Source organism: Phycisphaerae bacterium, assembly GCA_018003015.1.
Taxonomy (GTDB): domain Bacteria; phylum Planctomycetota; class Phycisphaerae; order UBA1845; family PWPN01; genus JAGNEZ01.
This window is the reverse complement of the sequence record JAGNEZ010000032.1, coordinates 1-57671: the sequence shown is the minus strand read 5'-3', so window position 1 is coordinate 57671 and position 57671 is coordinate 1. Positions and strand designations below refer to the sequence as shown.

The following is a 57671-nucleotide window of genomic DNA, read 5'->3' as shown; positions in this document are numbered from 1 at the left end:
CCTGACCTGAGCCAGCCGCCGCGCCGTGCCCGCCACGGCCAATAAGCCTCGCATCGGAGAGTACGCCCGGGCCGACTGGCGATATCTCGTCACCAAAGCAAGGCTTGTTCGGGTGGTTACCCACCGACAAATTGGTGGATAGACGGTGGAAAAAGCCTGAAAAAGATTGCTCAAGTCCCGTTATTCGATCAACGAATGAGGAAATGGGAAAAAAGCGTCGGCGAGGACGATTTTTTGATTTGATCTTATCGGCTGTTGGGTTTATATAGGTACATAGTGGAAGCTGGTCGGCTCATAGCCGGCGGCGACAGCTGTGAACTCAAGGATGAGCTTCACCAATCCGGCACGGAGGCGTTTCACTTCCTCGCCGGGTGACAATCGCGACATCCCAGGTCTGAAGGCATGGCTACACGGAGGATCCCATGACCGCGACGACAAAAGACTCGGTCGAGGCACTGTGGAAGAGGTATCTTAAAACCCGTTCTGAGAAGTACCGCAACGCTCTGGTGGAGCAGTACGCCCCGCTGGTCCACATTCAGGCGGCCCGCTTGTCCCGCAAGCTGCCCGCCCAGATCAGCTACGACGAGATCTGCAGCGCCGGGTACGATGGGCTGATCGAGGCGGTCGAGGGATACAATCCCAAGCGCAAAGCCAAGTTCGAGACTTTCTGCCAGCAGCGGATCATTGGCGCGGTCATGGATTGGCTGCGCAGCCTGGATCCCCAGTCAAGAACCGTGCGCACTTTCGAGAAGCGGCGGATGGGCGTGCGCGAGTTGCTCGACGCCGAACTGGGTCGTCCGCCGATGCACGACGAAGTCGCCAAGCGCATGGGCATGTCCCAGGACCGCTATGATCAGCTGGCCCGCATTTCCCAACTCGGTCGCGAGGTGCATTTCTCGGCCATGGATCCTCGCGACTCCAGCGGACGCAGCCGGGCCAGCGAACGATCGTGGGATGTCGGCGACACCGACCAGACCGATCCGTCCGCCAAGCTCGCCCGAACCATGCTGACCGAGTTCGTCACCCGCGGATTGAGCACCGAGGAGCGGCTCGTTCTGGTGTTGTACTACTACGAAGACCTCACCATGGCCGAGATCGGCGTGGTGCTCGATCTCTCCGAATCACGCGTCAGCCAGATCCATAAGGACGTCATCGCCCGCCTCCGCAACCGCTTCAAGGACCGACTGGACGAGGAACTGGTCGCCTGACTTCGAGTCAGATTCTGCCGCGACAACTCGTCGTGGAAAACCTCTATGGTAAGGTTACTTCGGTCGGTGGATCGCCGACCAGCGCGATTTTCACCGGTCCCGATAGCTTGGCCGTGATGGTGGGTAGATAGCGAACGCCCTGGATCCGTGCCTCACCAATTCGGTCGATGACTTGGCCGACATGCAGACCGGCGCGGGCTGCCGGGCCGCCCGGTTCCACCTCGGTGATCACCGCGCCGCGAACGTCGGCCGGCAGTTTGTACGATCGGCAGACCTCCCAATCCGGGTAGGCCAGTCTCATCCCTCGCCAGCTGAATGCGGCCGGCGAAGCCACTTTCCGCCGGGCGGGCACGACCTGGGCGGTCAGACGTCGCGAACCTCGGCGGAAGATCAGCTGCATCGGCACGCCCACCCGTGCTCCGCCGATCAACGCGATGGCCTCATCGGCATCCCGGACCGCATGCCCGTCCACTGTGACGATGATGTCGCCGACCTTCAGATCAGCTGCGGCCGCCGGGGCTTGCCGCTCGATCGAGTCGACCACCGCTCCCGTCGGGCCGTCACTGCCTTGCGGCTCCTCGTCGCGAATGGACCGCAGCCCGACGCCGAGAAATCCGTACTCGACCTCCTCGCCCCGGGCCAGGGCGGCAATGATCTCCTTGGTTCGGGCACTCATTGGAATCGCATAACCCATTCCCTCGCTTCCGCCTGAGCGGGAAGAAATGGCCGTATTGATGCCGATGACCTCGCCTTTCAGGTTCAGGAGCGGGCCGCCGCTGTTGCCAGGGTTGATGCGGGCGTCCGTCTGGATCAGGTTGCCGTAGTAGCGCTGGGTCATCAGGGGATCGAGCTGCTGGTTTAGGCCCCGGCCCAGGGCGCTGATCACGCCGAACGACATCGCCGGCCGGCCGCGGCTCTCCAGGGCGGACCCGAAAGGGTTGCCCATCACGATCGCGAACTGGCCCTGCCTGACGGTCTCCAGGTTGCCCAGAACGGCCGGCTTGAGGCCCTTGGCCCCGATCGTCATCACCGCCAAATCACTTCGCGGGTCGGCGTAGACCTCCTGCACGCGGTAGCTCTCTCCGCTGGACAGAATGCAGGTGATATCGTCCGGCTGGGCTCCGGCCACGACGTGCTCGTTGGTCAGGATCTGGCCGTCCGGACTGATGATCACCCCGCTGCCGACAGACGGGTATCGCCGCTCCTCCGGTCGTCCCCGCCGGCTGGAACCTGGACGCACTCCACCGTTCGGGGGCGGTTCAGGGGCTTCCTGCGTTTCACTGCCGTCCATCGGTCGATTGGCTCGAATCGCCACCACCGACGGCCGTAAAGTCTCCGCCACCGCGACCAACGTCTGCTCCAGGGCCTCAACCTGAACCGGGTCGGCCGCGGCGGGTTGGGCTTGGGCTTGGATAGCCGGCAGTACCAGCCCAAGCACCGCGAGAACTGCGGTCGCCGTCTGCACTGAAAGTGGCGTTGTTCCGAGAAGGCCAACAGGGGTGAGCCGCTCGCAGCGGTGCCCAATCTGCGAGGAATCGCGCCACCGCCCGCCCGTCCGTCTCCCGCGTATCAGACGCTCATCACGCATGGCTCATCACGGGTCCGTCCTAGCGCTTCACGAAGCCACCCGTGCCGCTGGGCGGATTGACCCACAACGGGCCGGCCTCGGCGGCCTTGGTCCGGATGTGCTCGACGGCCGCATCCAGGTCGTCGGTCAGCATGAACAAGTCCACGTCCGATTGGCTGACTGTCCCGTATTCCTCAATCAGCGTCTTCCGCATCCAGTCGACCAGGGGACTCCAGAACCTGGCTCCAATCAGCACAACCGGCGAGGGTTTGGTTTTGTGGGTCTGCAACAAGGTGAGGATCTCGAACAGCTCGTCCATTGTCCCGAAGCCGCCCGGGAAGCACGCCAGGGCAACGGCGTATTTCACGAACATGACCTTGCGGGCGAAGAAGTAGTCGAACGACAGGCCGTGGGTGACGTACGGGTTGGGCTGCTGCTCGGTGGGGATCTGGATATTAAGCCCAACGCTGATCCCGCCAGCCTCGAAGGCTCCCCGGTTCGCGGCCTCCATGATCCCAGGTCCGCCGCCGGTGATCACCGCGAAACCGGCTCGAACCAGCTTGCGGCCAAGGACGACCGCCTGCTCGTAGATGTCGCTCACCGGTGTCAGCCGAGCCGACCCGTAGACTGTGACCGCCGGCCCGATCTGGCTCATGAGCTCGAAACCCTCGACGAACTCGGCCATGATCCGGAAAACCCGCCAGGTCTCCTCCGGTGCCGGCACCGGGTGTAAACCGGCCGGTTCCTTGTGCTGATTGCCCTTCGGCTGCGTCATGATGTACTCCCCATGCTACGAAACCAAGCGGGTAGTGTACACGAACGGGGAGGGACGGAAAACAGACGCCAAAACGTCAGAACGTCGAAACGTCGTGACACCGAGCAGATGACCGCGATCACCGGGACCGACGGCCTGACCATCGACGTGCTCGCCGGTCAGGACTCCACCGGCCGTCCAGCGTTGCTGATCGCTGACGTCCATGCGACTTCAACCACCTGTGACATCCAGTTGGCCGACGGCTCGAAGGCTACAGACGCGCGTCTGACAATCCAGCTGGTCAGCGATGCCGCGCGGGTATCGCGACAGTGACATCCGCCGGCGGTACAATCACGTTCCCCGGCCACAGCATGCCGCTCGTGACGGGGGTGAATAGGCCGGCTCGACGAGCTGCGCGGCCGGTTCGGCGTTCAGCGGTTTTTCAGAGCGGTCGACGACGGCCAGGTCGTCGGCTCGGCCTGTGCCGTCCAGAAGGAGACAACCTGTCACGTCAGATGGAAGGATCCTGACCATGAATCACATTCGACATCTGATCGTCACCCTGTTACTGACTACCCCGGTCTTGCACGCCGCCGAGACTCCGCAGGCAGCGCCGCCCGACATGCCGAGACCGTATCCCGAGCGGATGAAGTGGTGGGGGGAGGCGCGCTTCGGCATGTTTATCCACTGGGGACCGGTCAGCCTCAAGGGCACCGAGATCAGCTGGTCGCGGGCCAACTCCAATCCCAAGTGCCCCAACCGAGGACCGATTCCCGTCGAGGTGTACGACAATCTGTTCAAGCAGTTCAACCCGACGAAGTTCGACGCCGCCCGGTGGGTGAGTCTCGCCAAGGCGGCCGGCATGAAGTACATGGTGCTCACCGCCAAGCACTGTGACGGATTCCTGCTCTGGGACTCGAAGGCGTCGGACTACAACATCATGAACACGCCGTTCAAGCGTGACGTTTGCGCCGAACTTGCCAGGGCGGCCCACGAACAGGGCATGCGCCTAGGCTGGTACTTCTCGCCGATGGACTGGCGCGATCCGGATTTCCGCACCCAACGGAACAAGGTGTTTCTCGAACGAATGAAGGCCGAGCTGCGCGAACTGCTCAGCAACTACGGCACCATCGATCTGCTCTGGTTCGATTGGGATTCCCGCGAGCCGCTCTACGACCAGGCTGAGACCTACAGGCTGGTGAAGTCGCTGCAGCCCAAGATCGTCATCAACAACCGGCTGGATCTCGGTCCGGAGCCAATCGGGCACAGCGACTGGCGCTACATCGGTTCGGAGGCGGACTACTACACGCCCGAGCAGATCATCGGCGGTTTCGACGTCCGCCGCCCGTGGGAATCGTGCATGACGCTCTCGTCGAGAGACCAGTGGTCCTGGGGCGGGCCGGAGGATGGGGTCAAGCCATACGAAGCCTGCATGGATATGCTGATTCGCGGGGCTGGTGGCGACGGCAATATCCTGCTGAACGTCGGACCGATGCCCAGCGGAGAGATCGCACCCGATCAGGCCAATCGGATCAAGGAGATGGGGGTGTGGCTGGCCGAGTACGGCCAGAGCATCTACGGCACGCGCGGCGGGCCATTCAAGCCGGGGGACTACGGCGTTTCGACGCGCAAGGGGAACACCATTTACCTCCACATCCGCGATTGGACCGAGGACGCGGTCAAGCTGCCGGCCATCCCGGCCAAGGTGGTCAAGAGTGAGGCACTGACCGGCGGGAAGGCCGTGGTCCATCAGACGGCCACCGGCCTGGATATCTCGGTGCCTCAAGGCGACCGTCAGGCACTGGACACGATCGTGGCTCTGGAACTGGACCGTTCATCGCTGGCCATCCCGGCGATCGAAGTCCCCGCACCGAAGTCGTTGACCACGAACGCCAAGGCCACGGCTTCGAACGTGTACCAGAACCAAGCTGAGTACGGCGCGGACAGGGCCGTGGACGGCCGTAACGATACCCGCTGGGCGACGGACGGAGGCGTTAGGTTCGCGTGGCTGGAAGTTGATCTCGGCAAACCGGCGACCATCGGCCGTGCCGTGATCAAGCAGGCGTTTCCGGAACTCAAGCGCGTTCGCAAGTTCGCTATCGAGTACTTCCAGGATGACCAATGGAGGCCGTGCTACCAAGGGGAGAACCTGGGGGCGCAACTGGCGGTGAGCTTTGATCCGGTGACCGCTCAACGCGTGCGTCTGAACATCACCGAAGCGACCGACGGGCCGACGATCTGGGAGTTTCACTTGTTCGGAGCTGCACGATAGCGATAGAGGTAGTCGGTCAACGTGCTATGAGGTGCATTTGAGCACATGACCAACGAGAAGGTGCATACGCGGTTTACCCTGGAATCGATGACCGTTTGTCACGGTGACGCGGTCGTCGAGATCTTCAGTCACGATGTCAACCACAGCTTTGCCGCTTACCCCGAGCAGCCGGTACGCCGCCCGTTCTTCGATCAGCTCTTGCAGGCCACGCAGGGTTATCCGGCGTTCGGCGCCGTAGACGAGAGGAAGCGGCTTATGGGCTTCGCCTGCCTGCGGCCTCTTCACCCGACCTGCTATAATGACGCAGCGTTCGGAAGCGGTCCCGGTGTGGACAACCCATTGACGAACCGGAGGGTGATGGGACCGGTGGACAGCCGGACGGCCGGCGATCGGTTGAGAGCGGAACACACCCCTCAAAGGAGAATCACGATGAGATGCCCATGGTTCAACGCAATGGCCTTCGCTTGCCTGGTGAGCTGGTGCACAGCGGTCCTGGCACAGAGCGGTCAGACGACCCCTGCGGCCGCGGCAAAACCCGCCGCTGAGTCCGCCCAGCCTCCGAACGCGAACGACGAGTCCGCCCCGACGGCGATCCGATGGTGGGGGCAGGCGTGCGTCTCGATCGAGACCTTCTGGGGATTCACTATCGTGATCGATCCCTTCCTGGCCACCGAGCAGATGGGCTTTCCCAAGCCGGACCTGACTGCCAATCTGGTTCTCGCGACACACGAGCACTTCGATCACACCGGCTTCGATGTGGTCAAAGGCAAGCCGGTCATTGTTCATGGGCTCAAGCCGGACAAGAACTGGGCCGAGATTGACCACTACCTCGACCGCCGGCCGAATCAGGCGGAGATCAAGTGGCTGGCGAAGACCGAGGTCGGCACTCCCACCAGCCATGCCGTCCACGTCAAGAGCATCCCCACGTTCCATGACGCGGAGTCGGGAGCGAGACGCGGCAAGAACGCCATGTTCCTGATCGAGACCGACGGCGTGCGGATCCTGCACTGCGGAGACCTTGGCCACACACTGACCCCCGAGCAACTCACGGCCATCGGCCCCGTTGACGTCCTCCTGATCCCAGTGGGCGGGACGTACACGCTCGATCCGACTCAGGCAATCGAGGTGGTCAAGCAGATCAGGCCCCGCCGTTTTGTCTGGCCGATTCACTTCAAGACCAGCGTGGGCAAGATCCCGCTCGCCAGGCTCGATGCTTTCCTGGCCAAGGCCAAGGAGGCGGGTATACCCGTTCGCGAGGTCAAGGGCAACGCGATCGCCGCGGCCCAGCCGGCGGCGAAGCCGGACGCCGAGCCTGGGCCGGCAGCGGTCATCGCCTGCGACTTCAAGCCGGCCAAGCCGGCCGCCGACATGCAGGCCGCCCTCGAATCGATGCGTGCTGATCGGCAGGCGCTGATTGACGCCCTGGGAAAGGTCACCAAGGTGCAGCTCGATCACAAGCCGTCCGACGGCACGCACACGATCCGATGGAACTTCGAGCACACCACTGGCGCGGAGCTGAACTTCTTCAGCCAGATCTACCACGCGATGGACCCGGAGATCCCACTCATCAAGTGGGGACCGGCCCAGATGCCCCCCGACTTCAAGCCTCGCCATCCCGACTGGGACACCTCCGAGATGGTCCGCTACGTTCAGCGAACCGCGGCGTTCACCGAGCGGTTCAGTTATCTCCTGGCCAACACGCAGGCCGATCTGAAGATCGAGGGTACGCGGTTCTCGGTGCAGTCGCTGTCCAAGATGATGGTCGGGCACTACCGGAACCACACCACCAAGGCTGTGCTCAAATTCAAGTTGCCGGACTGGCCCAAGGATTGACTGCCTATCTCAGGAGGCAGTGGGGGACCGGCTTGCAGTCTGTCAGTTGAAAGGCAAGATGCCGGTCCCACACTCCTGCACTCGCACACTTAACAAGGTAGGCTCAGCGCGGGGCGTAAAGGACGCCAATCGCTCAGGGTCGTGCAACTCGAGCCACCGGGTATAATGCGAGCCGGCCCAGCCGGCGCTGGTTGACCCTGCGCGACTGCCGGCCACATCTCGGATCCGTGACGAGAAAGGGGCGCGATGATGCAGGACTGGAAGACGACCAGGCGGTATGTTCTGAAGAGGGCGATGGCTGTGGCCAGTGCCCCGTACATGATCACCTCGACGGCGCTGGGAAACGCTGAAACAGCCCCGGCCAGCGAGCGGGTGACACTCGGGCACATCGGTGTCGGCGGCCAGGGAACCTACCTGCTCAACGGATTCCTGAACTGCAAGAACGCCCAGAGCGTGGCCGTCGCCGACGCTTACAGCGATCGCCGCGCGGCGGCCGCCCGGCGGATCAACGGCCAGGGTTACGCCGACTTCCGCGAATTGCTGGCTCGCAAGGACATCGACGCGGTGGTTGTGGCCACACCCGATCACTGGCACGTGCCGATCGCCCTTGCTGCGGCTCGGGCGGGCAAAGACGCTTACGTCGAGAAGCCGCTCGGCGTGACTATCGAGCAGGACCTTGCCTGCCGTAAGATCTTCACCGAGAAGAAGCGGGTCTTTCAGTACGGCACCCAGCAGCGCAGCTCGGCCCACTGCCGCTTCGGTTGCGAGCTGGTTCGCAGCGGGCGAATCGGCAAGGTGCACACCATCGAGGTCATCGCGCCCGACGGCGGTGAGGGCGGCTCGACCGAGGAAATCCCCGTGCCGCCGACCCTTGACTATTCGATGTGGATCGGTCCGGCCCCGATGGCGCCGTACACCAAGGACCGCTGCGTGACACCCGGAACGTACTACATTTACGACTACTCGATTGGTTATCTTGCCGGCTGGGGCGCGCACCCGCTGGATATCATGATCTGGGGCTCGGACGCCGACATCGCCGGCCCGATGACCGTCGAAGGCACCGGCAAGGTACCGACGAAAGGGCTCTACAACACGGTGATCAACTGGGACGTGACCTACCAGATGGCCAACGGCGTGAAGATGTCCTTCAAGCCCGGTGGTGATTCGACCAAGTTTATCGGGCCAAACGGCTGGGTGCGCATCTGGCGTAGCGGGATTGACGCCGAGCCCAAGTCACTGCTGCAGTCCAAGATCGGTCCCGACGAGGTTCATCTCATCGGGAGCCCGCGGCAGGACCAGAACTTCATCGACGCCGTGAAATCGCGCCGCAGGACGGTTAGCCCGCTCGGCGACGCCGTGCGTTCCGACATCATCAGCCACCTGGCCGATATCACCATTCGGTTGAAGCGCAGGATCACCTGGGATCCCAGGAAGGAAGCGATCGTGGGCGACGCCGAGGCAACCAAGAGGCTCACGCGGGCGATGCGGTCGCCGTGGACGCTGTGAGCGGTCTGTCAGGGAGGATCGTGAGATGATGAGGATCTGGACGATGGTCGGGCTGTGCTTCACCGCCTCGATGGCGGCGGCGGCGGATGGCAGGCTTCGTGTGCCCGCATCCACCGCCTACGTCGATCCAAAGCCGGAAGCGGTGCATGTTTCCGAGAAGGGCGTCACCGGCTGGAAGGACCCGTCGCAGAAGGTGCTGTGGTTCGGACAGCTCAAGAAGCCGGGGTCGCTCGAGTGTTGCGTCGAGCTGCGGTTACCGTCCGGGGCGACCTCACGCCTGCGGCTCACCGTGGCCGGCCGATCCCGTGAATCATCGGCCGAGGGCAACGGGCGGGATCGGGTCATCGTGCGTTTTGGGTTGTTCGAGGTGCCGGCCGCGGGATACCAGCGGTTTGCGCTCGAATCGCTCAACGAGAAAGGCCGGCCCGCGGGCGACCTGGAAGCCCTGCTGCTGGATGGATCTGCAACCCAAGACGCCCACTTCAATCTCAAGCCTCGCCGCAACGCCGCCTCCGTCCATCTATTCTACCCCGTGCCTAAGGACGAAGAGGTCGAAGTCTTCTACTGCGAGATGACTGGCCTCGAGGATCCGCTTTGGACCTACTACATGGCCTGCGGCTGGCATCGGGGCTACTTCGGCATGCAGGTCAACAGCCCGACCGAACGGCGGATCATCTTCAGCGTCTGGGACAGCGGTGATGAGGCCGTGGATCGCAGCAAGGTGGCGGCCGACAACCGCGTCACCCTGGTCGGCAAGGGCGAGGGCGTCTACTCGGGCGATTTCGGCAACGAAGGCACCGGTGGCCACAGCCACCTCAAGTTCATGTGGAAGACCGGGGAGAGGCAGCGATTCATCGTGACGGCCAAGCCGACCGACGCGACCCACACCATCTACTCCGGCTATTACTTTCACCCGGAGAAGAAGGACTGGATCCTGATCTCGAGTTGGAGAGCCCCCAAGGAGGGCGGCTATCTCCGCGGGCTATACAGCTTCAGCGAGAACTTCGGCGGAGCCAACGGACACGTCGTGCGAAAGGCCCTCTACGGCAACCAGTGGATCCGAACAGCTGCGGGCCGGTGGGTCGAGCTGACCGCCGCCTCCTTCAGTCACGACGAAACCGGCAAGGCAGACCGCCTCGATCGTTTCATGGGCATCGAGAAGGGGCAGTTCTTCCTCTCGCACGGCGGATTCGTGGACGGATTCACCAAGTACGGCGAGAAGTTCGATCGGCCCAAGACCGGCCGGCCGCCTTCGGATATCCGATGGCCTGAACCGACTTCGCCATCGGCACGTTGATGGATACCTGTTCGTCGTTTCGAGGAGACTGACATGAAGAAGACGCCTGTTTTGCTCGCGGTACTGTTCGCCGTCATGGGCCTGCTGGCGCCGATGGTGGGGTCGGCCGACAACGAGCCCGGGGAAGGCTTCATCTCCCTATTCAATGGCAAGGATTTCTCCGGATGGAAGGTGCCCGAGGGCGACGGCGGCCATTGGAGAGTCGTCGACGGGGTCATCGACTACGACGCCGGGAGCGCGGCCAAGGGCGATAAGAGCCTCTGGACCACGCAGGAGTATACCGACTTCGTTCTCCGCGTAGACTGGCGCATCAAGGAGACGCCCTACACCAACCCCAACGTGCCGTACATCCTCCCGGACGGCACCCACGCTCGCGACATCCACGGCAAGGAAATGCGCATGGCCCTGCCGGATTCCGATTCCGGCGTCATGGTCCGGGGCAGCGCGAAGAACCAGTGCAATATCTGGTGCTGGCCGATCGGTTCCGGCGAAATGTACGGCTATCGCACCGATCCGAAGGTGTCCCCGGAAGTGCGCGCCGCGGTCACCCCCAGGACTCAGGCGGACAAGCCGGTCGGTGAGTGGAATCGATACGAGATCACCGTGCGCGGCGACGTGGTCAAGGTCGTGCTGAACGGCAAGACGGTCCTTCCGGGTGCGAAGTTGCCCGGCCTCGCAGCCAAGGGGGCCATTGGCCTGCAACACCACGGTGATAAAAAGGAGGGCAAGTGGGTCAGCCCACCGGCCCTGCTGCAGTTCAAGAACATCTTCATCAAGTCGCTCGATCCGAAGGCGGCTCGTGAAGGGAGCGAAGGATGAACTCACCAAGGCCAGTTCGGAATCGGGCCGGCGGGGTCTCTCGCCGGCAGTTCGTGGCGGGGGCCGCCGCGACCGGTGCTGCGTGGACGCTCGTCCCCCGGCATGTCCTGGGCGGCGCGGGCCAGACAGCGCCCAGCGAAGTCATCACCCTCGCCGCAATCGGTGTGGGCGATCAGGGCATGCGCGACATGGGGAGCTTTCTCGACAAGTCGCAGGTGCGAGTCGTGGCGGTCTGCGATGTCGAGGTCAAGAACCTGACCGCCGCCCGGAACGCCGTCAACGCCCACTACGGCGACAAGGCGTGCAAGACCTACAAGGACTATCACGAGTTGTTCTCGCAGCACAGGGATCTCGACGCGACTCTGATCGTCACTCCGGACCACAGCCATGCGGTGATCGCCTCCGCCGCTCTGAAAGCCGGCAAGCATGTCTACTGCCAGAAACCGTTCACCCACACCATCTACGAGGCCCGTACGCTTAGTGGGCTGACCCGCGAAACCTGGCGGGCGACCCAGTTGGGCACCGGGCCCCAGGCCGGCGAGGAGCCACGCCTCCTGCGTGAGTGGGTTGATGCCGGGGCCATCGGTGCCGTCCGCGAGGTCCACCTGTGGTCCAACCGCCCGTTCTGGCCCCAAGGCATGGAGCGGCCGACAGACACGCCTCCCGTCCCCCCGACGCTCGATTGGGATCTCTGGCTGGGACCTGCCCCGCATCGGCCATACCATCCCGCCTATCTGCCGCTGGTTTTCAGAGGCTGGCGGGATTTCGGGACCGGCGCCTTGGGCGACATGGGCTGCTACGCCTTCGATATCATCTTCAGAGTGCTGCGTCTGAGGGGCCCCCTGGCCGTCGAGGCGAGCGGCGCGGGCTTCGCCGCCAAGATGTGGGCCAAGCCGGAGATGAACAGCGAAAGCTGGCCGCAGGCTTCTCTCATCCGCTGGGAATTCCCCGCCCGCGGCTCGATGCCGCCGGTCAGCGTCTTCTGGTACGACGGCGGGCTGCGCCCGGTCAGACCCCGGCACATGGAGCCCAAGCGACCGCTCGAGGACGAAGGTATGATCCTGGTGGGCGACGAGGGTGCGTTGGTCTGCGGATTCTGCGGCCAGAAACCGCGTCTCGTCCCTGCCGCCCGGGCAGACGCGTTCAAGCCGCCGCCGAAAACGCTGCCCCGATCGATCGGCCATCACGAGGAGTGGCTCCAGGCCTGCAGGGGCGGCGAGCCGGCCGGCGCCAACTTCGAGTTCGCGGCCACGGTGACCGAGGCACTGCTGCTCGGGAACGTGGCTCTGCGCTTCCCCGGCCGGACACTGGAGTGGAACTGGCCCGCCCTGAAGGTGAACAATCTGCCCGATGCCAACAAGTTCGTGCATCGCGAGTACCGCCAGGGATGGTCGATTTGAGGCCGTTTCACGGCGTGGTCCGCTAGACGGAGTACTACGGCAGTGAACGAGAATGGACCCTACCGCTGATGGTACCGCTCCGAACAACGATGAACAACGCGAGCCGGCCGGAGAGGTATCCCCAGAACGCCCCGAACCAGCAGTCACTCAGCCAGTGCACGGCTTCAAGGTATCGTGAGGCCGCACAACCGAACGCCAGCGGCCACAGCAGCCAGGCCAGTCGGGGATAGTAGCAGCTCAGGACGCAGGCAATCGCGAACGAGCTGGCGGAGTGGCCGGAGGGAAACGACTCGGTGTCAAAGCCGTGGCTGGAAGGGCGCGAGCCGAGCCAGGTATCGCTGACCGTGAATTGCTGCAGCGTCTGCAGGCCAGGGGTCGCCGAGCCTTCAGCGTGTTGTCGGATTGCCGCGTACGGCCGGTGCCGAGGCAGGAGGTACTTGCCCGAATCGTAGCCAGCCGCGGCCAGAATCTCGGCCAGTAGCAGGGCGCACACGACCGGCTTCCATCGCCGGTCGTAACTGGCCGCGATCGCGATGGCCAGAATCACTGCCCCGGCCTGCCCGAACTCGCGCACGCTGCCCAGTGCTTCCTTCAGCCAGCCCTGCGGCTCGCCGCGAATGATCGTATACCGGATCCGCATCAGTGGCAGATCCTGATTCAGCAGGACCAGGTATCCCGCGACCGCGACGAGAAAGAAGACGAGGGCTCGGTCCCATCGTGGTAGTCGCCCCCCGGGCGATGACCGGACGACCTCGGTGCGTGGCGGGGCAAAGACCTCGCGTTCCTGCATTTCGTTCGCGTTGCTCACTGGTCGCTTCTCGCTTCGTTCGCCCGTCCCTTGGCTCCGTTGGCTTCATGGGCGGCCAGGAACCGCCGGGCCATCTGGAAGTACTGGATCACGGTCGCCGCCGCCAGGATGGACGCCGTCCACCACAACACGACCGGGATCCAGGACAGCGATTCCGGCAGATCGGGCGAGAGCAGAATCGAGATGACCATGCTGAGTTGAGCGAAGGTGCACAGCTTGCCGACGCGGCGGGGTTCGATGTAGATCCGCGAGGTCGAGAAGTAGACAATACAGAAACCGATGACCACGATCAGGTCCTTGCCGATCACGGTCACCGCCACCACGTCCGGAAGAAGCATGCCGCTGACGTGCGTGCCTCGGTGAGCCAGGAGGCCGACCGAGCAGAGAATCAGCATTTTGTCGGCCAGGGGATCGAGGAACCGCCCGACGGCCGATTCCTGGTGCAGCCGGCGAGCCAGGTATCCATCCAGGGCGTCGCTGACCGCCATGGCCGCGAAGATCCCCAGGGCGAGCCATCGTGCCCGGTCGCCCCAGGCCGGATCCTGCAGGTGTAGCAGCATGACCACGAACGGCCCGACGAGGAGAATGCGAGCCAGCGTGATCCGGTTTGGCCAGGAGATCTTGTACACAGAACTAGCCTCTATAAAGAGTCACAGCGCCGTGCGGCCGGTACCCTGTCCGTCCGGCCATTGTAGGGCACCAACGAGACCGGCACAAACCGCGGGTAGGAACCGCGACCTTCGCCGCCCCGCATTCCCCCCGAGGCGGCGTCGGGACGGAGTGCTCGACCGGCGATCCGTTGGGGGAACACTGCCGTCGGCGACGGCGTTACTCGGATGTTGACGTCTCTCCGAACGGCACCTTCGGAGCCGGTAGACGACTTCACATGCCGGCCCGGCCGGGATACAATCCGGTCGCCATGGAGGTCGGTTTGTGATGCCCCGTTTCTTTGCAAAGTACAACCTCGATGCCTGCGCCTGGGAAGTACTCGACACGGCGACGAACTCGGCCGTGGAGTCATTCTCCTGCGGCCGGGATGACGAACTGCGCCATTACGCCGAGCATCGCGCCCTGGCCCACGCAGCTCGCATGAACCAGCAGGCGGACGAAGCCGCGGCGCGAGGCCCATCCGATGGCCAGTCCGGATAGCCCGCGGATGCACCGTCGCGGCCTCGTCACGCGGCGCTGGTTGAGGCCGTCCGGAGGCCGCCGGGAGCGGTGATCACCAAGCCGGTGGGAAAGGCGGTCCCCCATGTTTTCAGCGATCCTGTTCAGGACGACGACATGGCTGTTTCTGTTGGGCCTTTGCCTGGCGAACGGTGCCTGGGCAGCCGACGGGGAGGCAGCGCGTCGCGACCTGACCTTGTGGTACGACATTCCGGCCAAGCCCAATTCGGGCATGACCGAGGCCCTGCCCATCGGGAACGGCCGCATGGGCGGAATGGTCTTTGGGGGAACAGGTCTCGAGAAGATCGTGTTCAACGAGGACAGCCTGTGGACCGGCGACGAGAACCCATCGGGGAGCTACGACCCGGTGGAAGGTTCCTACGACAAGACCATGGGGGCGTATCAGAAGTTCGGTGAAGTACTCATCCAACTGCCCGGACACGAGAAGGCGAGCGGCTATCGACGCGATCTGGATATCTCCACCGCCATCGCGGGCGTGCGATATCGGGTCGGCGAGGTCAATTACTCCCGGGAGTACTTCTGCAGCAGGCCAGACCAGGCGCTGGTCGTTCGGCTGACCGCGGACCAGCCCGGCGCCTGCACGGGCTCGATCGAACTCCATGACGCCCACAAGGCCCGCACGGTGGGGCGCGACGGCCGACTGATCATCTCGGGAGCACTCTGCAACGGCATGAAGTACGAGGCCCAGTTGTCGGCCGCTCACCGGGGTGGATCGCTCAAGGCGGTCGATGCCCGGATCGAGTTCACGCGATGCGACAGCGTTACACTGTACGTGACCACGGGCACCGACTACGCGATGGACTACGCCCGCGGCTACCGCGGCGACCCCCCTCATGAAAGCGTGAACGGCCAGATGAGCAAGGCCCTGGCCAAGGACGATGCCGCACTCAGGCAGGACCACGTGAGGGACTACCAGGCCCTCTTCAACCGCGTGGCATTGGATTTAGGCCCGTCGCCCGACGAACGTAAGGCACTGCCCGCCGACCAGCGCAAGAGCCGGGTGGCCAAAGGCGGCGACCCGGAGATGGAAGCCCTGTTCTTCCAGTACGGCCGGTATCTGCTGATCAGTTGCTCGCGCCCGGGGGACCTGCCGGCCAACCTGCAGGGGCTCTGGAACGAGAGCAACGCCCCCCCCTGGGCCTGCGACTACCACACCAATATCAACATCCAGATGAACTACTGGCCGGCGGAGATCACTAACCTCGCAGAATGTCATCGTCCCCTGTTCGACTTGATCAGAAGTCAGCTCGATCCGTGGCGAAAAGCCACCAAAGCCGAGAAGGAATATGCCACGGCGAGCGGCACGGTACGCGGCTGGGCGCTGCGGACTTCACACAACATCTGCGGTGGCATGGGGTGGCGATGGGACAAGACCGCCAACGCGTGGTACTGCCAACATCTGTGGGAGCACTACGCCTTCGGCCGCGACAGGGTCTTTCTCCGTGACGTGGCCTATCCCATCCTTAAGGAGACCTGCGAGTTCTGGGAGGACCATCTCAAGGCCCTGCCTGACGGCCGACTCGTGGTGCCTAACGGCTGGTCCCCCGAACACGGGCCCAACGAGGACGGGGTCACCTATAACCAGGTCATCGTCTGGGATCTGTTCACCAACTTCGTCCAGGCCAGCGAAACGCTGGGGCTCGATGCCGACTTTCGGGCCCAGGTGGCGGCCATGCGCCACAAGCTCGTTGGCCCGAAGATCGGTAGATGGGGCCAGCTTCAGGAGTGGATGGTTGACCGCGACGATCCGAACGATCATCACCGACACACGTCGCACTTGTTCGCGGTCTACCCCGGGCGCCAAGTCAACGTGGTCGGCACCCCCGAATTGGCCAAAGCGGCCGCGGTCTCATTGACCGCTCGCGGCCAAACCGGCGACAGCAACCGTGAATGGGCCTTCGCTTGGCGGGGCGCCCTGTGGGCCCGCCTGCACGAGGCCGAGAAAGCGCACGACATGCTCGTAGCCCTGCTCTCCACGCCTTCGACGTGCCGTAACCTGTTCGGTAACCATCCCCCCATGCAGATCGACGGCAACCTGGGTATCACCGCGGCCGTGGCCGAGATGCTGCTACAGTCACACGAGGGGGTGATCAGTCTGCTGCCGGCCTTGCCCAAGGCCTGGGCGACTGGAAGCGTGACCGGCCTGCGGGCCCGCGGCGGCTTCGAGATCGACATGCGTTGGAGAGACGGCCAGTTGGTCGACGTTGCCGTGCGAGGCGGTAACGGCACGCACGGCACCCTGCTCTACCGCGGAAAGACCGTTTCCATCCGGCTGCAGCCGGGCGAGACCAAACGCGTGGTGCTGGACCATTTTCAGCACCAGTAAAAATGCCATCAGGACCCCGGTGCCCGTCAACTCACCAGCATCCGAGCCGCAGAACACGGGCCTCCGCTATGAGGGCCGTACCCGCGAAGGGGCAAGCTTGCGCGGCGGAAGGGCCGTCCGGGAAGCCCGTGACGGTGTTTCGTCAGGCGAACGCGTAGGTTGTGGCCGTTTTTTCCACCGCGTCGCCCGTTCAATCGCCCTCCCCCGGCAGATCAGCACGGTCCGCCCCAGCGGCCATTTCGGCGACAGCGGGGATGGCCGCGAGTCGAAGTGGCTATCCCGGCACCGACCGTAACTGGCAGGATCCTGTGGTACCTCACCCCTCCTTCCACCATTTTCGGGCATGGCCTCGTCCCGCCCAGCCGGCCTATCATAGGATTAGGCAGGGTTTGTCTCCACCTGTCGGGAAGGCACACTCTGTCTGAAGAGGCGACCGGCCACTCATCTTCTGCGATTGCCCCAGCGTCGCCCCACCTCCAGCTTCTCTGTCGGGACCGAGAGCGAACAGGCGTGGGCCGTGCCCCTCGCTAAGATCTCCGTACTTCTATGAAGGAGCATATCATGGTGGGCAGGAAAGCGGCAAGGACTATCGTTCTGGCCATCGCGGGTGTTCTCTGGGTCGCAGCCTCGGTGCTCGCCGCGCCATACGAAGAGTACTGGTTCTTCACCCATGGCTATACTTCCGAGCTGATACACCAGGCGGCCGGGCCCGATCGGTTGCCCATGACCGCCGACGATGTCACCGTCCTGTTGAATCCTCACGGATATCTCTCGACTGAGATCATCGACAACGATCCGGCAAGTCCCGGCTACACCTACGCCTACCACATCCGACATGATCCTTGCTGTCTTCCGACCGACGAGCTCGACGCGGGCTTCATGAGCCTGACTACGAAGAGCGAGCCGCAGTTCGGTATCTTGGCTGAAGGCGAAACGTGGACGGACAATCGCCGGGACGACGGCGGCGGGGCGACCGGCAGCGGGGTTCCAACAGACAACAACTGGGATTGGGAACAGAACGACAGTGCGGCAACCGGCCCCGGATGGGAATCTGCGAGCAACTACTTCTGGTATAACAACGCCGGGGCCAACCAGAGAGGGCTGGGCGGCTCGAAATACTACTTCGAGTACAAGAGCCCCGACCTGGCTCCCGGACAGGTATTCGAAGAGCCGGAAGGATATCGTCACTACAACACCCTGCGGCTCACGACGACGGGGACGACGCGGAAGAACATCGCCAGAGACTACAAGGCGATGGAGATCCGCGGGTACCTCATCCCGATTTCGCAGGTCCATTCCCTGCCCCACGGGTCGCTGCACCCGCTGTTCGGCTGGCAGGCGGTGGATATGGCCGACTGGGTACGCCAGAACATTGGCGGAATGGTGGACGCAGGCGGGAACCCGATCGGCTCGTTCCACGCTTGGAGCAATATGGGCGGCGCCTACGAGAATGCTCCTCCCTACAAGTATGTGATGATCTACCAGTCGGACGAGCCGATCGAGGTGTCCGATCCCGTCAACGCCGCATTGCTCGACATCCAGGACGGAGTGAGCCGGTCACAGCGGACCTATGTCATGTTCAAGGCGGACACGGACAGTAACCCGCCCCTGGATATCGCCACCCCTACCCAGGCAAATCCGGTCCTGGTCAACAGCTGGGGCGTCGAAGACATGCGCCGGGCCGATTACTCCCTCCAAGGTAATCTGAAAACGGGTTCCGACGTGGGCTGGAGTCTGACCGATGACGACTACGCGTCGGACAAGCGCGTAGTTGCCCTGCCGGCGGGCGCGGCCGCAGTCTCGGCCTGGGTGAAGCTGCCGACCCTGCAACTTCCGGCCAGGAATCTCGGCGTCGTCATGGGCAAGGCTGTGCTCAGGCTCGATACCGGGCTGGTGGCCGGCAACGCCCTTCAGATTGCCCTGGTGAACGGCGATGAGGCCGTGGCGGTCGGGTCTTTCAAGGTCGGTCGCCCGGCCACCGTGGGAGTGGGTGGTACGGTGGTCGGCGGCCCGGTCACCGGGTCGGTTGGAACGGCCGAACCGCCCTCACCAGACGCCGACGGCGATCAGGACGTGGACGGCGATGATGTGCTGGCTTTCATCGGATGCTACACCGGCCCGACCATCCACACCATTGCTGGCCAGTGCGGCGATGTGGATTTTGACCAGGATAGCGACATCGATCAGGTCGATTTCGGCGTGCTCCAGCGGTGCTTCAGCGGCGCGGGGGTCATGTTCGACACTGACTGCTGGCCGGTGGCGGGCACGAAGTTCAATCCGGGCTCGGCCTACATCGAACTCGCCCTCTGGTACGATGCCACGGCGGGTACGGCCAGACTCACGATCAACGGGAAAGAGATTACGGCCTACACCGCCGGTACCCCGACCGGCCCCTATGTGAGCGGCTTGTATCTGTGGACGAGCAGCGCCGAGATCCTCCGGGTCGACACCATGGCCCTCTATAGCGGCGGCTTCAGCTGTAGTCCAACGGTCGGCGACCTGGACGGCGACGGTGATGCCGACGCCGACGACCTGGCCGCCACCCACGCGTGCTACTCAGGTTCGGGCACGCCCTACCGGACGGGCATCCTGCCGTCCTGCGCCTGCCTGGACAAGGACGGCGACTTCGACGTGGACGAGGCCGACGAGGTCACGCCCTGAGCGGCGCGTGCATCCGCCAAGCATTGGACAGCCGGCGGTGGCCGGCGATCATGGAGGAGGCGCCAAGGGCATGGGCTCGGCCTCGGAGCGGGCCTTCGCGGCGGTTCGACGGTCCCGCTCCACCCGGAACATGATTACTGCTCCCCAGGCGAAGAGAACGGCGGCGATGGCCAGCGGGAGGTGAAAATCCTGCGTCCAGCGATACAGGGCCACCGCCGGAAACTGGCCGACGAGACCACGAATACCCACCATGGTTGCATGAATTGCCAGATAGGTGGGAGCCTGCGAAGCATCGCGAGCGAGAAGAATGGGGCCAAGTGTCCAGGTCAGGTTCACGCCGCTGAGCATGACCGCATAGGCGATGGTGACAAACGTCAGGCTGTTGACATCGTGAGCCCACATCAGGCCAATCGGATAGAAGATCAGCAGGGCGAACGACCACGCCGCGATCGTCAGCGGGCCGAAGCGGTCCATCAGATAGGCGGTCGGGAGCATGGTCACCATCAGCATCAGCTGCAAGACGGTCTGTGTTGAGCGGGCCACCTCCGCATAGGTCAGCTGGAGTTTGTCGACACAGATGAAAGGGAGTAGGGCCCAGCAGATCATCCAGCCCAGACCATAGAGTGAGAACGCCGTCTCGTGCCGCCGGAAGATGCTGTCCTCGCGGAATACTCTCAGCATGTTGTGGTAGACACGACTCAGGCTGGTCAGAAGCGGCTCAGAGCGCTGAGTCTGCCGGCGTTCGACGAACAACTGCTTCTGGGTGATCCGGTAAAGCAGGCCCATGCCCACGCCGACCGCCAGAGTGCCTGCCGGCAGGTACACCCGGAAGGCCTCCGGCCAGTAGTTGAGGCACAAGCCGATCAGGTAGGTGCCCACCATGACCGTGCATTGGCTGACCATCTGGATGACGCTGAAGATGCGGTTACGGGCCATCGGCGGGTAGCTGTTACGCAGGATATCACCGCTCAGCGGCTGCATGCCGCCGAAGCCCGTAGCTGCGACCACGATGAAGAACAGGGCGCTCCAGGCAGTGTAGCACAGCGCAATCCCGCCCAGCGGCGCGATCGCCAGTGTCCACAAGAGGGTCAGGTAGAGCCCGGGACGAGCTCGGCAGTACAGCTCGTTCCAGACCACCGACAACAGCAGCGTGATCGAGATGGCCGCGGTCGAGATGGCCGTCTGCCATTCGTCGGCGGCGAAATGCTGCCGGAGAAGGACAGGCAGCATCTGGTAGACAGCAGCCTGAAGGGCGATGAACGGCGTTGCCCAGAGATGGAGCCTGAGGATGTCCCGGCTTTCCGGAAACGCGACCAACCGATGGAGTATCAAAATCGGCTCCCGCTCATCGTCGACTGCCCTGCGGTGTTAACCGCACGACGCAGCGAGACCATCATCGGGCCTCCACGATCGCTTGTCCAGCCCGTCGAGCCGGCCCCGCGCGGTGCCGTGATGCTTCTTCCCGTCGGTCATGGGCTGCACGGATTCCATCAGCTTAATGACCAGCCTCCGGTAGTCGTCGGCCCGGACGATGGTGCGGACGCCGTGCTTGAAGGTGGAGTCATCGCCCAGCCTGCCAATGTACCAGCTGGCTCGTTGCCGGAAGGTGATACACGCCAACCGCTCACCCTTGAGCCGAACCAGGTGATCGAAGTGTCGGTTCATGAAAGCGATCCGGTCGACCCTCGTCGGCGGCTCGGGAACCACGCCCGTGACCAGGAAGGCGTAGGTGTCGCGGAACAGCCAGGGATCGCGCAGGGCGCCCCGGCCGATCATCACCCCCGCGCAGCCCGTTTGCCGGATCATCTCCGCCGCGTCGCGAGGGCATCCGATCCCGCCGTTGCCGATTACCGGGATCGGTCCCGCTGCCGTCACCACGCGGCTAATCTCCTCGAGTCTGGCCGGGCCGGCGAACTGCTGCTCCACCGTCCGACCGTGGACAATGATGCCGGCGATCCCGGCCTCCTTCAGCGCGGCGGCCAGCGACGGAGCCACGATCTCATCGTCGTTCCATCCCAGACGGATCTTGGCCGTTACCGGCACGCGCGATGCCCGGACGACTCCTTCCGCCAACCGGGCCGCGGCCGGAATGTCACGCAGCAGTGATGCACCGCCCGCGCGGCAGGTGATCTTCTCCGCCGGGCAGCCCATGTTGATATCAACAACCGCCGCCCCATGGTCCTGGCACCAGCGGGCCGCCTCGGCCATCGGCCGGACCTCGCTCCCGTAGAGCTGAACGCACAACGGTTGGTCCCCGGATTCGGTCCGAACCAGTTCCATCGACTTGGCCGTCCGACGCAGCAGCCCGCGAGGGTTCACCAGGTCTGTGTACGCCAGCCCCAGCCCGCCCAGCGGTCGAATCGTCAACCGAAAGGCGAGGTCACAGTACCTGGCGATCGGAGCGAGCAGCAGGTGGGTGACGAGTTCGACGCTTCCAAGCCTCAGCATGGATCGTATTGTACAGGAACATCCCGCAGAGTCCCGCGTTGGGCGTGTCCTGTTGACGGATGAACTCGGGTGCAGGCGAGAAGCCCTTCTCCGATGATGGAGGAAGCCGCGCCGATGGTCGAGGCCACCAGGAGCGAAGATCCACGGCCCGGCCTCTTCACTCGGCGATGAGATCGGGGTGTCCGGGGTTCGCGCCAGAACCTGACCGAGGGCGGGATTGCCAGGGTCTGCCCCCCCATACAACGCTCAATCAGCGGGGATTCGCCGGGGCGGACGCGATTCTCATCTGCGACGGGATCTGCCTCATGCTGCAGCAGTTGCGCCCCTTCGCCTTAGCCGCGCGTAGTTCGGCCTGGGCGACCTGGAGCAACGTTTTGGCCCCGCACCCGGCCAACGGAACGGGGGCCAGGGCCGCTCCCACGCTGATCGTTACCCGATGGCTTCGGTCGCCATGTTTGACCGTACACACCTCGACCGCCCGCCTCAGTCTCACGCAAAGTTGGGCAGCCAGAAGACGGTCCGCGCGGGGCAGAATCGCGGCGAACTCTTCGCCGCCATAGCGGGCCAGGAGGTCCACCGATCGCAGGGTCTTGAGCAGGGCCTGGGCGACGGCCTGCAGCACGACGTCGCCGGTTTTGTGACCGAACGTGTCGTTGAACTGCTTGAACGAGTCGATATCCATCATGACTAAGACGAGCGAGTCGCCCCTGAGCCGGCTTTCCTCCAGGACCTCGGCCAGCCGTTGGTCGAACGCCCGGCGGTTGGCGATTCCGGTCAGTTCGTCGGTGGCCGCCTCTGGCCGGACTTCGGGTTGTCCCTTCTCGGCGACCTCGCTCTGCAGCTGGGCGCTGAGGCGAAGCTCGTTGAGCATGGCCCCGGCCCTGGCCTGGATCTCCTGGTCGCGGGGTTTCGTTCCCGGTTTCATCGAGAGCATGGTCACCAGGTCGTTGAACTCCGCCTTGACCGACTGCAGAACCTGATTCACCTCTTCTTCGGGGATCAGGCCGGAGTTGATGATGGACTGCCGGCGGGTGGCCAGGATGTAGTCTGGAGATGCCTTACAGACGATGTCGCCGGTGTCCGTGGCGGCGCGGATGAGGCTCACCCATCTGCCCAGCTCTGAGTCCGGTTCATACGTGTCGGGGTGGGACTGGGCCCGGATGATGTCCGCCATGTACTGGGGCAGTCCCCATTCGATCAGCAGATCGGCGCCCAGGTCATAGTGCGAGCAGCCCAGGCAGGCGGTCTCGTGCCGTTCGGCCCGGGCGAGCGTGCCTCCGGCCACCTGGAGGACGGCCGGGTAGACGTCGGGCATTCCCACCGCGAACACCAGCTTGCCGATGTGCGACAGCAGGCCGATCGAGAAGGCCTCCTCGGGCGAGGCGATCCGAAGCCGAGCCGCCAGGTGACGAGCGGCCGCGGCTCGAGCCACGGAGTGGGCCCAGAACCGGTCAAACTCGAAAGACTTGCACGCCTTGGGGTCTCGGGTGGACACCAGCGAGAAACCCAGGGCCATGACCCGGACCGACCGAAGACCCAATATCAGCACCGCGTCGCGAACACTGGCGATCTCCTTGCTGGCGCCGAACATGGCGGAGTTCGCGTACTTCAGCAGCCGAAGGCACAACGCGGGGTCAGTGGCCAGCGTGTCGGCCAGGACGCCGATGGACACGTCCTCGGTCTGGCAAAGGCGCAAGACCTCAAGCGCTGTGCCTGGCGCACTGGGCAACTGGGCTGAACGCTTGAGTCTGTCGATGACTTCCTTGCTCATATCCTGCTCAGCCTCGATCAGGCGCTCACGCTTGCCCCAGCATCATCGCCGCCACTTCACAGTCACGAACCAGGAAGGCTCCCAGGTACCGAACCCCATCCTCATATGTGCACACCCCAGCCAAGGCCAGGGTCTCGGTGATGTCCGCCGCAAGCCGGAGCTCTTGAATTCGGACCAGCATCTCGGTCTGCTGACGGGTCAGAAAACCCAGCTCCACCGCGATCTCGCCGAACAGATGGTCCTTGTGGCTGCGTTGTCGATCCAAGACCAGGTCGATCTGGTCCGGTCGCAACAGGCCGTGACTCACTGCGATCATGCCGATCGGTTGCCGAACGAAGCTCCTGCTCTTGCATAAAAGCGCGGCCGCGGAGGCGGGAATGAGATCCCGCTCCGTGAGGAACTCTACGAACGGGTGGGCCATGTCAGAATCTCCACTTCAAGCGGTCTCGGGGGCTCGCCCGGCCTCTCTGGGATACCCGGTCCCCTGTAGGCGCAGGCAGGGTGACTCACGGTCCTTGCTCTGCCATCGGTCCGGCAGGGGGGGCTCGTGAACTGAACGTGCCGTTTCGCGGTCGTCCGACGGCATCGTCCGGGCAGATCGGAAAGCCTCGCCCCTCACTGTAGGGTCCTGACCGGCCGGCGGTCAGGAATGCCGAAGGAGGTCGCCGCCCCGCACCGGCCGGTCGCCGCGTCCGGTAATGACTCCCCGGGGTCGGACGGCTACAATACGCCCGGCCGCGTCCGAGGAGGTTTGTCGGACGGGGTCTTGTGGTCCGTACCCGATGGCCGGCCGCACCGGTAGGAAGGGATCGCCATGTTCGCGAGAAGTGCGTCTTCCACGCATCGTCACCAACGCGTGATCACGGTGCTTTGGGTGGCCTCGGCACTGGCCTCCCCTGTCTCCCTTCCGGGCGCCGTGACCGAGTGGGAATCCTCGCTCCGTCGTAACATCGCTTGGCAGGTCGCCCTGGACAACCTGGGCTTTTCGCCCGGCCTGATCGACGGGCAAATCGGTTTTAAGACCCAAATAGCCGCTAAAGAATTCCAGAGGGTTCGAGGGCTTCCCGTGACCGGCGAGCTGGATGATGCCACCGCCAAGGCTCTCGCCGTCGACCCCGACGCGGTGCTCGGCAAGTACACCGTCGAAGCCGCGGACCTGGCCGAGATCGGCCCCTGCCCGCAGAGCTGGGTAGCCAAGAGCAAGTTGGTCCGCCTGGGTCACGAGAGCCTCGACGATGTCCTCGCCGAGAAGTTCCACTGCAAGAAGGCCCTGCTCAACACGCTCAACCCGAGCAAGTCAATCAACCACCTCAAGGCCGGTGCCCAGGTCGTGGTTCCAATCCTGGGCGGCCGCCAGGAGTGGCCCGCCGCCGCTTGCCTCGAGGTCAATCTCGCCGAGAAGATCATCCGCGTCATCGGGCCGGACAGGAAGCTCATCGCCCTGTTCCATTGCTCGATTGCCGCGAACAAGGCCAAGCTGCCCGACCGGGACGCGGAAGTGATCAGGGTCGCGGCGAACCCCGTCTACAGCTTCGATCCCAAGATGTGGCCGGAGGTCAAGGAGCGCATCACCGAGAAGCTGGAGATCCCGCCGGGACCGCGCAACCCGGTCGGCCGCTTCTGGATCGGTCTGAGTCTGCCCGGTTACGGTATGCACGGCACACCGAATCCCGAGCTGATCGGCAAGACCGGCTCGCACGGCTGTTTCCGCCTGGCCAACTGGGACGCGATCCGCCTCGGCAAGATGGTCCGCATCGGCCTGCCGGTGAAGTTCGTCAACAGTCCTGGTCCCATGGCCCTCAAGTGACCGCCCCGAAGAGCAAGGGGCCGCGGCTGCTTCAGCAACCGCGGCCCTGCAGGCACTTCACAGGAGGAGGGGGAAGGAGGCTTATTTGACTTCAATCTGCCTGGGCTTGGCTTCCTCGCGGGTCGGGATCCGTAAGGTCAGAATCCCGTTCTTGAGCGTGGCGTCGATCTTCTCGGCGTCCGCGGTCGGCGGCAGCTTGAAGTTCCGGCTGTATTCTCCGGACCGCCGTTCGCGTACATGGTAGTTGCCTTTCTTCTCGTCCGAAGCGTTCACAAACTGAGCCCCGATGGTCAGCAGGCCGTTCTCTACCGCCACGTTCACATGCTCACGGGCCACGCCCGGTAGCTCGGCCTCGAATAGCAGGTTGTCACCGTCCTGGCGAACATCAACCCGGAACGCCTCTGGCGTGCTTTCGCCGAGGAACGTGTCAATCGCCCGCTCGAGTTCGCGAGGCCATCGTGCCAGGCCGTCGAAAGCCGCAGGCAGGGCATCATCCCATCGCGTTCGTCCGCAGAAAACCGGCATCATGATCACACCTCCGTATAGTACGAATCACCTGATCTTGTGTTCTGATGGCAGCCCTTTGCCGCCTCGTTCCATCCCTCCATCCTCATCATGCCGCATGCCATGGATTCGGAATCGACGTAACCAGTTGCCAAAGCTCAAGTTAGGAGATGAGCTGCCGCCAAGCCGCCTCCGCCCGTCGCTGCCATCCTGACAGCCGATCCGGTCCGCTGACGCGCGCAAACCCTGTTCTTAGAGCCACTTACAGGCTGCCCTGCCTCTTCTGGACACCTGCCTGGGCTCCCTCCACGCCGCCCGGATGCCGAGGCCGGCCCGCGCCCCTCTCGGCTTCTGGCCTCTCTGCGTTCGGCTTTGTGCTCCGACGGCTCGACGCTTATGGTCAACAGGAATGTGCCTGGCCGGTCGGCGCCGGCGGCCTGCTTCGAGGACGTGCCCGTGCCCATTCGCCTTCACCTGCTCATCGGCTGCACCGCTTGCGGCAAGAGCGCCGTCGGTTTGGAGCTGGCCCGCCGGCTCGGTGCGGAGATCCTCTCCGTTGACTCCATGAAGATCTACCGGCGGATGGATATCGGTACCGCCAAGCCGACGATCGAGGAACGGGCCCGGATTCGGCATCACCTCATCGACATCATCGAGCCGAGCGAGTCCTACAGTCTGGGCCGGTTCATCGAGGACGCCGACCGTGTCATCCGCGAGACCGCGGCTCGCGGCCGGCCCCTGGTGGCCGAGGGCGGCACCATGATGTTCGTTCGCGGATTGGTTTCCGGCGTGTTCGAGGGGCCGCCAGCCGATCCCGCCTATCGCCAGAGCCTGCGTGACCGTGCCGCGAGGGAAGGCTCCGCCGCGTTGCACACCGAACTGGCTCGGGTGGACCCGGCCGCCGCCGCTCGCATTCACCCCAACGACCTGCGCCGGATCGAGCGGGCCATGGAGGTCTATCGCGCTCGCGGCCTTCCGATCAGCGAACTGCAGACCCAATGGTGCGGCTTCACCGGTCGGTATGATTGTCGGGTGGTCGCCATCCGCATGCCCAAGGAGGACCTCAACCGGCACATCAATGCCCGGGTCAGGCAAATGATCGCCAGCGGCCTGGTCGAGGAGGTCCGAACTCTTCTGTTCGAGCCGGCCGGTATCGGCGAGCAGGCCGCCCAGGCAGTCGGCTACGCCGAGATCATCCGCCATCTGCGCGGCGAGCTTTCCCTGGACGACGCGGTCGAGCAGATCAAGATCAATACCCGCCGCCTGGCCAAGAGCCAACGCACCTGGATGCGGCGCATGCCCCGCATCCGCTGGGTGGACGTCGCCGAAGGCGAACCCGTCGAGCACATCGCCGACCGCGTCAGCCAGTCCTGGGAAAGCGACGAACAGCGAACCATGGGTCACAAGGGATGAGTGATGAGAGCGCCTTTCAGCGGGCTTTTCAGCAACAGACGGGGGGAATGGAGTCAAACCGCCAAGGCGCCATGACGCGGAGAGGGCAGCCGTGGGCTTCGAGGGTTTGTCATGGGCGGGGCGAGGGGACGAATCAACGGCTCTTGCTCCTTTGTTCCTCAGCTGCCCCTTGTTCTTCCCCTGAGTCTCAATCCTCCATCGGCCGCGACACGGCTGGATTTCCGTCGAGGCGCAAGGACCTCGTCAACATGTCTTCAACCCTTTATCGGATCTCTTTCCCGTATTGGAGTCGCGGAACGACTTCAAACGTCTCGACATCGGGGTCGATGGTGACCGTGGTTCCATCCGCAAAGGTCGTCCTCTGCCTTCGATGCTTCTTGTCAAGGAACTCGTGGTCCTTCATTTCCAGCAGGGCGACCCGGCCGTTCAAGGCGCACATCACCCGAGCCATCTCGAGTTCCGGCTCTTTCGGGTCGTCCACCGATATGTAGGGCACGCCCCCGTTGAGCAGTCCGAGCAGATAGCCGCTGTGTTCTTTGGGGATCCCGAAGAGGGGATCCCCTCGCTTGCCCATGAACCATGGCGTGATCAGTGCATCGTGGTAGACCAGATTGAACAGAGGGATAGGGATTCCATGCGCGGGCCCGTCTCCGAAAATCGGGTCCACCCAGTGAGGCGCGTGGTGGACGAGGCTAATATGCTTGACAGCCCAGGAGGTGGGCTCTTCCGAACTCACGACGCCCACCTGAGTCCGGATGTAGTCGAGGCAATCTCCCCAGCACTCGAGGGTTTGCGTCCTCGTGGAGGGGTGTTCGACGTTGTAGCACTCGGGCGGCGGAATGACCGCGAAAACATCGAGATAGGCCCCGCCGACACTCAACCCCATCTGCCTCATCTTCTCGTAGTTCTTCTTCACGTGCCCCGGCGAGAGACGCGGACACATCCAGGTCTGTTTTCCACCCGCCCAATGGGAGATATACAAGGGCTTTCCGTCCTCTCCCTGCCGGGCGTGCCTGTCCTGGAACGACTTCGCATCTACGTAGTAATCGTGATACTGGTCGTGCAATGCGAAGATATACCCATGCCCCCTGCAGGCATCGGCCAGTTTCTTCAATCCTTCCCAGCCTCCGCATTCCTCGCTCGGAGGGAGGCAGTCGGGGTGGAGATTGTCATAACCGCGGAAGCCCCATCCGTCCAAATGAACGTACAGGCGCTTGACTCCCTTTTCCGCAACGCCGTTCAGTTGCTCCACGCGGGTGGAGAACTTGGTGTAGGAGTGGTTCTTTCTCGGATCTTCCTTGTCAAACGCCGTGGATCCAGGCTCATAGTGGTTCAGTGCCCCGATATGAGCCACCGGGCTCCCGATGAGCTTCTCGACCGCCGGATTCCGCGCGATCTTCTCCTTGAGAGAGATGAAGTCGCCCTTCAGGATCGAATACTCCCTGTACCTCTTGGCCATCTGGACGTAATGGCCCTTCAGCAAGGCAAGCCTGGCTCTTCTCGGGTAGCGGAATTGCCCGAGGCTGTGATGCCATTCCAGGGCCATCCTCGTTGGGCCGCCCGCGGGATGGGCGAACTTGCAGGCGGCATCATCCGGGGTTTCGACGATCAAGATCGCCGATCGTTCCCCCTTGGAGTGCCCCCACCACGGCATAGACAAGCAACGGTCATAGCAGAAGTTCCCCCAGAGAGTGACTTGTCTATCCCAGTTTCTCGGCAGCAGCATCCCCTGCATGGCCGGTATCACCGTGCAATCCACGTCCTCTCCGACGAACGCCTTGGGCCAGCAACACCTCTTGATCACCGTCGTTCGTTCGATCGGCACGATGTCGAACAGGATATCCTCGGTGTTCACCTCCATGCAGACGAACAGCTGTACGGTCAGGTCGAGCGTTTGCGCGGCATCCCTGAATTCGCTCAGCTTGATAACGAGTCCGGTCATGAAGCCCGTGTCGTAGGGCTGAATGACGGTCTTTCCCGCCTGGGTCAGTCTGAGGTTGAGCTCAGCCGAACCCGGAGGCTGGACCACAATGTCGTCGGGTCCGGAGGGCTCCAATTTCCACGTGATGCCACTGCCCGTGATGTTCACGGCCAGGTCGGCCGTGTTGAGCGCCAGCGTCTTCTGGACTCCCGCGATCGTCCATATGTCATTCGCCTTGGCTACGCTGACTCTTGGCTGGCCCCAGTCCATGTCGTCAGTTTGCGGCGGATGTTCATTGACCGTCTTCGGGTGTACCTGGGAGAACAACTCGCCGCAAAAGAGCAGCGGCAACATGACGACAGTCACGGCAAGACGAAAAAGGTTCATATGAATCTCCCCTTCAGTTGATGTACGAGGCTGCATGTGACGCTTACATCGACTTGGAGTCTGGGGCCGGCGCCACGGTCCCACGGACCAGGAGGTGCGAGGATCCCTCGCTGGACGTCGCCGACCGCGCCCTCTTGCGAAGCGCCATCTGATACAGGGTTCGTCCCTCCCGAAGGTACTTGATCTCGAAGTTGGTCTGCACCCGCCCCTCGACGACACCCGCCTCGGGTACGTCGAACGCCACTTCCTCCAGTCGAGGCTCGCCGCGGGCAACCGCGCGGATCTGCTCGAAGTACTCGGCATGGTCGGTCTGGATCGCCACCCGCCCGCCAGGAACGAGGATTTCGACAACGGCGGCCAGTAACGCCGGCTGAATCAGCCGTCGCTTGTGATGTCGTTTCTTGGGCCACGGATCGGGATGGTAGATGTGGATGATGGTCACACATTCGGGCGGCATCTGGTACATCACCAGGTGACGGGCATCCGTCCGCATCAGTCGGACGTTGGTGACGCCGTGACGGACCATTCGATCGGCCACATAACGACAGATCTTGTTAGCCCACTCGATTCCGAAGAACCGCCGATCGGGATGGGCCTGTGCCCGGCGGAGTAGAAAGCCGCCTTTGCCCGTGCCAATCTCCATCTCCACGGGATGGTCATCGCCAAACAGGGTCCGGAACGAGATCTTCTCGCCCCTGCCCGGCGCGGCCACGATGATGTTCTCGATTCCCAGCATGTCTTCTCGCCTTCGCATCGACGGTGGGTATCTTGACGAAAGCGCCGCCCTCGAGCAACCATGTGGGGGGAAGCGTCTTGGGGTCGAGTTGATTGTCGGGGGGTTTGCCCTGATACTCCTGCAGGGTACAGGGGTACCGATGAACACGATACGCCGCAAGCTGGCCGAGAACCTCAAACGTTTGCATGATCGGGTACGCGGTGCCTGCGAACGCAAAGGCCGGCGGTTTGAGGACGTGCGCCTGATCGCCGTGACCAAGATGGTCGAGATCGACATCATTCGCACGGCCATCGAGATGGGGCTCGCCGATCTTGGCGAGAACCGGGTCCAGGAACTCATTAAGCGAGCCAGCATGGTCCGTGAGCATCTGGCCAGACGGCGCCGGATGGAAGGGCCTGGGACGCCGGCCGAGCCGCAATGGCACATGATCGGTCACCTGCAGCGGAACAAGGTTCGGGCGCTGCTGCCCTGGACCGACTGCATTCACTCGCTGGACAGTCTTCGCTTGGCCGAGGAGATCAGCGCCGAGGCGGTCAAGATCGGCAAGGTCATACCCCTGCTCATCGAGATCAATGTCTCCGGCGAGAAGAGCAAGGGTGGGATGGCCGTCGGAGCGATTTCGCATTGTGTTGAACTGCTCCGGGCCCTGCCCGGGATCCGCATCACCGGCCTGATGACCATGGCTCCGCTGGTGGACGATCCTGAAGAGGCCCGACCGCACTTCGCCCGCCTGCGCGAGCTGCTGGATGACCTGCGCTGCGAGAGGCTCGTTGCGCCCGACTGTCGCGAGTTGTCCATGGGCATGAGCAACGATTTCGAGATTGCCATCGAGGAAGGGGCCACGATGGTCCGCGTTGGCCGGGTCCTTTTCGAGGGCGTCACGCCTTGACGGCCATCGCGCTTTCCTCTCCGCCCGGTCTCCGTTAATCTATGGTCCTGAGCTGATAGATGGCGACTGATTGCCGGCGGCCGACGCCTGGCGGCCGACATCCCGCTGGAGTGTTGCATGGGAACTCGCGTCTGTAAACTGGCCCTTGAAGACGGAACCGTTTTCACCGGCGGTGCCTTCGGGGGCGCAGGCACGCACGTGGGCGAGGTCTGTTTCAACACCTCGATGGCCGGCTACCAGGAGATCCTCACCGACCCCTCGTATACCGGCCAGATCGTCACCATGACCTACCCGCTGATCGGAAACTATGGTGTGAGCGAGGAGGACGCCGAGTCGCGCGGGCCGGCGGTCGAGGGCTTCGTGATCAAGGAACTGGCCCGGCGGAGCAGCAACTTCCGGGCGACCCTGTCGCTCGACGAATACCTCCAGCGGCATGGCGTGGTCGGCCTCCAGGGCGTGGATACCCGGGCGATCACCCGCAAGCTGCGGATCCAGGGTGCGCTCAAGGGTGCGATCTCGACCGAGATCCTGGACGATGCCGTCCTCGTTGAGCGGGCGAGGGCATGGATCGGTTTGGTCGGCGAGGACATGGTCAAGCGGGTCATGCCCGACAGGCCGTTTCCCTGGACCCGGGGCTACGAGAGTCTCTTTGCGATGGCTCACCGCAAGCCCGCCGGGCGGTTCCGCGTCGTGGCCATGGACTGCGGCATGAAGCTCAACATCCTGCGCAACCTGGTCGAGATCGGCTGCGAGGTGACCGTAGTACCTCCAACCGCTAGCGCCCAGGATATCCTGGCTTATCGCCCGACGGGGGTCTTTGTCAGCAACGGCCCCGGCGATCCCGAGCCGCTCGCATACGCCATCGACACCCTCAAGGGGCTCATCGGCCAGGTGCCGATCTTCGGCATCTGCCTGGGACACCAGTTGCTGGCCCTGGCCCTCGGGGCTCGCACCTACAAGCTGAAGTTCGGTCACCGCGGCGGCAACCAGCCGGTCATCAACCTGGCTACCCGCCGGGTGGAGATCACCTCGCAGAACCACGGGTTCGCGGTGGATACGGCCACCCTGCTCAAGGTCGGCGGCGTGCCCACGCACGAGAACCTCAACGATCGGACGCTGGAGGGCTTCAGCCACGAGGATCTGCCGATCTTCTCGGTGCAGTATCACCCCGAGGCAAGCCCCGGCCCGCACGATGCGATCTACCTGTTCGACTGCTTCGCCGACATGATGAACACCGGCCGGGCCCCGACCGCCGAGCACATGGCTTCCGCCCAGGCCCGCCTGGAGGGCAAGCCCGCATGATCGTGCTCATCGACAACTACGACTCGTTCACCTACAACCTCGTCCAGCGGATCGGCGAGATCGACCGCACCCGGGCGATGAAAGTCTATCGCAACGACCAGGTGGCCCTCGACCAGATCGAATCCGACAAGCCCGACCATCTCATCATCTCGCCCGGCCCGTGCACGCCCAAGGAGGCCGGCATCAGCGTCGAGGCGATCAAGTACTTCGCCGGCAAGATGCCGATCCTCGGTGTCTGCCTGGGCCACCAGTCCATCGGGTGCGCCTTCGGCGCCGAGATCGTCCGCGCCGACCGTCTCATGCACGGCAAGACCAGCCAGATCCGCCACGACGGCAAGACGATCTTCGGTGGGATGAGCAACCCGTTCACCGCGACCCGCTACCACTCGCTGGTCATCAAGCCGGAGAGCTGTCCCAAGGTCCTCGAAGTCACCGCCCGCACCACCGACAATCCCGACCGCGAGATCATGGCCGTCCGCCACAAAACCATGCCCATCGAGGGCGTGCAGTTTCACCCGGAGAGCTTCCTGACCGAGGAAGGCTTCATCCTGCTGGCGAACTTCCTGAAGATGTGAGATCGGCCCCTCCAGGTCGCGGGGTTCTCGCGGTGATGGCCCGCCGTCATGGGTAGATCAAGGTGTCCGTGTCGCCGAAGGGCGCCTCGGTCCCCGCCGGGAGTGTGCCTTGCACCCGGATCGGCTCGTCGCCGCCGAGACCGCCGCTGGCGTCCGACCAGCGAGTGTAGATATTGTCGTTCATGTAACCGGCGACGGGCGTTGTCTGAGACTCGATGTGTCCGTCGGCGTACAGGACGGTCTGGTTCTTGCCGCCGTGGTTCGGCGAGTTCCAGGGCATCCAGTCCCCGGGTGCGGCCGCGGTTCCGGCCTTTGGGGGGCCAGGCTGCCGTGCCCCGGCTTCCAGGGCAGCACCGAACGGTCCCTTGTCCGCCGCCAAGGCCATTCGCGGGTCGCGGGTGGTGGCGGGCCGGCCGTGCGTGCCATACGGGACCTGTAGCCCGTAGCTGATCTCGCTGTACCTGGCGAAGTCCCAGAGGTTCTGAGGATTCTCGTCCGTGCCGGGCCGGTCGGAAGTCAACGGGCATACGAAGGACGGGGGCGAGTTCATGCCTCGTCGGACCAGAGTCCACAGACTGCGGGTGACAGACATTTCCGTGTCGGTGATGCGGGTCTCGCCCGCCTTTGGATCCTCCGGGTGGCCTCGACGTGTGCCGATCTTGCCGGGGGCATAGGTGACGGTGCACTTGCCGTTTTCGGTGGCCGGGGCGTGGGCGGCGATCGGCCATGTGCCCGCGTTTTCGCCGGCGTAGCTGTGCATGCCCCTACCCAGTTCTTTGAGGTTAGCCGCGCACACCGCGAGCGGCGCGAGCCTGCCGGTGCGCTGGAACGTGATTGGCGGGATCAGGGCGAGAATGATCACCGTGAAGGCGAAGAACGCCACGATCTCCACTCTGGTGAGCCCCTTTCGAGTTGAACTGCTTCGGCCGGGACTTCGCGACATGCCGTTTCCTCGGGTTCGTTTCCTGCTGGTTGTCCATCGTATTCTAGCGAAAGGGGAGTCTTGTGTCAGCGGAGGTGATACCTGGCTCGCTTGCGTCTGATGCGCAAGGTATGATGCCGCCATCTTGCGGGAGCGGCACGCATGTCGGTTCGGTTCATGGTGGGCAGAGCAGGCTGGGGCAAGACCTGGCGGTGTCTGGAGTCCGTACGGGAACGGCTTCGCGTCGATGCGGCAGAAGGGAACCGGTTGCTGCTGCTGGTGCCGGAGCAGGCCAGCTTCCAGATGGAGCGGGCCCTGATCGAGACACCCGACCTGCCCGGCTTCACCCGCTGCGAAGTTCTGAGCTTTCAGCGTTTGGCCTACCGCATCTTCGCCGAGACCGGGACCGACCCACGATGCGGCGATCGGACTATCGGCCGGTTGGGACGCCAGATGGCTATTCGCCGGTTGATCCATCGCGAGCGAGCCCGGCTGCGGCTTCTCGATCGGGTGGCGGACAAGTCCGGCCTGGTCCGCCAGGTGGCCGCCGCGATCGACGAGCTGATGCGCGAGCAGGTCGAGCCTTCGGCGCTGACTCAACTGGCGGAAGGCTTCGAGCGAGAGAACCCGTTGGGTGCGGCCAAGCTGGGCGATCTGGCCCGTCTCTACCAGGCCTACCTCGCCTACCTTCAGGGCGACCGGCTGGACCCGGCCCAGTACCTGAATCTCGCGGCTGAACGGCTTCCCCAGTGCACCTGGCTCGGCGGGGCCGAGGTGTGGGTAGACGGTTTCGCGGGCTTCACCGGCCAGGAGGTGACCGTTCTGGTCGAGCTCGCCAGGCAGGTGGCGGTCATGGAGATTGCCCTGCTGGTGAACCCGGCCGCCTCGGCGGTGCAGTCGGACAACCTGCCGGGCATGACCGTCTCGCTGTTCGCTCGGACGGAGCGGACGATGGTCCGGCTGCGGAAACGGTTCCGCGAGGCGGGTGTGGCCGTCGACGAGCCTGTGCGGCTGGACGACGAACGGCCCCCGCGCTTCCGGGCTCCGGAACTGGCTCGGCTGGAGGAGTGCCTGTGTCTGGAGGGTTCGTGGGCGCAAGCGAGGCGGTCCTCGACCGGTGCGATCCGGGTGCTGGAACTGCCCGATCGCCGGTCCGAAGTCGAGGCGGCGGTCGCCGAGATCCAACGGCTGACGCGTGCGGCCGTTCCGCCGATGCGTTACCGCGACGTGGCCGTCATCGTGCGGGACATGGGGCCATACCACGATCTGCTCTCGGCGGCCCTGGGGGCTCAGGGTATTCCCTGCTTCATCGATCGCCGTCGCCCGACGGCCTACCATCCGCTGATCGAACTGGTCCGCGCCCTGCTGGCCGTGGCCACCGACCATTGTCGGCTCGATTCCGTGCGTCTGACACTCAAGACCGGCTTGCTGCCCATGTCGCCGGACGATGCCGATCTGCTCGAGAACTATCTATTGGCCCAGGGGATCAACGGCCGAGCGTCCTGGAGCGAAGCCTGGACGGGCACGCGGATGTTCAAGCACAAGGACGAGCAGGGCCGGCTCGGTGATCCGGAGCGGGCGACGATCGAGCGGATCAACGGCCTGCGACGCCGCTGGCTGGCGTTGGTCGGGCCGTGGTTGGATGTGGCCGCAACCGCCAAGGAGCTCGAGGGCCGTGTGTGGGCGACCGCCCTGTTCGAGCGGCTGGACGCGATGAAGGCGGCCGAGACGCTGCACGGCTGGGCGGACCGGGCGCAAGCGGTTGGGGATGTCGACGGAGCTCAAATGCACCGCCAGGTGTGGGCTGATTTCGTCGAGTTGCTCGACGAGTACGTCAAGGCGCTGGGCGGCGAGTGGATGCGGATCGGCGAGGTTCGCGAAGCGATCGAGGCCGGTCTGGCCGAGTTCGATATCGGTCTGGCCCCGCCGACGCTCGACCAGGTTCTGGTCGGTGCGATCGAGCGAAGCCGCCACCCGTCGATGCGGGCCACGATTCTGTTGGGCTTCGATCGGGTTCATTTCCCGCGGCGCCGGTCGGAGGATCCGCTGCTCGGCGACACGGAGCGCGAGTCCCTGGAGAAGGCCGGGGTAGAGGTCGGATCTTCGCGGCGCCGGCAGATGCTCGATGAGCGCATGCTGGCCTACATCGCCCTGACCCGAGCCAGTGAATACCTCTGGATCAGCTATCCCCGAGCCGATGCCGATGGCTCGCCGGTGCAGCCGTCGCCGTTCCTCGATCCGATTCTGAAAGCGGTGCCGGGCTTGGAGGTCGAGAAGGTCGGTGATCCGCGGATGGACCGTTCGGCCCGGGGCCTGACTCAGGTTAGTGAACTGGGTGAGCGCCTGGCGCTCGAGTTTCGCTACCGTGTCCCGCGGGTCCAGGAGACAGATGAGGCTCGCCGCCGGAAGTGGAACGCGCTCTACGAGGCGGCCAGGAACCGGCCGGAATGGTCGGTCACCCTCCGGCAGCTGCTGGCCGGCCTGGGCTACCGCAACGACGCCAGGCTCCGTGCCGGCATGGTTCAGCGGGCGGTGCGAACGCCGTTTGTGGGCAGCGTCAGCGAGTTGGAGCTTTACGCCGCGTGTCCGTTCGCCCACTACGCCCGGTACTTCCTGCGGCTCGATTCGCGGGCCGAGGCGGAGCTCGCCCAGGTGGACGTCGGTGTCTACTGCCACGCGATCATGGAGGAATTCATCGGGCTCCTGGCGAAGAGCGGCACCGATTTGGCGGATCTCGAGGATGCGGACATCGAGGAAGGGATCATGGCCGCAGCGAACAAGGTCGAGCCGGTTCTGGCCGATCAGATGATGCTCGAAGCTGCCCGGCACGCGTTCCTGGCCGGGCGACATCGCGGGTACATGGCTCGAGTGACTCGCTGGCAGCGAGACTTCGCCAAGGTGGGCCGGTTCCGTCCGTGGAAGGTTGAGCTGTCCTTTGGCTACCAGGGCGCGAAGGACGCCCTGGTCCTCCGGACGCCCAAGGGCCGAGAGATCCAGCTTCGTGGACGGATTGACCGGGTGGACCTCGCCGACCTGGGCGACGTGCTCCTTGGGCTGGTGGTCGACTACAAGACAACCGACGCACGGTACAAGAAGCTCGATCTGACCGACGTGTACCACGGCCTGGCCCTGCAGCTGGTTGGCTACCTGCTGGTCCTGCGTCAGCGAGGCCATTCGCTGGCCGGCCGACCGATTCAACCGGCCGCCGCGTTTTACCTTCCGCTCCTGGAAGGCTACCAGAGCGTCAAGCATCCCAGCGAGGAGAGGGCGTTTCGCTACCTGTGGCGCGGAATCGCGGACGTGAACGGACTGGACAGCCTCGACGGCACAGCCAGAGCGAATCGAGAATCCATGTATCTCGCCGCCCAGTTGACCGGCGAAGGCCGGCCCTACGCGAACTCCGATCTAGTCGAACCGGAGGGAATGGAGAAGCTGCTCGGCCACGTCGGCAGACGCATGGGCGAGCTGGCCGACGATCTGCTCGACGGCCGGGTCGACGTCTATCCCTACTGGCTGCGTCGGCAGCGGCCCTGCCGGTTTTGTCACTTCGCTCCATTCTGCCGGTTCGAGGTTTCAACACAGCCGATGCGCGTTCTCCAGTCCTTCAGGAAGCCAGCCGCGCTGGACGCGATGAAGGGGGGCGGCTCACATGGCTCGTGAACCGCGCCGATCGTCGGAAGCGCTCCGGCGTAGAACGGGTGTCCTGCCTGTGGACGCGGGTCATGGCCTGCTGGACCATCTGAGCGACTCTCAGCGACGAGCTGTGTTGACCGTCGATCGCAGTCTACTCGTCTCCGCCGCGGCGGGATCGGGCAAGACCACGGTGCTGGCGGAGCGATGTGCCGCCCTGGTGTGCGACCTACCCGCTGGGCAACGGTGTGAGATGGACGAACTCCTGGTCGTGACCTTCACCAAGGCTGCTGCCGAGGAGATGCGGACCCGGATCGGCAAGGCCATTCAGAGGCGGGTTGACCACCTTGGCGACAGCCCGGACAAGTCGCGGCTCAACGAACAGCTCTATCAGCTCGATAACGCGAGCATCTCCACCATTCACTCGTTCTGCCAGACGCTGATCCAGCGCTGGTTCCCACAGGCCGGCGTCGATCCGCAGGTCACGGTCCTGGCCGGCGACGAGTCCGAACTGCTCCGCCGGGAGGTACTCGAGGCCCAGTTCGCCGATCTCTACGGCGAGGAGAGTGGGCGCGGAGACGCTTTTCGCAGGTTCGTGGACGAATACGGCGGCGGGCGCGATGAGCCAATCGCTCCGGTCGTGCTTGGCCTGCACCGCTTCCTGAACAGCCTGGCGGAGCCTGACGGCTGGCTGGCCCGGGCGTTGAAGAATGTGGATGTGAGTGCCCCCGAGGGTCTGGTCGCCCGCCTCCATCACCTCCAGCAGGAGCGATTGGGCCGTGAGCTGCAGCTCCAGGCGGAGTACTGCGACGATTTGGCGGCGACGATTCGCCAATGCTGGCCGGTGGCGGCGATGCACGCCGAGGCCATCGATGAGCATGCGGTCCGTCTGCGCGAGTGGTTCCAGCTGGTAAGCGGCAGTCCGGAATGCTGGCAACAGGCAGCGGATCTGATCCGCGGTTTCGAGTTCGAGGTTTCGAGGAGGCGGCCGCGGAGTCTCTCGCAGAGCGATGCCCAGGCGTTCGAGGCCGCCAAGAAGCTCCGCGACCAGCTCAAGAGACTGCACGAGCGGCTGGATGACGACTTCTGCCAGTTCACGGCCGACGAGTACCGCGAGGGGATGCTGAAGGTCGCTCCCCATGTCCGGACGCTGGCGGATCTGGCGACGGAATTCGGCACGCGCTACCGGGCGGCCAAGAGCGAGCAGGCGGTCATCGATTTCGAGGACCTGCAGCGCGGCGCGTTCCGGCTGCTGAGCGAAGGTGGACGGCCCGATCGCCCCAGCGAGATTGCCCGCCAGCTGCAGAGCCAGTACCGGTACGTGCTGGTCGATGAGTTTCAGGACGTGGACCCGCTGCAGATTGCCATTCTCGAGCTGGTCAGTCGGGAGAAGGCCGACCCGCCCGAGGGCAACCTCTTCGTGGTGGGTGACATCAAGCAGAGCATCTATCGCTTCCGCCTGGCCGAGCCGCAAGTGTTTACCGCTCGCGAGGATGGGATCGAGGCGGGCACGAAGCCGGGCGAGGTCATCCGGCTGCAGGAGAACTACCGCAGTCGTGCGGCGGTCATCGACGCCGTCAACGCCGTGTTCCGCCCACTCATGAGCCGCCAGTTCGGCGGCAGCGACTACGACAACAGGGCCGAGCTGCACGCCGGGGCGAGCCATCCCCCTTGTGTCGACGGTGATTCGGCCGATGACGCGGCAGTCTTCGACCGGTCGGCGATCGAGATGCACATCCTCGAGCCGGTCGCCGCGCCCACGCAGCCGGCGGCACCTTCACCAGCCGAGGGCGGGTCCGCCGAGGGCGAGGATCAGCGAGGACCCGAGTTCCAGGATGCAGCCGACGAGCTGGAGGGCATCGAACGCGAGGCCTTCCTGATCGCTCGGCGAATAGGCGAGTGGATGGGTGGCTATCCCGAGGGCAAGCGGTTTCACGTCGCCGATCACCCGGCCTCGCCGGGAAGCCCGCCGGCCATGCGGCCGCTCCAGTATCGCGATGTGGTCATCTTGCTTCGCTCGCTGCAATACAAAGCCGGACCGATCGCCGAGGTTCTCCGTCGCATGGGGATTCCGGTTCGCGTCGAAGGCCAGGAGTCAGCGTGGGAGACGACCGAGTTCAACGATATCGTCAGTCTGTTACGCGTCCTCGATAATCGCCGGCAGGATATCCCCCTGGCCTCGGTGCTGCGATCGCCGCTGCTCAAGGACCGGTTCGACGAAACCGAGCTGCTCGAGATTCGGCTGTTGAACCACGGCATGTCCTTCCATGAGGTCGTGATGGAGTATGCGGATCGCGGTCCGGACGAGTCGCTTCGGGACCGCGTGGCCCAGGCAATGGCCATGCTCGACCGCTATCGGGAACGTATTCGATGCAACCCGGTCGCGGAGGTGCTGTGGGAGTTGTACGAGGAGACGGGCTACCTGGCCTACGCTTCCGGTCTCCCCGGGGGGCTTCAGCGTCGCGACCACCTGAGCCGGCTTCACGAACTGGCCCGCGAGTTCGGCGGCTTTGCCCGCCAGGGGTTGCGGCGTTTCCTTCGGTACATCGAGGATCTGCTAACGGCCGAGCACGCCCCACAGCAGGCATCCGGGGGGTCGGCCGCGGACGACGTAGTTCGCATCATGACGATCCACGGCAGCAAGGGGCTCGAGTTTCCGGTGGTGGTCCTCGCCGATCTGCAGAAGCGGTTCAATCTCCGGGACGCAACGGCAACGATCCTCATCGACCGTCAATACGGCATCGCTCCTCGGGCGGCGGACCCCGAGCGCCGGATCCGGTATCCGACGTTGATTCACCAGATCGCTGCGGACCACATACGCCAGGAGAATCTCTCCGAGGAGCTGCGCGTGCTGTATGTCGCCCTGACCCGGGCGCGCGAGCATCTCCTGCTCGTCGGCCGGATGTCGCCGGCGCGCGTGGCGACCTTGCGCCATCGGCAAGCAGGGGCTGGCGGATCGAACCGCGGGGTTTCGCGGTACCAGATGGAGAAGGCGGCGGCGATGCAGGACTGGCTGTTGCCGGCCATCTGTTCGGCGCCGGCCAGCACCGTCGAATGGGCGGGCGAGAGCGACGCCGCCGGCCCGCCGCCGCTGTTCAAGATCTACGTCCACGACCGGGCCACGACGGACGCCTGGCACATCCCGCCAGCCGTCGAGGTCAGTCGGGCCGAGCCGCTGGCACGTCTCGCGGACCTCCAGCCATTGCCGGCCGACGAGCCGCGTGCCGATGACGAGTCGATTGAACCGATTGTTGCAGCCCTGACCAGCCACTACCCGTGCCCGGAGTTGACCACACTCCTCGCTCGGATGCGGGTGACAGAGGTGAAGCGTCGGCTTGATCCGACGCTCGATCCAGACGAGATGCCTCGACCTGGCCCGGCCGGCCCTGGGCTGTTTCCTCGCCCCCTGTTTCTGGAACAGGAGGCGATCCCCGATGCGGCCGACATCGGAACGGTCACCCACCGATTCCTGCAGCTGGTCGATCTGGGACGGTCATGCGACGCACGGGATCTTGTGGTCCAGCTCAAGCGTCTCATCGAGCAGGGACGGATGACGGCCGAGGACGCGGGCCGGGTGCTCTTGGACGGCGTGGCCTGGTTTCTAAACAGCGATCTCGGCTGTCTCGTCCGACGACGAGCCGCCGACGTCCGACGGGAGGTGCCGGTGACCTCGCGCGTGTCACCGGACAAAGTGGATCCGCTCGTGCGCGGTCGCGACGCCCGGGACGTGGTGCTGATACGCGGGATGGTGGATCTGCTTTTGGTGGAATCGGACGGACTGGACATTCTTGACTACAAGACTGACGCCGTCGAGGGCCACGCTGTCCCATCGCGAGCCGCGCTCTATCGAGTTCAGATCGACGCCTACGCCGAGGCGTTGAGGGCGATCTATCACCGACCGGTGAAACGGAAGTCGCTGGTCTTCCTGCGGGCGAAAGTGATCTTCGAGCTGGACGGATGACCGGCTGAGCGAGAACCGCGAAGTGAGAAGCGACCACGGATCATTTGCCCATGTCGTTCCGGATATACGAGGTCTCTGATTCGACTCTGAACGGCGCGGATCCCTGCCCCCGCCCGGTGCGGTCGCGTCGTGAACTGCTCCAGGAGTGGCTGGTCGCGCAGCCGCTGTTGCCTCCGGCTCTGGGGTTCATTCTGGGTGTCGTGCTAGACAGCCGGTGGGCGGTACCTTTCCCGATTCTGATCGCGGTATTCGTGCTGGCGGGTATGGCCTTGATTCGCTTTCGTCATCGTGACAGCTTGCGATGCTGGGCGGTTCTGCTGGCCGGGCTCGCGGTTGGCGCGGCGCGGCACGATATCGGCTTTCGCCACTGGAGGGCCGATCACATCGCGTACTTCTGCACCGACGAACCGGCTCCGGTTCGCCTGATTGGCACGGTCGTATCGCCGCCGCTGGTCAGATCGCCCGACTCCGGGCGGGTCCAGTGGATGGAGTTGAAGCCCTGCACGCACATGAACATCATGGCGGAACACATCGCAAGCGAGGGAGGCGAGATTCCGGCCAGCGGGCTGGTGGCCGTCCTGGTCCGCGAACCGGTCGAGCATGTCGTTGCGGGTGATCGCGTCGACCTGCGCGGACAGCTGCGCCGCATCGTCCCGCCATCGAACCCGGGCGAATACGACTTTGCCCTGGCCAGTCGTCGTCGAGGGGTCCTGGCTCAGCTGGTCTGCAAGAGGGCCGCCCACGTCGCGGTGCTGGCCAAGGAGGCCAATCGCCATCGGGCCATCGCCGAGATGCGGCGCCGGGTTCAGGCGGCCATGTTGGATGGCACGTTTCGTGGTGACGAACCGGGTGCGGAACTGCTGGCCGCCATGGTCCTCGGACAGCGGAGTGCCGTATCGCCGGAGATCAACGAGGCGTTCACGGTCACGGGCACAGTACACATCCTGAGCGTCAGCGGTTCCCATGTCGCTATGCTGCTCGGACTGGTCTGGCTCGTGGGGATGGTCGTTGGGGCCTCGCGACGGTCTTGCGCGGTGTGGGCCATGGTTCTGATCACCGCCTACGGGGTGGTGGCCGAGCCACAGCCACCGATCTGGCGGGCGATGCTCATGGGCAACCTGCTGTGCGGTGCCGTCCTACTTCGCCGTCCAGCTCGGACGCTCAACTGGATGGCCCTGGCCGCGCTGGTCCTGCTCGCTTTCCAACCGACTCAGTTGTTCGACATCGGCTTCCAACTCTCGTTCATCACCGTGATCGGCATCATGTACCTCTATCGTCCGGTCATGCGACTTGGGCGAAGCGGCGTCGACTGGGTGTTGCGGCGGGATGATCCGCTGCTCATGCCCGAGATCCAGGACCGGATCAGTCCGCCGGGCAGGCTCCGGCGCGTGCGGCGGTGGGCGGTCAGGACGATGGGTTCGTGCCTGGCGGTGTCTTTTGTGGCTTGGCTGGCGGGCCTGTTGCCGGCGGCTCATCATTTCCACCGCGTGGCGACGTGGGGCTGGCTGAGCAACCTGCCCGTGCTGCCCCTGGTCGGCGTGGTCGAGATCCTCGGCTTGGTGAAGGCGGTTCTGGGCCTGGTGCTGTCACCGGTGTCCGACGTGCTTGGATACCCGCTGGCCCTGCTGACCGGCTGGCTCATCGCTCTGGTCAAGTGGTTGGCCTCCTGGCCTGGAGCTGGGCTGGCCACGCCGGCCGTACCGGCGTGGCTGGTTTGTGGCGGAACGGGTGTTCTGGCCTTGTGGGTACTGCGGCCGTGGTTTCGCATCCGGCGGCGATGGGTCGCGGCCTGCGGACTGGCGTTTGCGGTCGTGCTGGTCTGGCAACTTGCCCCGCGTAGCCCGGGCAACGAATGTCGCGTTCACATTCTGGCGGTGGGCAATGGCCTGGCCAGTCTCCTTCAGCTGCCCAACGGCCAGGTTCTGGTCTGCGATATGGGGGCCCGACCGCCGTACGACGTCGAGAGGTACAAACTGGCACCGCTGCTCGCCCGGGAGAACATCTGGCGAATCGACGCGGCCCTGATCAGCCATCCGAACCTGGACCATTTCTGCGGTGTGCCAGACCTCGTTGCCCGGCGGCGGGTCGATCGGGTGGTTCTGTCACCCGGGTTCGTACTTCCGGGCACGAAGAGCGGCCCGGGGCTGCGGCTGATCGAGGAACTCCGTCGCCGCGGGGTGTTCATCGAGACGGTCAGCCGCGGGGATCGGCTTGCCGGGACGGGCGGTGCCGCCATGGAGGTCCTCTGGCCGCCCGGGAGCGACCGGGTGGACCTGCAGAAAGCCAACGATACCTCCCTGGTTTGGCGGTTGACCTGCGGCGGCAAGCGGGTTCTGTTCTGCGGCGACATCGAGGAACTGCCCCAGCATCATCTGATCGCGTCGGATGACCTGAGGGCCGACGTGCTCATCCTGCCGCATCATGGCGGCGTGAACGAGACGACCGCCGCCTTCATCCGGGCGGTGGACCCGACGTACTGCATCCGCTCGACCGGCCAGCGCGACGCGGATACTCGCAACGGTCTGCTGCAACTCGTCGCTGGCCGGAAGTACTTCAACACTGCCGAGGATGGCGCGATCGAGATACGGATGAGCACCGCTGAACTGAAGGTCTCGTCATTCAGGAAGCGGGCATTGCCCGACTCGTCCGCGGTGGGCAGGAGGGTGAAACAGGGAACAGTGCAGTGATTGCATGAGGGATGCGAGCGGTCAGAGCATCGCGCCACACTCCGGGCATACCCCGCTCAAGTTGCCGGTCAAATCGTAGCCGCACTTGCGGCAGTGGCCGAGAGGGTGTTGGCGGCGGAAGTCGAGGCAGAAGAGGACTGCTGTCGAGGCGAACGCACCCAGGAAGACGGCCAAGGAGAGTGTGTCGTCGACATATTGCCATGACCAGGGTATAGCTGCGATCCGCGCGATGCCGATGAGCGCGGACAGAACCAGGCCGCAGCCGACCAGCCAGCGCCGTGTGCGCGTCGGGCACCACCTGAAGACAACGCGGGGTCGCGATCGCGGTTCCATGCCTGACCTCTGACCCGTGTCACAGCCGCCGCCAGTGGCGGCCGGAGTCACCAAACAGCATATCCGCCTCGGGGGGGCCCCAGGTGCCGGCCTCGTAGTTCGGGAATCTCGGTGACGGGCTTGCGGTCCACGACTCCAGCATGGGCGAGATCAGCCGCCATGAGTAGTCCACCTCCTCGGCGCTGATAAACAGCGTCGCGTCGCCGAGCATGGCATCGAGCAGCAACCGCTCATAGGCCTCGGGCGAGTCACCGCCGAAACTGGTCCCGTAGCGGAAGTCCATCTTGACCGGTTGGATCCGCATCCGCATGCCCGGCACCTTGGCCTCGAATGACAGCGAGATGCCTTCGTCCGGTTGCACGCGGAGCACGAGCTGGTTTGGGGCCTGCGGCAGCTGCTCGGCCTCGGCGAACATGGCCATCGGCGGAGATCGGAACTGGATGGCCACCTCGGTCAGCCGCTTGGGCAGCCGTTTTCCGGTCCGCAGGTAGAACGGCACGCCCGACCACCGCCAGGTGTCGATGTGCAGGCGCAGCGCGACGAACGTCTCGGTGCTCGACGCCGGCTCCACCGCCTCTTCCTGGCGATATCCCTTCAAGGCATTGCCCGCGAAGCTGCCCGGGCCGTACTGGCCGCGGACGCTGGCCCCGGTCGACCCTGGCCCGACCAGCGGCTGGAGAGCGCGGAGGACCTTGACCTTCTCGTCGCGGATCGCCCGCGCGTCCATGCCCACCGGTGGCTCCATGGCCACGAGCGACAGGAGCTGCATCATGTGGTTCTGGGCCATGTCGCGGGTGGCACCGGCCGTGTCATAGTACTGGCCCCGCCGGCCTTCCATGCCTACCCGTTCGGCCACGGTGATCTGCACGTGATCGACATAACGCCGATTCCAGATCGGTTCAAAGATCGCGTTGGCAAACCGCATGACCAGGATGTTCTGTACTGTTTCCTTGCCGAGGTAGTGATCGATGCGAAAGATCTGGGACTCATCGAACGCGGCCTGCAGTCGGCGGTTCAGGTCGGCGGCGCTGGCCAGGTCGCGCCCGAACGGCTTCTCAACCACCAATCGGGTCCACGTCTTATCGTGGGGGGCGGCCACCAGTCCGGCGGCGTGGAGCTGTTCGGCCGCAGTGGCGAAGTACTCCGGTGCGGTCGCCAGGTAGAACAGGCAGTTCGCGGGGATCCGCCGCTCGGCGGCCAGGGTCTTGAGGCGCCGGCCAAGGGCGACGTAGTCGGCCGGACGGTCGAAGCTCAGTTTCTGATAGAAGAGGTTCTGGGCGAAGCCGCGCCAGACCTCGGGCAGCACCGGCTTGTGCCGTGAATGCTCGCCGACGGCCGCGAGCGTGGCCTCGCGGAACTGGTCGTCGGTCCAGTCTCGCCGGGAGACGCCGATGACCGTGATGCCGGCCGGCAGGAATCCTTCCCGGGCGAGATTGTAGAGGGCGGGGATCAGCTTGCGCTGGGTGAGATCCCCAGTTGCCCCGAACAGTGCGACGCAGCAAGGCTCGGGTGTGGTGGCATCCGGCAGGTCGCGACGCAATGGGTTGGCGGTTGTGGGATTCAAAGCCATCGTCTCCAGGCGCGATCTCAGGTCGAAATCGGTTCGCTCGGAAAACCATGATTGACAGCGGCTTACGTAGCCGCCCCGGTTCGCCTCGCGATTATATCATTGCTAACAACCGGGCAGTAGCTTCCTGCCCAGACGAGTCAACCGCCTGGCTGCGGGATCCGCGGGGTCTTTCTTGCGGCGGTCGGGCCTCCTTGCCGGCAGACGTCCGTGCAGCAGGCGGCCAGGCGTGTTCTTGTGCGCCGCGCTGCGTGGTTTTTTGGAGGTGTCCGCCGCTTGGCCCAGCTGAAGAGGCCGTCTCTTACCTGACCCACGACTTGATGTGGACCGAACCGTCGTCACGACTGCCGCGGGCGGAAGCTGGGGAGCGAGCTTGCCTTCGATGCTTTGGCGACCGTTGAATCCCGACGACCAGACTCTAAGATAAGCCCCTCCGGGTATCTGTGTGAGCTCATCCCTACGCAAGGAGTGCGACCGATGCCGGGAACGCCGTCGCCGTCGGGTCAGGGTTCAACATCTGGTCGGGGCTTGCCATCCCTCGAAGCCGCGGCGAGCGCTCGGGGGGGCGGGACTCTCGCCGCCCGCCTGGACAAGCTGTACGAGTACGAGCGCCAGCCGGTCAGCGCCGACAAGTTGCACGACGGGCGGTACTTCGCGGCCATGTTCGCCGGCGAGCATGTGGCAGGAACCGAGTTTGTCATCGGGGCTCTCTTCGTTCACTGGGGGGCGGGGGCGAGCGATCTGGTCTTCGGCCTGCTCCTCGGCAACTTCCTGGCGGTCCTGTCGTGGGCGTTTGTCTGTGCTCCGATCGCCACGCGGGTCCGGCTGACCCTGTACTGGTACGTGCGGCGGATCATCGGTCCAGGTCTGACCGTGGTCTATAACCTGGTGAACGCTCTGCTGTACTGCTGCCTGGCAGCGGCGATGATCGGCGTGTCGGCCTCCGCCGTGGTCATGGGCCTGAACCACATGCTCGGCCTGAGGCTGGTTCACCCCGGCCTGACGGACGTGTATCCCAACAGCGTTGGGTGGGTGATCATCGTGCTGGCCATCGGGGCTCTGGTGGTCGTACTCGCTATCGCGGGTTTCAAGAAGCTAAGCCAGTTCTCCGCGGTCTGCTCGCCGTGGATGTTCCCGATTTTCCTGGCCGGGGCCTTGGCGACGCTGCCGAAGCTGGGCGATGTTCGCGACTTCTCCGAGCTCTGGGCAATTGCCAACGAGAGGATCTGGACGGGGGTGGCGGTGCACGGCGGCGTCAAGCTGGGTTTCTGGCATGTCGCCTTCTTCGCCTGGTTCGCGAATCTGGCGATGCACATCGGGCTGTCGGACATGGCCGTGTTCCGCTATGCCCGGCACTGGAGTTACGGCTTCTACTCGGCGTTTGGGATGTACCTCGGGCACTTCTGTGCCTGGATCTGTGCCGGGATCATGGGCGCCGTGTTGGGCAGTCAACTCAACCCCGGTGAGATGGCCAACCGGGCGGCGGGAGCCGCGGGACTGATCTGCGTGCTGCTGGCCGGCTGGACGACGGCGAATCCGACCATCTACCGGGCGGGGCTGGCCCTGCAGATCATCACGCCGAACTGGCCGCGGTGGGCGGTGACCGTAGCCGCGGGGGGGATCACCACAATCGTGGCTCTCTTTCCGGCAATCTTCATGAAGCTGCTTGATTTCGTGGCCATCTACGGGCTGATGCTCATGCCGATCGGAGCGATCATCGTGGCCGAGCACTGGCTGTTTCCGAAGCTCGGGCTGGGCCAGTACTGGGCGGAGAAGCGCCGGCTGAGCGTCAATCCCGCGGCGCTGATCGCCTGGCTGGTGGTTCTGGTGATCTGCTTCCCGATCGAGCAGTTCACCGGTGGGGCTTTGAGATCGCCGATGGAGCTTATGGGCGTGCATCTGTTCTTCCGGTGGTTGCCGGGGTGGTTCATCGCGGCGGGGCTGTATGTGTTTCTGGCAGCGGTCATGGGGTCAAAGGCCGCCCCGGGTGAGCCAGTCGAGAAGCCGATCGACGCAGCCCGTGGCGGGCCGGCTGCTCGACCCGACGCGGCGGCGAGGTCGGCCGGCGGGCTACCCGGCTTCGCCTGGGTGGCGGGCGGGTGCGCGGTGCTGAGTCTGGCGGCCATCATCGCTTTGGCTCTACGCGTGTTCCTCGGTGGGGGGGCCGACGAGCGCATCTACAACGACAACATGGAAAGCTACAAACGGGGCCTGATGCTGGTGACGGTGATCTACTTCGTGGCCGCGGTCGTCTGGCAGGTCCAGCGGGAGAAGCTTCGAGAAGGCTGAACCAGGGATTGGCTGGCGGACGATGGAGGGGATTATCGAGCCACGGCCGGCGACCTCAGCTGCTCCACAAGGAGGCAGGTGTCGTTGAGCGGATGGGCGGAACGGACCTTGGCGGCTACTTCGCGGCAGCGAGCGGCCACGTCGCGCGACTCGGTCAGTTTCCTGATGGCGGCGGCCGCGGTGTGAGCGGTGTACAGGGCTCGCTTGATCGGCAGGGCGACGCCCAGCCGGGTCAGCCGGTCGGCGTTGTCCGGCTGATCGTAGGCGATGGGCATGATCAGGTGCGGCACGCCGGCGAGCAGGGCCTGACTGAGTGTGCCCATGCCCCCGTGGTGAACGACTAGGGCCACGCGCGGGAATACCCGGCCGTAGGGTGCGTATTCCACGTGCAAGATCCCGTCGGGCAGTCCAGCGGGGACCTGTTCCTTGTGTCGGGTGACCAGCAAGCCGCGCCGGCCAAGCTGTCTGCAGGCATCGACCGAGGCCTGGAAGAAGCGATCCTGGTCGCGGAACGGCGAGCCCATGGTGAACGCCACCGGCGGGGGGCCGGCGTCGAGGAACTCGGCCAGGCCGGCGGGCAGCGGCTTGTCCTCGGCGGCATCGTACAACGGGAAGCCGGTCAAGCGCGTCTGCCGTGGCCAATCCGGTTGCGGCTGGCCGAGCCAGGGCGGAAACAGCCCGATGATGCGCTGCGGCGAGAAGAGCCATTGACCGAGATGGTGCCTGACGGCGGGCAGGCCCAACTCGACGCGGAAGGCATCGATGGGCGGCCCGAGCAGCGGGTCGATGCAGAAACGATCGACGAAGGCGAACACCATCTTCTTCCAGCGGCGCGGCAGGCAGCTGAGGATCGGCCAGTCAGGGTGCTTCGGCGTCTCATGGATACTGCGGAAGGCATGCGGCTGCAGGCAGATCGTGGCCAGGGGGATGCCCAGGTGGTCCTGGGCGATGCGGGCCCCGAAGGCCCCAGCGTTCGCCACCATGACCGTCTCACCCGGCGCGTGGTGCCTGGCCACGATCTCGTACATCGGACGAATCAGCCACGGAAGGACTTTCTCACGGAAGAGCCTGCCCGATTTCTTGGGATCGCGGCCATCCGGGTTCTCGACGATCTCGTGGTACAGTTCCACGGGGCCAAGGGCGTCAAAATCGAGCCCCGCCCCGCGGCTCATCGATTCGAAGTAGGTGTTGCTGATCAGCGTCACCCGATGGCCGCGGGCCTTCAAACCACGCCCCAGCCACAGGAACGGATGGATGTCTCCGACACTCCCCAACGGTATCAGAATCACATGCATGGGTGACGTTCCGGTCTCAGTCTCGCTGGAGTGCCCGCAGCATCGCCATCCAGTCGGCATAAAAATAGGGCACGCCCAACTGTCCATGCAAGTCCCGCAGAACACCCAGACGTTCCTCGGTGAGCGGACCCTGCCATCCCCGGGCTGCCGGGTCACAGTAGAAGACGCGGCAACCGAGGGGGCGACAGGTCCGCGCCTGGCAACGGCCATCGCGAGCGTGGGGGCAAGTGTCCTGCTCGATCAGCGGGAGATCGTACCCCCCGGCCAGGTACAGCACGACCTCCAATGCCGTCACGTACAGGCGGTGACCGTAGGTTCCGAATTGGCAGCAGTGGCCGTGATTCCAGCAGGTGGGGTCGTACCCGGCGATGAGGCGGTCGGTTTCGTCGAAGAACCTGCGGAGCGCGGTGACGACTTCGGGACGTCTGGCGGCCTCACGAAGGGTCGCGATGTGGAACGTGTCTGACAGCGAATCGGTCATCGGGGCATCGTTTCTCACGGTCGGGCGTATCGGGCGACAACGGCCTCGGCGCTCTTGAGGCCGTCGATGGCGGCGCTGACGATGCCGCCCGCATAGCCCGCACCCTCACCGACGGGGTACAAGTTCGAGGTCGAGGCGGACTGGCGAGTCGCCGGGTCGCGTGTGATCCGCACCGGGCCGCTCGCTCGGCTTTCCGGGGCGGTGACCAGGGCATCCGGGCCACCGAAACCGGGCAACCGCCGGTCCAGCTGCTCGATCGCCCGGGCAACCGGTTCGATGATCGACGCCGGCAGGATTCGGCGCAGATCCACCCATCGACCGCCCAGCGGATAGCTGGTTTCGAGGCAACCGTCGGAGGTTTTGCCCTGCACAAGGTCGCCCGCACGCTGAGCGGGAACGTGGTAGTCACCGCCGGCGGCCTCGAACGCGGCCTGCTCCATGGTCCGCAGAGACTCAAATGCCGCCAGGGGATCATCCGCCGCCGCGGAGCAGACGATGCACGGGTCGAGGGTCACGACCAGGCCGCTGTTGGCCCGCGGTCCGTTGCGCCGCGACCGGCTTGCCCCGTTGGTGGAGAGGTGCCCGGGCAGCTCATTGGTCGGCAGGATCATGCCCCCGGGGCACATGCAGAAGCTGAACACGTCGCCGCCCCCGTCGGCTACTCCTTTGGCCACGAGCTGGTAGTCGGCCGGCGGCAGACGCTCGTGGCCGCACATCGGACCGTACTGCCAGCGGTCCACGAGTGATTGGGGGTGCTCGATCCGAACGCCTATCTGGAATGGCTTGGATTCAAAACGCACACCTCGTCGTCCGAGCATCCGCAGCGTGTCGCGGGCCGAGTGGCCGATGCCCAGAATGACCGGGCCGCAGGCGATCGTCTCGCCGTTGATGACGATGCCGGTCAATCGGCTGTTGTCGATGACCACGTCGTCGAGTCGCCTTCCGAAGCAAACCTCGCCGCCGAGGGCCTCGATATGCAGACGGATCCGCCGGCAGATGCCGGGCAGCTTGTCCGAGCCGACATGCGGCTTGCCGTCGATGAGGATGTCCGGCTTGGCCCCGTGGTGGTAGAAAGTCTCGAGCACGAGCTGGACACGCGGATCTTTGACCCGGGTGTACAGCTTACCGTCGGAGTATGCCCCCGCGCCGCCCTCCCCGTACAAGAGGTTTGACTCCGGATGGAATCGCCGGGCCCGGTAGAAGTCAACCATAACGTCGCGATGCCGGGTGGAGACGTCTTGGCCGCGATCGACAACCAGCGGCCGGTAGCCGAGCTTGGCCAGGGTGAGGGCAGCGAACATGCCGGCCGGCCCGAAGCCGACAACCACCGGCCGGTCGGGCATGGGCTCGGATCCAGACTCCGGATCGGGTACGATTTCGGGCTCAAGCCACGAAACGTCCGGCCGGCGGAGGCGATGGAGGACGTGCTTCTCCCGTTTGGTCGGACCAACCAGGGCTAGCTCGACGTTGTAGGTGAACGCGATTCGGTCTTTGTGCCGCGCGTCGAGGGAGCGACGGACGACCGCCCATGCCTGAATGTCGCTCATGGCGATACGCAGCCTGGCCGCCGCCCGCTGAAGCAGTAGCTCCTCCGGCTCGTCCAGCCCCAGCGTCAGTCCTCGCACGACGATTGGCACGGGCACAGACTCTAGCAGGGAACCCGTCGATCTGCCACCGGACCTCCCGATCTCGGACTCGATGCCGGTGGGCGGGGGCGGCGGCGGCGGCGCCAGCTCCCGCTCATCTTCCCCCGGCGTGCCGGACGCCTTGCGAGGCGGTGGGTTCGCCCGCTGCCCGAGCCGGATCGTAAGGCGCCAAGAGAGGGCCAATAATAACGATCATTAAGGTCGTCGTGTGCATCTGCTGGGCAGCCTATGGAGGGGGGCGGCGGTTGGGTACGCGGGGCGAGACGAACGTGAGGAAGCGAGCCCTGATCCCCCAACTCTTTTCAGGGTCAGGCCTTATGGCTTCGGTCGGGGCTCGCAAGAGCCCTTGGCCGGGTCGGCTGGGACGTGCGGCAACACGCTGCGATCTGGGTGATGCCGCCGGTGGATCAGCCATCAGGTTGGGGGTGATAAGCGTTGGTAATCCTTTGATTCACAAGTCCTTGGGCCCTTTTGCGGTAGACAGAAAGGGCCGATTATGGTATTATGCAAATGCCAATGGCTGGCAACACCTCTAGGAGCAAGGAGGGGGTGTTGGCGGGGATGCTGAGCTTCCGGTCTCGACGCTTGGCCCGCGGGCTGTCTGCGGCATGGAACGTGTCTGCTGCCGCAGGCCCAGCGATCCAGTCGGGTTGAGGATTCTTCTCACTGTTCTTTTCTGGAAAGGAGCTGGAGATCCAATGAACCGTCACACGAGCTACTTGTCAGTGCTTATGGCCGCGGCGTGTCTCGTCGCGCTGCCGGTCGCGGCGTACGCGAACGTGTACCCGTCAGGCGTGACTTTCGACGCATCGGCGTTGAACGGCACATGCGGCACCGCAACGGTGACCTACATCCTCAACGAAAATGCCAACGGCGACGGCGTTCGGCCGGGTGTCACCATCGAGGTTCTGGACAGCTCCTCGACGGCGATCAGGACCGTGACCATCGCCCGCCAGGCCAAGGGCAAGCACGGCTGGCAGTGGGACGGCCGCAAGGATGACGGCACCCGAGCCCCCAGCGGCGTGGACAAGACCTACTCGTTCCGCATCACCGCGGCGGATCAAGGGCATGCTTCCTGGTCGGAGATTGGTGGCCACGACACCGCACACTCCTTCTACTACCCCACGGGCGTAGATGTCAACCGAAACCCGGCCAGCCCCCACTACGGCAAGATCTACGTCGCGGAGAACAACGTCGGGGATGATTCCGGCGTGACCGCTTTCGGTCGTAACACCCAGAATGGCGTCTACTGCCTGTCTGCGGACGGTGCCGAGGTTGCCTTCTCAAATGCCGTCGACCCTGCGGGCACCATGACCGACTGGACGCATGACACGACGAACTACTCGTCTCCCTTCAGGCTGAACATCGGATGGGATGATGGTCACGTCTATGTGGCCAGCTTCTTCGACGACTTCGCGTTCGAGTTTGCCCCCGATCTGTCTTCTGTCGTCCAATTGCTGGCCGGCGATTACAGCAACCAGACACACTACAACGAGACCGACGCGGATAATCACGACATCGGCCAGTGGATCAGCAGCCTTCTCTCCATCGGTTCGAAGGAAGCCGGCAACCGCGAGCTCTGCTGCCTCAACTCCAACTACTGGGCTTCTGCTCCGAACAACAGAGGCGTGATCAAATACATACTGGGGAGCCAAGACAGGGCGACGGCGGGGGACGTGGGCACTCGATTCATCTACACGACGCCGTACTACGGATATGACTTCGCCCGCGACAAGGACGGCAACTTCTACATCACCAACTATCGTGCCAAGGCCGGCGAAGCCGCGGCCGTGGAGAAGTACGATCCAACTGGCGCAAAGATCGCGACCTTCACAACCCCCAATGACCAGCCCTATGTTCGCGGCGTCGGCGTCTGCGAATCGAAGGGCTGGGTTGCGGTATCCAAGCGGTATCAAGGCAGCGTGCCGATCTACGATTCGACGACCGGCGCTCAGTTGTACATAGTCGCCGCCGAGGGTAACGTTCAGGTCGCTGACGTTGCATTCGATGACGCCGGCAACCTGTATACGATCTGCAATTCGTCGGAGTGGCTGAGGGTCTGGTCACCACCGGATGGCCCGAATCACAAGGACCTGACCAGCGCCAGTTTCGTTCTGGACAAGCCTGGCGCGGGCGGGCCGACGATCACCAGCCAACCCGAGGATGTCTCGTTCTGCCCGAACGGCTCCGCGTCGCTGACCGTGGGAGCCACCGGGAGCGGCCTGACCTACCAGTGGCAGAAAGACGGAGTTGATTTGAGCGACGGCACTAACGGCGAAGGCGTGACCATCGCCGGCGCAACGACGACCACTTTGTCGCTCGGCAACGTAGCCGCGTCGTACAACGGAGCGGTGATGAGCGCTAAGGTCTGTGATGCCAACGGGGTGGTGGTCAGCCGGCTGGCCACGTTGCGCATTGGCGTCTTCTTTGCCCAGGCGCCGGCGTCGACCACGGTCTGCCAGAATACCAATGCCACCTTCTCGGTCCTTGCCACCGGTAAGGGCACACTGTCCTATGTCTGGCAGAAGGACACGGCCGGTGATGGCGTCTTCGGGGACATCGTTCCGCCGGCGACCGGGACGTCGGTGACGCTGCCCAACGTTCAGACAGCGGACAGCGGCACCAAGGTCCGCTGCGTCGTGACCGACGAGTGTGGAAGCGTTACCAGTTCGGAGGCAGTTCTGACTGTCAAGGGTAACCCGACCGGGCTCTCCGTGTACTTCCCGGTTGAGGTGGACGTGGGGAAGAACGCCCACTTCTACTGCAGTGCGGCAGGAACCGGCGTGCTCCACTACCAGTGGTATAAGACGGTCAGGGGCGTGAAGACGGAGATCGGCACCGATCAGGCCACCGTCGACTACACCGTCGAGCAGTGCGACAACTGGTATGAGAACGGGGTCCTGCAACTGGCGGTCATCTCCTGTAAGGTGAGCGATGACTGCGGGTCCGCCGAGACCGACAGGAACGGTGAGATCATCTGCACGCTGAAGGTCGCGACCGGTGCTCCGGTGCCCCAGGACAGCCAGGAACTCTGCTCCGACGGTCTGGACAACTCCTGCAACGGGTTGATCGACTGCGACGATCCGCTGTGCGTAGCCGGTGGCTTCTGCTGCGGCCACACCCCGTTCGCTGATGCCGATGACGACGGGGACGTCGACCAGGTGGACTTCGGTGTCTGGCAGTTGTGCTACACGGGACCGGGCGACCCGGGGCAGCAGTTCAACAAAGAACTGTGCTTCTGCTTCGACCGCAACATGGACAACGCGGTCGACATGAATGATTTCAACGCGTTCGAGGCCTGCTACAGTGGGCCGAGCGTTCCGGCGAGTCCGACCTGCGGACAACAGTAGCATCCCTCGGTTCGTGACCGTCGGTCGACGGCCATGGACAGCGCCGTGAAAACAAACCGCCCTGCCTCCTCATCAGCGACGATGGCAGGGCGGTTTCTTTGTCGGAAGGGCCGGAGCCGGCGAGCCGCTACTCGGCGGGAAGCGAAGCGGCGCCCTTCTTATGTTCGACCAGGTTGGCCAGACCACCGATCGCGCCGAGGTTCATGCTGTCGACCGCGGAACTCGGCACTACGATGATCGAGCCCTTGTCCTTGAGCCCCTCGTACAACATGTTCATGGCTCGCAGGTGAACGGCCACGGGGTTGTCCTGGTAGGGTCGGGCCGCGTCGATGAACTTGCTGGCAATCTCGGTTTCCGCGGTGCTGAGGATGATGCGGGCCTGACGCTCCCGTTCAGCCTGGGCCTGCTTGCTCATCGCATCCTCGAGTGCCTGAGGGATGATCACGTCACGGATTTCGACCGACTGGACGGTGATACCCCAGGGGTTGCTCTTGGCGTCCATGACTTCCTGGAGGGCTTTGCCCAGGGCTTCGCGCTCAGTGAGCATCTCCGCCAGGGTGTGGCGGCCGATGGTATCCCGCAGGGCCGTCTGGGCGGACAGGACGATCGCCCGGTAGTAGCTCTCCACCTCGAGCACCGCTTTCTGTGCGTCCCAGACGTGCCAGAAACAGATCGCGTCCACGTTCACCGGCACGGTGTCACGCGTCAGGGTGCTTTCGGCCTGAAAATCCGTCGCCCGAACGCGCATGTCCACCAACCTGGCAACACGGTCCACGATCGGGACCAGCCAGAAGACGCCGGGCCCGCCCAGGCGATGGAATCGGCCCAGCCTGAGAATGACCGCACGGTCCCATTGCAGAGCGATCCGCACGGCCAACAGCGCGATCAGAACCAGCAGGATCGCCGGAGCGGTCAGCAGCCAAGGGTGATCCATGGTGACGACCGGCGTCCTGGACCCAGGTAGGGTAATCCAGGGCAACGCCCCGACGATGCCGATCAGCACGGCGATCACCACGTTGATGAGATAGGTGGATGCCCGCTGCTTCTCACGGTTTTTGTGTTCCGCCTCCAGGGCCAGTTCCGGATGAGTGGTTCGTGCCATCGTGGTCTCCTTTGCCTCTGTAAACGAGCCTCTCTGCCTCAATCTCCACGTTCGAACGCCTGCCGGTAGGTGCATTCCTCCGCCTCCGCGAGCTGCTGGACCATCTCTCCAATCTCCTCCGGGCTAAAGCCGCAGCCGCTGGCGTGCGACAGAAACCGCGCACACAGGGCCTCCAAACCCGCCGGCCGGTCCGTTGCCCCCGCCACGACGATCGCTGTCGGCTGATCGGCCGGCAGAGGCGTACCGGGAGCCGTGGCCAGCGAGCGACCCGGCTCCGGCATCCTCCGCATCACGATCCCTTGCGTCGGGTTGGCCGCCCCCGGCCGGATGGCGAACTCGACGGTCAGGCCCCGCATTCTCGGAGTCTCGTCACCGGCTCCCTGTCGGCCGGAAGAGAAACCCAGTCGGATCAGCATGGTCTCCCTCCTTGCTCAAGGAGGTGCCGGATCATCTGGTTGACCTCCTGGGCGGTGAAGCCGTAGCCCCCGGCATGGGCCAGGAACTCCACGCAGAGCGACTCGAGCTTGGCCTGCCGGTCGGCTTCGCTGAGTCCACCAGCCGGCTGCTGAGCCACAAAGGTGCCCGTACCCTGCTCTGTGGTCAGCACCCCCTCGCGTTCAAGTTCCGTGTAGGCCTTGATGATCGTGTTGGGGTTGACCGACAGCTCTACCGCCAGGGCCCGGACCGTGGGAAGTTGTTCGCCGGCCTGGAGTCGCCCAGAGGAGATCCCGAAGCGAATCTGATCCTGAATCTGCCGGTAGATGGGTACGCCGCTATGTCCGCTGAGTGCAAATTGAATCATAGGTCTATCTCACTATACTACTAGTGTACTACATTAGTAGGTCATTGTCAAGGGTTTTCTTGGCTTATTGGCTGGATGAGATCCGTTCTAGCCCAAGTTACTGAACAACTGCGATTTTGAAAAGATCTTCGGGTTGGCATCCGCGTTCTCCGGGCGATCAGCGGGGTTGGATGGCGTTTTCGGCGATGTAGTGGAAACCTACCCTCTTGAAGAT

The 57671-nt window shown here is 64.4% G+C and carries 42 protein-coding genes (1 of these 42 running past the window's edge); 22 read left to right on the top strand and 20 right to left on the bottom strand.

Annotated features, from left to right (window positions below):
* Positions 1-10 carry the 3' end of a serine/threonine protein kinase gene (locus KA354_14795; protein MBP7935911.1) on the top strand. It extends 1229 nt beyond the left edge of the window, so only the last 10 of its 1239 coding nucleotides appear in the window; the start codon falls outside the window, past its left edge; the stop codon is at positions 8-10.
* 412 nt (positions 11-422) lie between these two features.
* A complete protein-coding gene (locus KA354_14790) occupies positions 423-1208 on the top strand; it encodes a sigma-70 family RNA polymerase sigma factor (GenBank protein MBP7935910.1) in 786 nt (261 codons plus the stop codon).
* 43 nt (positions 1209-1251) lie between these two features.
* Here the strand turns inward: KA354_14790 and KA354_14785 are convergent, their stop codons facing one another.
* Both KA354_14785 and KA354_14780 read right to left on the bottom strand, forming a co-directional pair.
* Positions 1252-2796, bottom strand: a complete 1545-nt coding sequence (locus KA354_14785; protein MBP7935909.1) for a trypsin-like peptidase domain-containing protein — start codon at positions 2794-2796, stop codon at positions 1252-1254.
* A gap of 19 nt (positions 2797-2815) precedes the next feature.
* Positions 2816-3550: a TIGR00730 family Rossman fold protein gene (locus KA354_14780; protein MBP7935908.1), complete on the bottom strand. Its 735-nt coding sequence runs from the start codon at positions 3548-3550 to the stop codon at positions 2816-2818.
* Between the two features lie 108 nt (positions 3551-3658).
* Between KA354_14780 and KA354_14775 the strand changes: the two genes are divergently transcribed.
* The 7 genes from KA354_14775 (at position 3659) to KA354_14745 (ending at position 12656) form a co-directional block, all read left to right on the top strand.
* Positions 3659-3862, top strand: a complete 204-nt coding sequence (locus KA354_14775) for a hypothetical protein (GenBank protein MBP7935907.1) — start codon at positions 3659-3661, stop codon at positions 3860-3862.
* A 199-nt stretch (positions 3863-4061) separates the two neighbouring features.
* On the top strand, positions 4062-5801 hold the full coding sequence (locus KA354_14770; protein ID MBP7935906.1) for an alpha-L-fucosidase: 1740 nt from the start codon (positions 4062-4064) through the stop codon (positions 5799-5801).
* A gap of 45 nt (positions 5802-5846) precedes the next feature.
* Entirely contained in the window at positions 5847-7634 is a 1788-nt protein-coding gene (locus tag KA354_14765; GenBank protein ID MBP7935905.1) for an MBL fold metallo-hydrolase, read from the top strand.
* 249 nt (positions 7635-7883) lie between these two features.
* Positions 7884-9140 (top strand): Gfo/Idh/MocA family oxidoreductase, encoded by a 1257-nt coding sequence (locus KA354_14760; GenBank protein ID MBP7935904.1) that lies wholly within the window; start codon positions 7884-7886, stop codon positions 9138-9140.
* Between the two features lie 25 nt (positions 9141-9165).
* Positions 9166-10437, top strand: a complete 1272-nt coding sequence (locus KA354_14755) for a DUF3472 domain-containing protein (protein MBP7935903.1) — start codon at positions 9166-9168, stop codon at positions 10435-10437.
* 33 nt (positions 10438-10470) lie between these two features.
* Positions 10471-11256 carry a DUF1080 domain-containing protein gene (locus KA354_14750; GenBank protein ID MBP7935902.1) on the top strand — a complete coding sequence of 262 codons (786 nt, stop codon included), beginning with the start codon at positions 10471-10473 and terminating at the stop codon, positions 11254-11256.
* Complete coding sequence (locus KA354_14745; protein MBP7935901.1) at positions 11253-12656, top strand: Gfo/Idh/MocA family oxidoreductase; 1404 nt, start codon at positions 11253-11255, stop codon at positions 12654-12656. Before KA354_14750 ends, KA354_14745 begins: the two co-directional genes overlap by 4 nt.
* A gap of 34 nt (positions 12657-12690) precedes the next feature.
* Here KA354_14745 and KA354_14740 read toward each other — a convergent pair whose 3' ends face one another.
* Positions 12691-13464 carry a phosphatase PAP2 family protein gene (locus KA354_14740; GenBank protein MBP7935900.1) on the bottom strand — a complete coding sequence of 258 codons (774 nt, stop codon included), beginning with the start codon at positions 13462-13464 and terminating at the stop codon, positions 12691-12693.
* Positions 13461-14093: a CDP-alcohol phosphatidyltransferase family protein gene (locus tag KA354_14735; protein MBP7935899.1), complete on the bottom strand. Its 633-nt coding sequence runs from the start codon at positions 14091-14093 to the stop codon at positions 13461-13463. The genes KA354_14740 and KA354_14735 overlap by 4 nt, the downstream gene beginning before the upstream one ends.
* Before the next feature lie 307 nt (positions 14094-14400).
* Here KA354_14735 and KA354_14730 point away from each other — a divergent pair, with 307 nt between their 5' ends.
* From KA354_14730 to KA354_14720, 3 genes are all read left to right on the top strand, one after another.
* Positions 14401-14613 (top strand): hypothetical protein, encoded by a 213-nt coding sequence (locus tag KA354_14730; GenBank protein ID MBP7935898.1) that lies wholly within the window; start codon positions 14401-14403, stop codon positions 14611-14613.
* 103 nt (positions 14614-14716) lie between these two features.
* The gene (locus KA354_14725) at positions 14717-16978 is read left to right on the top strand and encodes a glycoside hydrolase family 95 protein (GenBank protein ID MBP7935897.1); all 2262 of its coding nucleotides are present in this window, start codon (positions 14717-14719) and stop codon (positions 16976-16978) included.
* A gap of 561 nt (positions 16979-17539) precedes the next feature.
* Positions 17540-19639, top strand: a complete 2100-nt coding sequence (locus KA354_14720; protein MBP7935896.1) for a hypothetical protein — start codon at positions 17540-17542, stop codon at positions 19637-19639.
* A 48-nt stretch (positions 19640-19687) separates the two neighbouring features.
* Here KA354_14720 and KA354_14715 read toward each other — a convergent pair whose 3' ends face one another.
* From KA354_14715 to KA354_14700, 4 genes are all read right to left on the bottom strand, one after another.
* On the bottom strand, positions 19688-20971 hold the full coding sequence (locus KA354_14715) for an MFS transporter (GenBank protein ID MBP7935895.1): 1284 nt from the start codon (positions 20969-20971) through the stop codon (positions 19688-19690).
* A gap of 36 nt (positions 20972-21007) precedes the next feature.
* The gene (locus KA354_14710; GenBank protein ID MBP7935894.1) at positions 21008-22087 is read right to left on the bottom strand and encodes a tRNA-dihydrouridine synthase; all 1080 of its coding nucleotides are present in this window, start codon (positions 22085-22087) and stop codon (positions 21008-21010) included.
* A gap of 250 nt (positions 22088-22337) precedes the next feature.
* A complete protein-coding gene (locus tag KA354_14705) occupies positions 22338-23858 on the bottom strand; it encodes a GGDEF domain-containing protein (GenBank protein MBP7935893.1) in 1521 nt (506 codons plus the stop codon).
* Positions 23859-23883: 25 nt separating this feature from the next.
* Positions 23884-24279: a hypothetical protein gene (locus KA354_14700; GenBank protein MBP7935892.1), complete on the bottom strand. Its 396-nt coding sequence runs from the start codon at positions 24277-24279 to the stop codon at positions 23884-23886.
* A 393-nt stretch (positions 24280-24672) separates the two neighbouring features.
* On the opposite strand from KA354_14700, the gene KA354_14695 reads away from it, so the two are divergent.
* Positions 24673-25665: a murein L,D-transpeptidase gene (locus KA354_14695; GenBank protein ID MBP7935891.1), complete on the top strand. Its 993-nt coding sequence runs from the start codon at positions 24673-24675 to the stop codon at positions 25663-25665.
* A gap of 81 nt (positions 25666-25746) precedes the next feature.
* On the opposite strand, the gene KA354_14690 is transcribed toward KA354_14695, so the two are convergent.
* Positions 25747-26193 carry an Hsp20/alpha crystallin family protein gene (locus KA354_14690; GenBank protein MBP7935890.1) on the bottom strand — a complete coding sequence of 149 codons (447 nt, stop codon included), beginning with the start codon at positions 26191-26193 and terminating at the stop codon, positions 25747-25749.
* 432 nt (positions 26194-26625) lie between these two features.
* Between KA354_14690 and miaA the strand changes: the two genes are divergently transcribed.
* A complete protein-coding gene (gene miaA / locus KA354_14685; GenBank protein MBP7935889.1) occupies positions 26626-27582 on the top strand; it encodes a tRNA (adenosine(37)-N6)-dimethylallyltransferase MiaA in 957 nt (318 codons plus the stop codon).
* Positions 27583-27844: 262 nt separating this feature from the next.
* On the opposite strand, the gene KA354_14680 is transcribed toward miaA, so the two are convergent.
* Together KA354_14680 and trmB are read right to left on the bottom strand one after the other, a co-directional pair.
* On the bottom strand, positions 27845-29890 hold the full coding sequence (locus KA354_14680) for a hypothetical protein (protein ID MBP7935888.1): 2046 nt from the start codon (positions 29888-29890) through the stop codon (positions 27845-27847).
* A 43-nt stretch (positions 29891-29933) separates the two neighbouring features.
* Positions 29934-30626 (bottom strand): tRNA (guanosine(46)-N7)-methyltransferase TrmB, encoded by a 693-nt coding sequence (trmB, locus tag KA354_14675; protein MBP7935887.1) that lies wholly within the window; start codon positions 30624-30626, stop codon positions 29934-29936.
* Between the two features lie 139 nt (positions 30627-30765).
* Between trmB and KA354_14670 the strand changes: the two genes are divergently transcribed.
* The 3 genes from KA354_14670 to KA354_14660 all read left to right on the top strand — a co-directional run bounded on the left by KA354_14670 (position 30766) and on the right by KA354_14660 (position 33392).
* Positions 30766-31515 (top strand): YggS family pyridoxal phosphate-dependent enzyme, encoded by a 750-nt coding sequence (locus KA354_14670; protein MBP7935886.1) that lies wholly within the window; start codon positions 30766-30768, stop codon positions 31513-31515.
* Positions 31516-31632: 117 nt separating this feature from the next.
* Positions 31633-32817, top strand: a complete 1185-nt coding sequence (gene carA / locus KA354_14665; protein MBP7935885.1) for a glutamine-hydrolyzing carbamoyl-phosphate synthase small subunit — start codon at positions 31633-31635, stop codon at positions 32815-32817.
* Complete coding sequence (locus KA354_14660; protein ID MBP7935884.1) at positions 32814-33392, top strand: aminodeoxychorismate/anthranilate synthase component II; 579 nt, start codon at positions 32814-32816, stop codon at positions 33390-33392. The genes carA and KA354_14660 overlap by 4 nt, the downstream gene beginning before the upstream one ends.
* Before the next feature lie 46 nt (positions 33393-33438).
* Here KA354_14660 and KA354_14655 read toward each other — a convergent pair whose 3' ends face one another.
* Positions 33439-34335, bottom strand: coding sequence for a hypothetical protein (locus KA354_14655; GenBank protein MBP7935883.1), 897 nt, complete (start codon positions 34333-34335; stop codon positions 33439-33441).
* Between the two features lie 141 nt (positions 34336-34476).
* Between KA354_14655 and KA354_14650 the strand changes: the two genes are divergently transcribed.
* The 3 genes from KA354_14650 to KA354_14640 are packed head-to-tail and all read left to right on the top strand — an operon-like array spanning position 34477 to position 44592.
* Entirely contained in the window at positions 34477-37974 is a 3498-nt protein-coding gene (locus KA354_14650; protein MBP7935882.1) for a PD-(D/E)XK nuclease family protein, read from the top strand.
* On the top strand, positions 37964-41905 hold the full coding sequence (locus KA354_14645; GenBank protein MBP7935881.1) for a UvrD-helicase domain-containing protein: 3942 nt from the start codon (positions 37964-37966) through the stop codon (positions 41903-41905). The genes KA354_14650 and KA354_14645 overlap by 11 nt, the downstream gene beginning before the upstream one ends.
* Before the next feature lie 50 nt (positions 41906-41955).
* The gene (locus tag KA354_14640) at positions 41956-44592 is read left to right on the top strand and encodes a ComEC/Rec2 family competence protein (protein MBP7935880.1); all 2637 of its coding nucleotides are present in this window, start codon (positions 41956-41958) and stop codon (positions 44590-44592) included.
* 21 nt (positions 44593-44613) lie between these two features.
* Here the strand turns inward: KA354_14640 and KA354_14635 are convergent, their stop codons facing one another.
* Both KA354_14635 and zwf read right to left on the bottom strand, forming a co-directional pair.
* On the bottom strand, positions 44614-44925 hold the full coding sequence (locus tag KA354_14635) for a hypothetical protein (protein MBP7935879.1): 312 nt from the start codon (positions 44923-44925) through the stop codon (positions 44614-44616).
* 19 nt (positions 44926-44944) lie between these two features.
* Positions 44945-46495: a glucose-6-phosphate dehydrogenase gene (gene zwf, locus KA354_14630; protein ID MBP7935878.1), complete on the bottom strand. Its 1551-nt coding sequence runs from the start codon at positions 46493-46495 to the stop codon at positions 44945-44947.
* Positions 46496-46969: 474 nt separating this feature from the next.
* Between zwf and KA354_14625 the strand changes: the two genes are divergently transcribed.
* The gene (locus KA354_14625) at positions 46970-48781 is read left to right on the top strand and encodes a hypothetical protein (protein MBP7935877.1); all 1812 of its coding nucleotides are present in this window, start codon (positions 46970-46972) and stop codon (positions 48779-48781) included.
* Positions 48782-48813: 32 nt separating this feature from the next.
* On the opposite strand, the gene KA354_14620 is transcribed toward KA354_14625, so the two are convergent.
* The 3 genes from KA354_14620 to KA354_14610 are packed head-to-tail and all read right to left on the bottom strand — an operon-like array spanning position 48814 to position 52194.
* Positions 48814-50076 carry a glycosyltransferase gene (locus KA354_14620; GenBank protein ID MBP7935876.1) on the bottom strand — a complete coding sequence of 421 codons (1263 nt, stop codon included), beginning with the start codon at positions 50074-50076 and terminating at the stop codon, positions 48814-48816.
* Positions 50077-50092: 16 nt separating this feature from the next.
* Entirely contained in the window at positions 50093-50557 is a 465-nt protein-coding gene (locus KA354_14615) for a hypothetical protein (GenBank protein ID MBP7935875.1), read from the bottom strand.
* A 14-nt stretch (positions 50558-50571) separates the two neighbouring features.
* Entirely contained in the window at positions 50572-52194 is a 1623-nt protein-coding gene (locus KA354_14610; protein ID MBP7935874.1) for a hypothetical protein, read from the bottom strand.
* A 707-nt stretch (positions 52195-52901) separates the two neighbouring features.
* Between KA354_14610 and KA354_14605 the strand changes: the two genes are divergently transcribed.
* A complete protein-coding gene (locus tag KA354_14605; protein MBP7935873.1) occupies positions 52902-55553 on the top strand; it encodes a hypothetical protein in 2652 nt (883 codons plus the stop codon).
* A gap of 127 nt (positions 55554-55680) precedes the next feature.
* Here the strand turns inward: KA354_14605 and KA354_14600 are convergent, their stop codons facing one another.
* The 3 genes from KA354_14600 to KA354_14590 all read right to left on the bottom strand — a co-directional run bounded on the left by KA354_14600 (position 55681) and on the right by KA354_14590 (position 57457).
* On the bottom strand, positions 55681-56487 hold the full coding sequence (locus KA354_14600; GenBank protein ID MBP7935872.1) for a slipin family protein: 807 nt from the start codon (positions 56485-56487) through the stop codon (positions 55681-55683).
* 206 nt (positions 56488-56693) lie between these two features.
* Complete coding sequence (locus KA354_14595) at positions 56694-57071, bottom strand: hypothetical protein (GenBank protein ID MBP7935871.1); 378 nt, start codon at positions 57069-57071, stop codon at positions 56694-56696.
* A complete protein-coding gene (locus tag KA354_14590) occupies positions 57065-57457 on the bottom strand; it encodes a GntR family transcriptional regulator (GenBank protein MBP7935870.1) in 393 nt (130 codons plus the stop codon). Before KA354_14590 ends, KA354_14595 begins: the two co-directional genes overlap by 7 nt.
* Between the last annotated feature and the right edge of the window lie 214 nt (positions 57458-57671).

What these genes read in the sequence shown, in the direction of transcription:
- KA354_14620 (MBP7935876.1), bottom strand. Translation starts at nt 50,076, where the DNA reads ATGCATGTGATTCTGATACCGTTGGGGAGTGTCGGAGACATCCATCCG.
- KA354_14785 (MBP7935909.1), bottom strand. Translation starts at nt 2,796, where the DNA reads ATGCGTGATGAGCGTCTGATACGCGGGAGACGGACGGGCGGGCGGTGG.
- KA354_14650 (MBP7935882.1), top strand. Translation starts at nt 34,477, where the DNA reads ATGTCGGTTCGGTTCATGGTGGGCAGAGCAGGCTGGGGCAAGACCTGG.
- KA354_14755 (MBP7935903.1), top strand. Translation starts at nt 9,166, where the DNA reads ATGATGAGGATCTGGACGATGGTCGGGCTGTGCTTCACCGCCTCGATG.
- carA (MBP7935885.1), top strand. Translation starts at nt 31,633, where the DNA reads ATGGGAACTCGCGTCTGTAAACTGGCCCTTGAAGACGGAACCGTTTTC.
- KA354_14765 (MBP7935905.1), top strand. Translation starts at nt 5,847, where the DNA reads ATGACCAACGAGAAGGTGCATACGCGGTTTACCCTGGAATCGATGACC.
- KA354_14725 (MBP7935897.1), top strand. Translation starts at nt 14,717, where the DNA reads ATGTTTTCAGCGATCCTGTTCAGGACGACGACATGGCTGTTTCTGTTG.
- trmB (MBP7935887.1), bottom strand. Translation starts at nt 30,626, where the DNA reads ATGCTGGGAATCGAGAACATCATCGTGGCCGCGCCGGGCAGGGGCGAG.
- KA354_14660 (MBP7935884.1), top strand. Translation starts at nt 32,814, where the DNA reads ATGATCGTGCTCATCGACAACTACGACTCGTTCACCTACAACCTCGTC.
- KA354_14695 (MBP7935891.1), top strand. Translation starts at nt 24,673, where the DNA reads ATGTTCGCGAGAAGTGCGTCTTCCACGCATCGTCACCAACGCGTGATC.
- KA354_14790 (MBP7935910.1), top strand. Translation starts at nt 423, where the DNA reads ATGACCGCGACGACAAAAGACTCGGTCGAGGCACTGTGGAAGAGGTAT.
- KA354_14680 (MBP7935888.1), bottom strand. Translation starts at nt 29,890, where the DNA reads ATGAACCTTTTTCGTCTTGCCGTGACTGTCGTCATGTTGCCGCTGCTC.
- KA354_14770 (MBP7935906.1), top strand. Translation starts at nt 4,062, where the DNA reads ATGAATCACATTCGACATCTGATCGTCACCCTGTTACTGACTACCCCG.
- KA354_14745 (MBP7935901.1), top strand. Translation starts at nt 11,253, where the DNA reads ATGAACTCACCAAGGCCAGTTCGGAATCGGGCCGGCGGGGTCTCTCGC.
- KA354_14625 (MBP7935877.1), top strand. Translation starts at nt 46,970, where the DNA reads ATGCCGGGAACGCCGTCGCCGTCGGGTCAGGGTTCAACATCTGGTCGG.
- KA354_14775 (MBP7935907.1), top strand. Translation starts at nt 3,659, where the DNA reads ATGACCGCGATCACCGGGACCGACGGCCTGACCATCGACGTGCTCGCC.
- KA354_14705 (MBP7935893.1), bottom strand. Translation starts at nt 23,858, where the DNA reads ATGAGCAAGGAAGTCATCGACAGACTCAAGCGTTCAGCCCAGTTGCCC.
- KA354_14670 (MBP7935886.1), top strand. Translation starts at nt 30,766, where the DNA reads ATGAACACGATACGCCGCAAGCTGGCCGAGAACCTCAAACGTTTGCAT.
- KA354_14615 (MBP7935875.1), bottom strand. Translation starts at nt 50,557, where the DNA reads ATGACCGATTCGCTGTCAGACACGTTCCACATCGCGACCCTTCGTGAG.
- KA354_14750 (MBP7935902.1), top strand. Translation starts at nt 10,471, where the DNA reads ATGAAGAAGACGCCTGTTTTGCTCGCGGTACTGTTCGCCGTCATGGGC.
- KA354_14640 (MBP7935880.1), top strand. Translation starts at nt 41,956, where the DNA reads ATGTCGTTCCGGATATACGAGGTCTCTGATTCGACTCTGAACGGCGCG.
- KA354_14605 (MBP7935873.1), top strand. Translation starts at nt 52,902, where the DNA reads ATGAACCGTCACACGAGCTACTTGTCAGTGCTTATGGCCGCGGCGTGT.
- KA354_14710 (MBP7935894.1), bottom strand. Translation starts at nt 22,087, where the DNA reads ATGCTGAGGCTTGGAAGCGTCGAACTCGTCACCCACCTGCTGCTCGCT.
- KA354_14600 (MBP7935872.1), bottom strand. Translation starts at nt 56,487, where the DNA reads ATGGATCACCCTTGGCTGCTGACCGCTCCGGCGATCCTGCTGGTTCTG.
- KA354_14635 (MBP7935879.1), bottom strand. Translation starts at nt 44,925, where the DNA reads ATGGAACCGCGATCGCGACCCCGCGTTGTCTTCAGGTGGTGCCCGACG.
- KA354_14730 (MBP7935898.1), top strand. Translation starts at nt 14,401, where the DNA reads ATGCCCCGTTTCTTTGCAAAGTACAACCTCGATGCCTGCGCCTGGGAA.
- KA354_14590 (MBP7935870.1), bottom strand. Translation starts at nt 57,457, where the DNA reads ATGATTCAATTTGCACTCAGCGGACATAGCGGCGTACCCATCTACCGG.
- KA354_14760 (MBP7935904.1), top strand. Translation starts at nt 7,884, where the DNA reads ATGCAGGACTGGAAGACGACCAGGCGGTATGTTCTGAAGAGGGCGATG.
- zwf (MBP7935878.1), bottom strand. Translation starts at nt 46,495, where the DNA reads ATGGCTTTGAATCCCACAACCGCCAACCCATTGCGTCGCGACCTGCCG.
- KA354_14595 (MBP7935871.1), bottom strand. Translation starts at nt 57,071, where the DNA reads ATGCTGATCCGACTGGGTTTCTCTTCCGGCCGACAGGGAGCCGGTGAC.
- KA354_14700 (MBP7935892.1), bottom strand. Translation starts at nt 24,279, where the DNA reads ATGGCCCACCCGTTCGTAGAGTTCCTCACGGAGCGGGATCTCATTCCC.
- KA354_14690 (MBP7935890.1), bottom strand. Translation starts at nt 26,193, where the DNA reads ATGATGCCGGTTTTCTGCGGACGAACGCGATGGGATGATGCCCTGCCT.
- KA354_14720 (MBP7935896.1), top strand. Translation starts at nt 17,540, where the DNA reads ATGGTGGGCAGGAAAGCGGCAAGGACTATCGTTCTGGCCATCGCGGGT.
- KA354_14780 (MBP7935908.1), bottom strand. Translation starts at nt 3,550, where the DNA reads ATGACGCAGCCGAAGGGCAATCAGCACAAGGAACCGGCCGGTTTACAC.
- KA354_14655 (MBP7935883.1), bottom strand. Translation starts at nt 34,335, where the DNA reads ATGTCGCGAAGTCCCGGCCGAAGCAGTTCAACTCGAAAGGGGCTCACC.
- KA354_14645 (MBP7935881.1), top strand. Translation starts at nt 37,964, where the DNA reads ATGGCTCGTGAACCGCGCCGATCGTCGGAAGCGCTCCGGCGTAGAACG.